Origin of the sequence: Corynebacterium sp. HMSC068H04 (assembly GCF_001811255.1) — a bacterium.
Classification (GTDB): domain Bacteria; phylum Actinomycetota; class Actinomycetes; order Mycobacteriales; family Mycobacteriaceae; genus Corynebacterium; species Corynebacterium hesseae.
In genome coordinates this window covers 1-57671 of the sequence record NZ_KV803990.1, presented here as the reverse complement: position 1 = coordinate 57671, position 57671 = coordinate 1, and the positions used below count along the sequence as shown (strand labels likewise).

48 protein-coding genes, 1 tRNA gene and 5 pseudogenes are annotated in these 57671 nt (G+C 60.4%); 30 read left to right on the top strand and 24 right to left on the bottom strand.

Annotated features, from left to right (window positions below; all coding sequences use genetic code 11):
• Positions 1-274: 274 nt before the first annotated feature.
• Positions 275-1030 carry a M23 family metallopeptidase gene (locus HMPREF2792_RS05605; RefSeq protein WP_070531631.1) on the top strand — a complete coding sequence of 252 codons (756 nt, stop codon included), beginning with the start codon at positions 275-277 and terminating at the stop codon, positions 1028-1030.
• Between the two features lie 4 nt (positions 1031-1034).
• Here the strand turns inward: HMPREF2792_RS05605 and pcrA are convergent, their stop codons facing one another.
• The gene (gene pcrA, locus HMPREF2792_RS05600; RefSeq protein ID WP_070531628.1) at positions 1035-3560 is read right to left on the bottom strand and encodes a DNA helicase PcrA; all 2526 of its coding nucleotides are present in this window, start codon (positions 3558-3560) and stop codon (positions 1035-1037) included.
• Positions 3561-3681: 121 nt separating this feature from the next.
• Here pcrA and HMPREF2792_RS05595 point away from each other — a divergent pair, with 121 nt between their 5' ends.
• The 3 genes from HMPREF2792_RS05595 (at position 3682) to pgi (ending at position 6751) form a co-directional block, all read left to right on the top strand.
• Positions 3682-4044, top strand: a complete 363-nt coding sequence (locus HMPREF2792_RS05595) for a chorismate mutase (protein WP_070520647.1) — start codon at positions 3682-3684, stop codon at positions 4042-4044.
• A gap of 68 nt (positions 4045-4112) precedes the next feature.
• Positions 4113-5015 carry a chymotrypsin family serine protease gene (locus HMPREF2792_RS05590; protein WP_070531625.1) on the top strand — a complete coding sequence of 301 codons (903 nt, stop codon included), beginning with the start codon at positions 4113-4115 and terminating at the stop codon, positions 5013-5015.
• Between the two features lie 101 nt (positions 5016-5116).
• Positions 5117-6751: a glucose-6-phosphate isomerase gene (gene pgi / locus HMPREF2792_RS05585; RefSeq protein ID WP_070520639.1), complete on the top strand. Its 1635-nt coding sequence runs from the start codon at positions 5117-5119 to the stop codon at positions 6749-6751.
• A 158-nt stretch (positions 6752-6909) separates the two neighbouring features.
• Here pgi and HMPREF2792_RS05580 read toward each other — a convergent pair whose 3' ends face one another.
• From HMPREF2792_RS05580 to HMPREF2792_RS05560, 5 genes are all read right to left on the bottom strand, one after another.
• Positions 6910-7977, bottom strand: a complete 1068-nt coding sequence (locus HMPREF2792_RS05580; protein ID WP_070531622.1) for an HNH endonuclease signature motif containing protein — start codon at positions 7975-7977, stop codon at positions 6910-6912.
• 52 nt (positions 7978-8029) lie between these two features.
• On the bottom strand, positions 8030-8443 hold the full coding sequence (locus HMPREF2792_RS05575; RefSeq protein WP_049155174.1) for a YccF domain-containing protein: 414 nt from the start codon (positions 8441-8443) through the stop codon (positions 8030-8032).
• A gap of 10 nt (positions 8444-8453) precedes the next feature.
• Positions 8454-9275 (bottom strand): DNA-formamidopyrimidine glycosylase family protein, encoded by an 822-nt coding sequence (locus HMPREF2792_RS05570; RefSeq protein WP_070520633.1) that lies wholly within the window; start codon positions 9273-9275, stop codon positions 8454-8456.
• Positions 9276-9302: 27 nt separating this feature from the next.
• Positions 9303-10571: an alpha-hydroxy acid oxidase gene (locus HMPREF2792_RS05565; RefSeq protein WP_070531620.1), complete on the bottom strand. Its 1269-nt coding sequence runs from the start codon at positions 10569-10571 to the stop codon at positions 9303-9305.
• Positions 10572-10658: 87 nt separating this feature from the next.
• On the bottom strand, positions 10659-15599 hold the full coding sequence (locus HMPREF2792_RS05560) for an Lhr family ATP-dependent helicase (protein ID WP_070531616.1): 4941 nt from the start codon (positions 15597-15599) through the stop codon (positions 10659-10661).
• 34 nt (positions 15600-15633) lie between these two features.
• Here HMPREF2792_RS05560 and HMPREF2792_RS05555 point away from each other — a divergent pair, with 34 nt between their 5' ends.
• The 5 genes from HMPREF2792_RS05555 (at position 15634) to HMPREF2792_RS05535 (ending at position 18216) form a co-directional block, all read left to right on the top strand.
• Positions 15634-16392 (top strand): 3'(2'),5'-bisphosphate nucleotidase CysQ, encoded by a 759-nt coding sequence (locus tag HMPREF2792_RS05555; protein WP_198530301.1) that lies wholly within the window; start codon positions 15634-15636, stop codon positions 16390-16392.
• A gap of 35 nt (positions 16393-16427) precedes the next feature.
• Positions 16428-17234 (top strand): thymidylate synthase, encoded by an 807-nt coding sequence (locus HMPREF2792_RS05550; RefSeq protein WP_070520622.1) that lies wholly within the window; start codon positions 16428-16430, stop codon positions 17232-17234.
• Positions 17234-17779, top strand: coding sequence for a dihydrofolate reductase (locus tag HMPREF2792_RS05545; RefSeq protein WP_070531613.1), 546 nt, complete (start codon positions 17234-17236; stop codon positions 17777-17779). The genes HMPREF2792_RS05550 and HMPREF2792_RS05545 overlap by 1 nt, the downstream gene beginning before the upstream one ends.
• Positions 17779-18072 carry a mycoredoxin gene (locus HMPREF2792_RS05540; RefSeq protein WP_070531610.1) on the top strand — a complete coding sequence of 98 codons (294 nt, stop codon included), beginning with the start codon at positions 17779-17781 and terminating at the stop codon, positions 18070-18072. Before HMPREF2792_RS05545 ends, HMPREF2792_RS05540 begins: the two co-directional genes overlap by 1 nt.
• A 71-nt stretch (positions 18073-18143) precedes the next feature.
• A tRNA-Arg gene (locus tag HMPREF2792_RS05535) sits at positions 18144-18216 on the top strand.
• Between the two features lie 21 nt (positions 18217-18237).
• Here HMPREF2792_RS05535 and HMPREF2792_RS12590 read toward each other — a convergent pair.
• Positions 18238-18515 (bottom strand): annotated as a pseudogene (locus HMPREF2792_RS12590) (IS481 family transposase); the annotation flags it as partial.
• A gap of 140 nt (positions 18516-18655) precedes the next feature.
• On the opposite strand from HMPREF2792_RS12590, the gene HMPREF2792_RS05525 reads away from it, so the two are divergent.
• The 7 genes and pseudogenes from HMPREF2792_RS05525 to HMPREF2792_RS05495 form a co-directional block, all read left to right on the top strand.
• The gene (locus tag HMPREF2792_RS05525; protein ID WP_012714931.1) at positions 18656-19291 is read left to right on the top strand and encodes an MptD family putative ECF transporter S component; all 636 of its coding nucleotides are present in this window, start codon (positions 18656-18658) and stop codon (positions 19289-19291) included.
• Positions 19288-20013, top strand: a complete 726-nt coding sequence (locus HMPREF2792_RS05520; RefSeq protein WP_070529419.1) for an energy-coupling factor transporter transmembrane component T family protein — start codon at positions 19288-19290, stop codon at positions 20011-20013. The genes HMPREF2792_RS05525 and HMPREF2792_RS05520 overlap by 4 nt, the downstream gene beginning before the upstream one ends.
• Positions 20010-21479, top strand: a complete 1470-nt coding sequence (locus HMPREF2792_RS05515; protein ID WP_012714930.1) for an ABC transporter ATP-binding protein — start codon at positions 20010-20012, stop codon at positions 21477-21479. The genes HMPREF2792_RS05520 and HMPREF2792_RS05515 overlap by 4 nt, the downstream gene beginning before the upstream one ends.
• 7 nt (positions 21480-21486) lie before the next feature.
• The gene (locus tag HMPREF2792_RS05510; RefSeq protein WP_070529421.1) at positions 21487-23235 is read left to right on the top strand and encodes an ABC transporter ATP-binding protein; all 1749 of its coding nucleotides are present in this window, start codon (positions 21487-21489) and stop codon (positions 23233-23235) included.
• Positions 23228-25000, top strand: a complete 1773-nt coding sequence (locus HMPREF2792_RS05505) for an ABC transporter ATP-binding protein (protein WP_029158873.1) — start codon at positions 23228-23230, stop codon at positions 24998-25000. The genes HMPREF2792_RS05510 and HMPREF2792_RS05505 overlap by 8 nt, the downstream gene beginning before the upstream one ends.
• A gap of 375 nt (positions 25001-25375) precedes the next feature.
• Positions 25376-25498, top strand: a pseudogene (locus tag HMPREF2792_RS05500) (transposase); the annotation flags it as partial.
• 2 nt (positions 25499-25500) lie between these two features.
• Positions 25501-26040: pseudogene (locus HMPREF2792_RS05495) on the top strand (IS256 family transposase); the annotation flags it as partial.
• A 122-nt stretch (positions 26041-26162) separates the two neighbouring features.
• On the opposite strand, the gene HMPREF2792_RS05490 reads toward HMPREF2792_RS05495, so the two are convergent.
• The gene (locus HMPREF2792_RS05490) at positions 26163-28385 is read right to left on the bottom strand and encodes a LamG-like jellyroll fold domain-containing protein (RefSeq protein ID WP_070531607.1); all 2223 of its coding nucleotides are present in this window, start codon (positions 28383-28385) and stop codon (positions 26163-26165) included.
• Positions 28386-28511: 126 nt separating this feature from the next.
• Between HMPREF2792_RS05490 and HMPREF2792_RS05485 the strand changes: the two genes are divergently transcribed.
• Positions 28512-28940 carry an OsmC family protein gene (locus HMPREF2792_RS05485; protein ID WP_070531604.1) on the top strand — a complete coding sequence of 143 codons (429 nt, stop codon included), beginning with the start codon at positions 28512-28514 and terminating at the stop codon, positions 28938-28940.
• A 32-nt stretch (positions 28941-28972) separates the two neighbouring features.
• Here HMPREF2792_RS05485 and HMPREF2792_RS05480 read toward each other — a convergent pair whose 3' ends face one another.
• The gene (locus HMPREF2792_RS05480) at positions 28973-29956 is read right to left on the bottom strand and encodes a hypothetical protein (protein ID WP_232748466.1); all 984 of its coding nucleotides are present in this window, start codon (positions 29954-29956) and stop codon (positions 28973-28975) included.
• A gap of 196 nt (positions 29957-30152) precedes the next feature.
• On the opposite strand from HMPREF2792_RS05480, the pseudogene HMPREF2792_RS05475 reads away from it, so the two are divergent.
• Positions 30153-31078: pseudogene (locus HMPREF2792_RS05475) on the top strand (glycoside hydrolase domain-containing protein).
• A 23-nt stretch (positions 31079-31101) separates the two neighbouring features.
• Here HMPREF2792_RS05475 and HMPREF2792_RS05470 read toward each other — a convergent pair.
• The 6 genes from HMPREF2792_RS05470 to HMPREF2792_RS05445 all read right to left on the bottom strand — a co-directional run bounded on the left by HMPREF2792_RS05470 (position 31102) and on the right by HMPREF2792_RS05445 (position 37446).
• Positions 31102-32124: a hypothetical protein gene (locus HMPREF2792_RS05470; RefSeq protein WP_070531597.1), complete on the bottom strand. Its 1023-nt coding sequence runs from the start codon at positions 32122-32124 to the stop codon at positions 31102-31104.
• A gap of 49 nt (positions 32125-32173) precedes the next feature.
• Entirely contained in the window at positions 32174-33820 is a 1647-nt protein-coding gene (locus HMPREF2792_RS05465) for a solute symporter family protein (RefSeq protein WP_070531594.1), read from the bottom strand.
• 3 nt (positions 33821-33823) lie between these two features.
• A complete protein-coding gene (locus HMPREF2792_RS05460) occupies positions 33824-34168 on the bottom strand; it encodes a DUF485 domain-containing protein (protein WP_070523091.1) in 345 nt (114 codons plus the stop codon).
• A 434-nt stretch (positions 34169-34602) separates the two neighbouring features.
• Complete coding sequence (locus tag HMPREF2792_RS05455; RefSeq protein ID WP_070523088.1) at positions 34603-35460, bottom strand: aldo/keto reductase; 858 nt, start codon at positions 35458-35460, stop codon at positions 34603-34605.
• 164 nt (positions 35461-35624) lie between these two features.
• Positions 35625-35981, bottom strand: a complete 357-nt coding sequence (locus HMPREF2792_RS05450) for an FKBP-type peptidyl-prolyl cis-trans isomerase (protein ID WP_010187736.1) — start codon at positions 35979-35981, stop codon at positions 35625-35627.
• A gap of 172 nt (positions 35982-36153) precedes the next feature.
• The gene (locus HMPREF2792_RS05445) at positions 36154-37446 is read right to left on the bottom strand and encodes a citrate synthase (RefSeq protein WP_083299257.1); all 1293 of its coding nucleotides are present in this window, start codon (positions 37444-37446) and stop codon (positions 36154-36156) included.
• A gap of 151 nt (positions 37447-37597) precedes the next feature.
• On the opposite strand from HMPREF2792_RS05445, the gene serC reads away from it, so the two are divergent.
• From serC to HMPREF2792_RS05430, 3 genes are all read left to right on the top strand, one after another.
• Entirely contained in the window at positions 37598-38728 is a 1131-nt protein-coding gene (gene serC / locus HMPREF2792_RS05440; RefSeq protein ID WP_070531591.1) for a phosphoserine transaminase, read from the top strand.
• Positions 38729-38882: 154 nt separating this feature from the next.
• Positions 38883-40058, top strand: a complete 1176-nt coding sequence (gene sepH / locus HMPREF2792_RS05435) for a septation protein SepH (RefSeq protein WP_070531588.1) — start codon at positions 38883-38885, stop codon at positions 40056-40058.
• Between the two features lie 13 nt (positions 40059-40071).
• Positions 40072-40902: a DUF6928 family protein gene (locus HMPREF2792_RS05430; protein WP_070531585.1), complete on the top strand. Its 831-nt coding sequence runs from the start codon at positions 40072-40074 to the stop codon at positions 40900-40902.
• Here the strand turns inward: HMPREF2792_RS05430 and HMPREF2792_RS05425 are convergent.
• The 3 genes from HMPREF2792_RS05425 to HMPREF2792_RS05415 form a co-directional block, all read right to left on the bottom strand.
• Positions 40854-41675, bottom strand: a complete 822-nt coding sequence (locus HMPREF2792_RS05425) for a TrmH family RNA methyltransferase (RefSeq protein WP_070523069.1) — start codon at positions 41673-41675, stop codon at positions 40854-40856. The two genes, HMPREF2792_RS05430 and HMPREF2792_RS05425, sit on opposite strands and share 49 nt — an antisense overlap.
• A gap of 44 nt (positions 41676-41719) precedes the next feature.
• Positions 41720-43123 carry an NCS2 family permease gene (locus HMPREF2792_RS05420; protein WP_070531582.1) on the bottom strand — a complete coding sequence of 468 codons (1404 nt, stop codon included), beginning with the start codon at positions 43121-43123 and terminating at the stop codon, positions 41720-41722.
• Positions 43124-43249: 126 nt separating this feature from the next.
• On the bottom strand, positions 43250-43879 hold the full coding sequence (locus tag HMPREF2792_RS05415; RefSeq protein WP_239248590.1) for a DUF3027 domain-containing protein: 630 nt from the start codon (positions 43877-43879) through the stop codon (positions 43250-43252).
• Between the two features lie 56 nt (positions 43880-43935).
• Here HMPREF2792_RS05415 and HMPREF2792_RS05410 point away from each other — a divergent pair, with 56 nt between their 5' ends.
• Together HMPREF2792_RS05410 and HMPREF2792_RS05405 are read left to right on the top strand one after the other, a co-directional pair.
• Positions 43936-44823, top strand: a complete 888-nt coding sequence (locus HMPREF2792_RS05410) for a glutaminyl-peptide cyclotransferase (protein WP_198530300.1) — start codon at positions 43936-43938, stop codon at positions 44821-44823.
• Positions 44824-44834: 11 nt separating this feature from the next.
• A complete protein-coding gene (locus tag HMPREF2792_RS05405; protein WP_070531576.1) occupies positions 44835-45416 on the top strand; it encodes a DUF2771 domain-containing protein in 582 nt (193 codons plus the stop codon).
• A 127-nt stretch (positions 45417-45543) separates the two neighbouring features.
• On the opposite strand, the gene HMPREF2792_RS05400 is transcribed toward HMPREF2792_RS05405, so the two are convergent.
• A complete protein-coding gene (locus tag HMPREF2792_RS05400; protein WP_070523056.1) occupies positions 45544-45924 on the bottom strand; it encodes a cold-shock protein in 381 nt (126 codons plus the stop codon).
• Between the two features lie 524 nt (positions 45925-46448).
• Between HMPREF2792_RS05400 and HMPREF2792_RS05395 the strand changes: the two genes are divergently transcribed.
• On the top strand, positions 46449-47099 hold the full coding sequence (locus tag HMPREF2792_RS05395) for a resuscitation-promoting factor Rpf1 domain-containing protein (protein WP_070523053.1): 651 nt from the start codon (positions 46449-46451) through the stop codon (positions 47097-47099).
• A 101-nt stretch (positions 47100-47200) separates the two neighbouring features.
• Here HMPREF2792_RS05395 and HMPREF2792_RS05390 read toward each other — a convergent pair whose 3' ends face one another.
• The gene (locus HMPREF2792_RS05390) at positions 47201-48157 is read right to left on the bottom strand and encodes an ABC transporter permease (protein WP_232748464.1); all 957 of its coding nucleotides are present in this window, start codon (positions 48155-48157) and stop codon (positions 47201-47203) included.
• Between the two features lie 112 nt (positions 48158-48269).
• On the opposite strand from HMPREF2792_RS05390, the gene HMPREF2792_RS05385 reads away from it, so the two are divergent.
• Positions 48270-48872, top strand: a complete 603-nt coding sequence (locus tag HMPREF2792_RS05385) for a TetR/AcrR family transcriptional regulator (protein WP_232748472.1) — start codon at positions 48270-48272, stop codon at positions 48870-48872.
• 141 nt (positions 48873-49013) lie between these two features.
• Here the strand turns inward: HMPREF2792_RS05385 and HMPREF2792_RS05380 are convergent, their stop codons facing one another.
• Entirely contained in the window at positions 49014-49199 is a 186-nt protein-coding gene (locus tag HMPREF2792_RS05380) for a hypothetical protein (RefSeq protein WP_070523044.1), read from the bottom strand.
• Positions 49200-49292: 93 nt separating this feature from the next.
• Between HMPREF2792_RS05380 and HMPREF2792_RS05375 the strand changes: the two genes are divergently transcribed.
• Genes HMPREF2792_RS05375 through HMPREF2792_RS05360 form a run of 4 tightly spaced genes read left to right on the top strand, consistent with a single transcriptional unit; the run spans position 49293 to position 54843 of the window.
• Entirely contained in the window at positions 49293-51395 is a 2103-nt protein-coding gene (locus HMPREF2792_RS05375; RefSeq protein WP_070531721.1) for a helicase-associated domain-containing protein, read from the top strand.
• A 36-nt stretch (positions 51396-51431) separates the two neighbouring features.
• Complete coding sequence (locus tag HMPREF2792_RS05370; RefSeq protein ID WP_070531570.1) at positions 51432-53069, top strand: DNA repair helicase XPB; 1638 nt, start codon at positions 51432-51434, stop codon at positions 53067-53069.
• A gap of 4 nt (positions 53070-53073) precedes the next feature.
• The gene (locus HMPREF2792_RS05365) at positions 53074-53712 is read left to right on the top strand and encodes a DUF3239 domain-containing protein (RefSeq protein ID WP_070531568.1); all 639 of its coding nucleotides are present in this window, start codon (positions 53074-53076) and stop codon (positions 53710-53712) included.
• Positions 53713-54843: a pyridoxal phosphate-dependent aminotransferase gene (locus tag HMPREF2792_RS05360; RefSeq protein WP_070531566.1), complete on the top strand. Its 1131-nt coding sequence runs from the start codon at positions 53713-53715 to the stop codon at positions 54841-54843.
• 65 nt (positions 54844-54908) lie between these two features.
• Here the strand turns inward: HMPREF2792_RS05360 and HMPREF2792_RS05355 are convergent, their stop codons facing one another.
• Positions 54909-55532 carry a TetR/AcrR family transcriptional regulator gene (locus tag HMPREF2792_RS05355; protein WP_070531563.1) on the bottom strand — a complete coding sequence of 208 codons (624 nt, stop codon included), beginning with the start codon at positions 55530-55532 and terminating at the stop codon, positions 54909-54911.
• Between the two features lie 182 nt (positions 55533-55714).
• Here HMPREF2792_RS05355 and HMPREF2792_RS05345 point away from each other — a divergent pair, with 182 nt between their 5' ends.
• Positions 55715-56425, top strand: coding sequence for a GAP family protein (locus tag HMPREF2792_RS05345; protein WP_070531558.1), 711 nt, complete (start codon positions 55715-55717; stop codon positions 56423-56425).
• Positions 56426-56533: 108 nt separating this feature from the next.
• Here HMPREF2792_RS05345 and HMPREF2792_RS13265 read toward each other — a convergent pair.
• A pseudogene (locus HMPREF2792_RS13265) lies at positions 56534-57039 on the bottom strand (SLC13 family permease); the annotation flags it as partial.
• Between the two features lie 13 nt (positions 57040-57052).
• Entirely contained in the window at positions 57053-57283 is a 231-nt protein-coding gene (locus HMPREF2792_RS12975; protein WP_144015057.1) for a hypothetical protein, read from the bottom strand.
• Between the last annotated feature and the right edge of the window lie 388 nt (positions 57284-57671).

Sequence of the window (57671 nt, the reverse complement as noted above, 5' to 3'; positions counted from 1 at the left end):
CACTTCTTTCACACGCGCAACACGCTGGGCTGTTCGATAGTTTTTCGAACAATTCCTGTATTTACCTGCATTTTTGCGCATTGCGCAGGGTGATAGCACGGGATAGTTTGTATCTCGTTGCCACGGAAGCTCAGCACACGGCCGAAACCGCACCGGCGTGTCGCAGACTTCAAGGCACAACGCGGCTGATATGGCCGTGATCCTATCGCTCACAGGCTTCCCGCCGGCTACGACGGCGGAAGCGAGCCACCGCAGGACTTAAGGACGTGAAGTAATGAAGCGCACGCTCAGCGCACTCGCCGCCATGGCGGTCACCACCGCCACCGTGACGGCCCCAGCGTTCGCTGCCGAACCGGCAGTAAGCGTGGATGTCTCCGACGGGTCCAGCCAGGGCCCGACTGCCGACGACGTCGAAGTCAAGGAAGACTCCAAAGCCGACCTCTTCAAAGCATTCTCCGGGCTGCTCGTTTCGACGGCCGGGGCCCTCAACGGGGCATCCACTCCGGAGATCAACTCCACGCAGGACGGCTTCGATATCGTCCTCGACCCCTCCAGCATTCCCGGACTCGCTGAAGCCTTCGCGCCGCAAGGCGATCACTCCGGCCTCACCCCTACCCGCAGCCAGGACGCGAACGGTAACACCGTGGTCTTTCCGACCTCCGGAACCTTCACCTCCGGCTTCGGACCGCGTTGGGGTTCCTTCCACAACGGCATCGACGTGGCGAACCCAATCGGTACGCCCATCTACGCCGTCATGGATGGGGAAGTCATCTCCTCCGGCGCAGCCCAGGGCTTCGGCAACTGGATCCGCATCCAGCACGAGGACGGCACCATCTCCGTCTACGGCCATATGCCCAGTGATCAGCTTTTGGTCAACGTCGGTGACCGCGTCACGGCCGGCGACCAAATCTCCGTCATCGGCAACGAGGGCCACTCCACGGGCCCACACCTGCACTTCGAGGTGCACCCGGGCGGCGGCGCGGCCGTTGACCCGGTGGAGTGGTTCAGCGAGCGCGGCATCCACATCTAAAGCCTTAGAGCTTTTCCATCGGCACACCACCGATGAGCATGAGGCGGACCTTGCCTGCTGAGCCGAAGTCCACGGTGACTGTCGCCCGCGCGCCGGTACCGGAGGCTTCGATGACCGTGCCTAGCCCGTATTTTGCGTGGTTGACACGGTCCCCCACAACTAAATTGAGATGGTTATTCTTCGGCATTGATGTCGCCGAAGCTGGCTTGCGCGAGCGCTGCGAAGGGGAAGACGCAGCGCTCCGCGAGCCATAGCCGCCGCCACGGGAACGGAAGAACCCGCTATCTGAGCCGAAGGTTCGCCCGTATTGGTAGGAATCATCTCCGCCCCACGCACTGGACAGCGAGCTGTCCAGTTCTTCACGGCGCCAGTCGATGAGGTCCTCAGGGACCTCGGCGAGGAAGCGGCTGGCCGGGTTCGTCACCGGGTTGCCCCAAGACGAGCGGAGAATCGCACGCGTGAGGTAGAGCTGTTCCCTAGCACGCGTAATGCCCACGTAGGCAAGGCGGCGCTCCTCACTGAGCTCCTTCGGGTCCCCCAGGGAGCGCATGTGCGGGAATTGGCCATCCTCCCAACCGGTGAGGAAAACGACGGGAAACTCAAGGCCCTTCGCGGTGTGCAGGGTCATCAACGTTACTACCCCGGACTCATGATCTGGAATCTGGTCCGCATCAGCCACGAGCGAAACCTTTTCGAGGAACGCTTGAAGCGAGCCCGGCGCGACTTCGCCTTCCGAAAGCTCCGGGGCTTCCTCTGCGTCCGCGCCCATAAAGGCCATTTCATTGGCGGCTTCAGAGCTGAACTCGCGGGCCACCGATACCAACTCGTTGAGGTTGTCTAGGCGTGCCCCATCCTGCGGGTCATTGGAGTTTTCCAGCTCCGCGCGGTAGCCGGTGGCGTCCAGAAGCGCGTTGAGCAGCTCCCCCAAATCCGGCTGGCCCGTCACCTCATTGACCATGCCCGGAATCTGTGCGCGCACGCCGTCCATCATCTCGTTGAATTTGGTGACGGCATTGACCGCCCGCGTGCCAAGGCCTGCGACCTTTCCTTCGGCCGCATCACGGAGAGCCGCCCCAAAACTAACGCCAAGGTTCTCCGCATGTAGAGCGATTTGCGCCTGCGCCTTGTCACCGATGGCGCGTTTTGGCACGTTGATGATGCGGCGCAAGCTCACCGTGTCATCCGGATTATCCATAATGCGCAGGTAAGCCACCATGTCCCGGATCTCGCGGCGCTCGTAGAAGCGCGTGCCGCCAACCACCCTGTACGGGATACCCGAGCGCACGAAGATATCTTCCAACGCGCGGGAGGCGTTATTGGTGCGGTACATCACCGCAATATCGGAATACGCCGTGCCTTTATCCGCCAGGGAATCAATTTCTGAGGCGATATACCGCGCCTCGTCGTGCTCGTTATCCGCCACATACCCGACGATCTTGTCGCCTTCGCCGTGGGCGGTCCACAGATTCTTCTCGCGGCGGCCCTCATTCTTCGCAATCACCGCATTCGCCGCGTTCAGGATGGTCTGGGTCGAACGGTAGTTTTGTTCAAGCAGAATCGTGTGCGCTTGCGGGTAGTCCCGCTCGAACTCCTGGATATTCCTGATGGTGGCTCCGCGGAAGGCATAGATCGACTGATCAGAATCACCCACCACACAAAGTTCCGGGGCATCCGGCGGCAGCTCGCCCCTGCCCACCAAGGCCGAAACGAGCGCGTACTGCGCGTGGTTGGTGTCCTGGTATTCGTCGATAAGCACATGCTTAAAGCGGCGGCGATAAAACTCCACCACCTGTGGGTGCTGGTTAAAGATGCGCACCACTTCCCCGATGAGGTCGTCGAAATCCACCGCGTTCGCGGCGCGCAGGCGGCGCTGATACTCCTCGTACACGCTCGCCACAGTGAGCTCAAAAGGATTCTTCGTCCGCTCTGCCTCCGCCCGGGCCCGCTCCGGGGAAATGAGCTCATTCTTGCGGTTCGAGATCTGGTTAGCCAAAACACGCGCAGAGTACTTCTTCAGGTCCAGCTGCATGTCTTTGGCAATCATGGTGAGCAGCCGGCGCGCATCATCGCCGTCATAAATGGTGAAGTTCGTGTTCAACCCCGGCACCAGCTGAGCATTGTTGCGCAGGATGCGCACGCAGATGGAGTGGAAGGTTGACACCCACATCCGCTCCGCCACGGGGCCGACAAGCTGGCCGACGCGCTCCTTCATCTCCGCGGCTGCCTTGTTGGTAAAGGTAATGGCGAGGATCTGCCACGGCGCTACCCCACGCTCGCGCATGAGATAGGCAATGCGACGGGTCAACACCGCGGTCTTTCCCGAGCCCGCGCCGGCCACAATGAGCAACGGCGAGCCCGAATGTGTCACGGCCTCCTCCTGTTGCGGGTTTAAACCTTCCAGCAGAAGATCATTTCCCTGGCTGGAAGGGGCATCCGCGTTGTGCCCGGACGCGGGAAACAGGCCACCGGCGGAGGTGTCGGCGGAAGGATCAGACGAAGAACGAGGCCTAAACGGAGAAGTGTTGTTCATAATGCTCTCCAACCTACTAGCACCACCGGACATTGCCGTCCACGCCGCTTCTTATCGACGAATACCGACGTCACGGCACGCGATTCCCGTTTGTCTTAACGTGGTGGCACAATCTTCACTCATGAGCGCTTCACATCCTGACACCGCAGATTCGGGCTTAACCCCCGAGCACCAAGACCCCAACGTCGTGGACAACGGCCTCGACATCCGCATGCCCTCGGGCACGGATGACCCGCTCAGCGATGCTGAAATCCAACGCTACCGCGAGGAGATCAACCGCCTCGACCGCGTGATCCTCGACGCTATTAAGCGCCGCACCGATATTTCCCGCACGATTGGTAAGACGCGCATGAGCTCGGGCGGTACCCGTTTGGTACACACCCGCGAAATTGCCATCCTCAATGAGTTCCGCGACGAGCTTGGCGAGGAGGGCCCCGCGATTGCCTCTGCCCTGCTGCGGTTGGGGCGCGGCAAGCTCGGCTAATCTAGCACCAACTCGGACTAATCCCCAACGCACGCGCACCTGAACTAGCGGTGTTTTAAGCTCTCAGCATGCATGTGTCCTCTCGCCCCGCTGTTGTTCTCACCGCAGCTGTCACTGCCTTAGTTTTGACCGCCTGCGGCAGCTTTTCTTCACCTGAGACCTCAAATTCCGCTACTCCACTCGACCATCCCTCCGTCAGCGACTCCGAACGCAGACAAGGTTCCGGAGCATCCGGAACAACGCAAGGCTTCGAGGAGGTCCTCGACGGCGATGCGATCTGGGATAACTCCACTGAAATCCCCCATGCAGAGTTGCTTGAGCCCCGCAATAACTTGTACAACGCACTAAAAGCCGACTACTACATGGACGTGGGAGTATTGACGCTGGGTGCGGCTATCTATAACCGCACGAATGATGGCCGGTGCTCTACCGGTCATTTCGCCGGCGATGGGCAGCGCCTCTTTATCCTTACCGCCGGACACTGCGGGGACAAGGGCGACAGCTTCTACTATGAAGATCGCTCCGGCAGCGAGGTAGAGATAGGCCAGATGGTAATGAAGGCCAGCAACACCAACACAGATAGCATCAGCTCGGCCGACATTGCGCTGATCGAAGTGTCCAACCCCGACGCCGAAGTATCTACCTCGCCGGCGCTCAATGCGCCTTTAGCCGGATGGATGAGCCTGGAAGAAATCACGCGAAAGAAGCCCACGTTGTGCTTTGCCGGTTCCACAGCAGGCATTGCCTGCGACCCTTTCATCGACCGATTCGGTGATCAAGGGCTTTTCACCTTCGGCAGCTACAGCGATACCGGTGATAGCGGTGGTCCTGTCTACGCCTCCATCGACGGCAAACTATATGCAGCAGGGGTCGTGTCCTTTGGCGACTATCACGATTACTCCGGCTCCGAGACGGGCGCCATGGAGATCGCAAACACAATGAAGCAATTCGGCCTCAAGCTTTACGCCTAGCTCAACCCAGCGCAGCCTTCTGTCTCGGCACCGAACAGATTTCTGGACTACGGTGGACACAGTAAGTTTCATGTCTGCTACCTGCCAGAAAGGCTTTTGCAATGGACATCACCGCTCAGCCGCAGTGGGCCGCGCTCACCTCGCTTTTTGAGAGCAAGAAGGACCTCAACCTGCGTGAGCTTTTTGCCAACTCCGCTTCCCGCGCCGCAGACTTTTCTTTCGATGCTGCGGGCCTGCACGTGGACCTGTCGAAGAACCTCATCGATGAGGAAGTCGTCACCGCTTTGGTGGATCTTGCCCGCGCCGCGGACGTCGAGGGCCGCCGCGACGCCATGTTCACCGGCGAGCACCTCAACAACACCGAGGACCGTGCTGTGCTGCACACCGCGCTGCGCCTGCCTGTGGAGAAGGACTTGAGCGTCGACGGCCAAGACGTCGCCGCCGACGTCCACGAGGTTCTGGGCCGCATGCGTGACTTCGCCACTGCGCTACGTTCCGGTGCGTGGCTGGGGCATACGGGCCACACCATCAAGAAGGTCGTCAACATCGGCATCGGCGGCTCCGACTTGGGCCCCGCCATGGCTGCCAAGGCGCTGCGTTCCTACGAGGTAGCGGGTATCAGCGCGGAGTTCGTTTCTAACGTCGACCCGGCGGATCTCGCCGCGACTCTCGACGGCCTCGACGCCGGCTCCACCCTCTTCATCGTGGCCTCCAAGACCTTCACCACCCAGGAAACCCTGGCCAACGCTCACGCTGCACGCCGCTGGCTGATTGAGCAGTTTGATGGTGATGAGTCGGCCGTCGCCAAGCACTTCGTTGCCGTTTCCACCAACGCGGAGAAGGTCGCGGAGTTCGGCATCGACCCCCAGAACATGTTTGGCTTCTGGAACTGGGTGGGCGGCCGCTACTCCGTCGATTCCGCTATTGGTCTGTCCCTGATGTGCACCATCGGCCCACTGGACTTCATGCGCTTCCTCGAGGGCTTCCACGCCATGGACGAGCACTTCCGCACCGCGCCTCTAGAGCAGAACGTGCCGGTGCTCATGGGCCTGCTCGGCGTCTGGTACTCCAACTTCTTTGGTGCGCAGACCCACGCGGTGCTGCCTTACTCCGAGGACCTCGGTCGCTTCCCTGCCTACCTACAGCAGCTGACTATGGAGTCCAACGGCAAGTCCGTGCGCCGCGACGGCACCGCTGTCACCACCGGCACCGGTGAGATTTACTGGGGCGAGCCGGGCACCAATGGCCAGCACGCCTTCTTCCAGCTCATGCACCAGGGCACCCGCCTCATCCCGGCGGATTTCATCGGCTTTGCCCGCCCGAAGGAGGACTTCCCCACCGCGGACGGCACCGGTTCGATGCATGACCTGCTCATGGGTAACTTCTTCGCGCAGACCAAGGTGCTGGCTTTTGGTAAGACGGCGGAAGAGATTGCCGCCGAGGGCGTGGACCCGGCCGTGGTCCCGCACAAGGTGATGCCGGGCAACCGCCCGTCCACCACGATCCTGGCGGAGGAGCTCACCCCGCAGGCCCTCGGCGCGCTCATCGCACTCTACGAACACATCGTCTTCACCCAGGGCATCATTTGGGACATCAACTCCTTCGACCAGTGGGGCGTGGAGCTGGGCAAGCAGCAGGCCAATGACCTGGCACCGGCAGTCTCCGGCAAGGAGGAGGCCGCATCCGGCGACGGCTCGACCGATGCTCTGATCGGTTGGTATCGCAACCACCGCTAAGCACTGCTTGGCGACGTCCCCCGGCCGAACGGTCGGGGGTTCACCCGTTTTTAGCGGGCAATCGACGTGCGAGATCGCCAAGGCCGCGGATGCCCTGTGGGCATCCGCGTGACGATTTACTTGTCGGGCGGACCCTGTGGGCTCGCCCGCGTGGCGGTTTACCCGCCGGGCGGTCCGAGTCCGCGTTGCGCGGCTTGATATGCCACTTGAGCGGTGATTGGTTCTCCCCAGGGCGGGATGTAGTCCACACCGCCGCGAATCCTAAACACGTAGCCAGCACCTGTTGGTTTCTCTGGGTCGTCATCATTAACGCCGTTGTGATAGGCACACAACATTGTCAGATTCGGTGGATCGGTGGTACCTCCTGCTTTCCACGGCACTAGGTGATGCACCTGGGCATAATCAGCAGGTTTATTACATCCCTTCCTGGCACAGGTGGGATGCTCGGCGCTGGCCATCATGCGCTGCTCAAACCCGGCTAAACGCTTCATCCGGTGCAGCCACACCGGCCCGATCGTGGGGTGGATGAGGGTTACGTAGCCGATCTCGGCGAACTTGTAGTTCAGAAACTCCGCGCCGGTCATCCGGCCGCCATTAGTTAGCTCAAGCACGATGTCATCACCATCGCCGCTAACAATTTTGTCGAGCTTGTCCAAGGTGACGACCACGCTGGTGAGAACAGCAGGTTTGGTTCCGCCGTGGGATTTATTGAAGAAGACGTGGTTGGCTGCTTCCAGCAGATTGCTCTGGTTGATGGATTCCAGCACGCCGCGCATCTCGGTGACAGTCAGAGGGTCATCAGTAATGGTCAGCGAGTGCGGCCCATCAGCACGGTAGGTCATGCGCACCCCAGGCGTGGGAATACGTTTGGGCTTGAGCTCCTTTAAGCGCTTTGCCGCCACGGCGGGAATGCTGTGGGCAGGCGTGCCGGCGAGCTTTACACGCAGGTTCCACACATGAAGCTGATTCTGCAGCTTCTTCGTGTAGGCCTCGATGAGGCTCAGCGTGGCCAGGTCATGGCCTTGTTCTAAAGCTCGGCTGCGGGCCGTGCGTTGCTTACCCGTGAACTTGGTGGCGCCGAAGTAGATGTAGTTTAAGCGCGCCAGTTCGGCGGCGTCAGCTGATGAAGCGCCGAGTGCGCGTAATCGCTTCTCGCCTCCTACCGCTTGCTTCACCAGTGTGATCCCCGAGTTGCGGTAGGAGAAGTAGGTTTCTAAATCCCCCATGACTCAGAACCCTAAGGCACCCCAGGCAACCCCGCAACCGGAGAGATACTCGTTAGAGCTTGATCATCGATTCCCAGCCAAAGGGGATGTGGTCAGAGTCTACGATCTTGCGGCCGAACGGGAAGCAGGTCACCGGGATCATCTTCAGGTTGGCCAGAGCCACCGGGATGCCCACGATGGTCACGGCCTGCGCCGCTGCAGTGGTGACGTGGCCGATGGCCAGCCACAGGCCAGCGACAAGGAACCAGACAACGTTAGAGAACCGAGACATGCCACCGGTACCTTTGACCGGTTGAATGACGGAGCGCCCAAAGGGCCACAGCGCGAAATTCGCCATACGCATCGAGGCCACACCGGCAGGAATCGTCACGACGGGGATGCAGGCCAGGATGCCTAGGAGAAAGTAGCCCAGTGCGAGGACAAGGCCACCAGTTGCCAACCAGATGATGTTCAAAATGATCTTCATGCATCCCAGCCTAGCGACGTGGCTGGCAGTGTGGGCACCACCAGATGACGCGCTCTAACTCCCCTTCATCGCCGCCGGCGTCCACGCCACCCAGCGTGGACTTCTCAATGAGCATTCCGCAGCGCCGGCAGCGTTGACGGTTGCGCCCGAAGACGTAAGTTGTCTCCCCTGCCCTTTTCACGCCGGTGGTCACACGTACCGGCGAGTCTCGGTTGGCCCAGATGAGGCGGCGGGAGATGGTGAGGATCTGGGGGACGTCGACAAGCGCTACCGGTGTTGCTGGATGAACGCCGGCTAGGAAGCAGATCTCGGCGCGGTACTCGTTGCCCAAACCCGCCACGTTGCGCTGGTCCAAAAGTGCGGCGCCGATGCTGCGTTGGGGGCGCGACTCGATGCGGCGAACGGCCTCCTCGAATCCGCCTTCTTCCCATTCTGGCGCGAGGATGTCGGGGCCTAGGTGCGCCATGCGCTGCTCAAACTCGCGGGCTGGAAAGACCTCGACCAGCCCTAGCCAATGCCCTACCAACTCAATATCACGCGGGGTATTCTCCATCTGCAGCACCACGCGTGCGCTGTGGCCGGGCTTGCGCCAGCGGTCCCCGGCATAGTGGATGGCCCACGTGCCCTCCATCTTGAGGTGGGTATGCAGGATGAGCTCGCCGCCGAAATCCATGAAGAGGTGCTTGCCATAGGGCCAGACCTCCTCACACACCAGCCCGTCGAAACGCACGGTGGCATAGCGCGGCACGCGCAGGGAGGAATGGGTCACGCGCCGGCCCTCCATGAACTGCAGCCGGTTCGACAGCTGCAGTACCGAATCACCCTCAGGCACAGCAGAACCTCCTCACCAAACGGGTGCCTACTCTACCGGCGCATCCTTTCCCGCACCGAATGCCAGCGCACCCGGCTCCCACGGGGTGACCACATGCTGGCGGCCCAGGTCTTCGATCCGCTTCACGCCGAGCAACTGGAGGGTGTTCTTGAACTCTTCCGCCAACAGCTCAATGACGCGGTCCACGCCTTCCTTGCCGCCGGCCATCAGCCCGTAGAGGTAGGCGCGGCCGATAAGGACGAAGTCCGCCCCCAGAGCCAGCGCAATGGCGATGTCGACGCCGGACATGATGCCGGAGTCGTAGATTATCTCCACGTCTGGGCCCACCTCTGCGCGCACGGCCTCAAGAGCCTGGAGGGTGTTGACCACGCGGTCGAGCTGGCGCCCGCCGTGGGAGGACACCACGATGCCGTCGGCGCCGAGGTCGATGACCTTGCGTGCATCCTCGGGGTTGACGATTCCCTTGACGAAGAGCGTGCCCTTCCACTGCTTGCGAATCCACGCCAGGTCCTCGAAGTTGAGGCCTGGGTCAAACATGGTGTTGACCAGCTCGCCCAGGGTGCCCGTGGTCGAGGTCAACGACGCGAAGGTGACCGGGTCCGTGGTGAGGAAGTTGAACCACCACTCGGGACGCCACGCGGCATCGAAGACCGTGCCGGCGGTCAGGCGCGGCGGGATGCGCATGCCGTTGCGGGTATCGCGCAGGCGCTGGCCCGCCACGGGCGTATCGACGGTAACCACGAGGGTGTCATAGCCGTTGGCGGCAGCGCGCTCGATGAGTTCTTGGCAGGCAGAGTGGTCCTTCCACAGGTAAAGCTGAAACCAACGGCGACCGCTATTGCCTTGCGACGCCGCGACCTCCTCGACCGAGCGCGTGCCCATCGTGGAGAGCGCAAACGGGATGCCTGCGTCGCGGGCGGCTTGGGAACCGGCGTCCTCGCCCTCGGCATGCATGAAGCGGGTAAAGCCGGTTGGCGCGATGCCGAAAGGCAGGGCCGCGAGCTCGCCGGCGATCTCAGTGCTCAAGGAGATGTCGTTCGCGCCGTTGAGCACGTTGGGCATGAGGCGAACGTCGCGGAAGAAATCGCGGGATTCGCGGTAGCTGACCTCATCGCGGGCGGCGCCATCGACGTAGTCGAAGGCCGCCTTCGGGGTGCGGCGCTTGGCAATCTTGCGTAGATCCCACACATCAGCGGCCTCTGCCAGGCGTGCTGCCCGGCGGTCGAGGTTGGGTGCTTCGAACCGCATGAGGTTCTTAAGCTCGGACACGTTGGGCAGTTGGCGCTTCAGCCGCATGAAAACAAGACTCCTTTTCTATTGGGCTACCAGCTTTTGAGGTTAGACCCATGAAAAGCCCGTGGGCTAAATGAAGGTGAATATCATTCAGCGGCGTCGGCGGCGCGGGCGGAAACCACCTGGGCTGCCCGGTGCAGTCGATGGGCCACCAGACTCAGTGGAATCCTCCGGATCATCGAAGGTGAGCTCCTCCATCGCCTCGACAGCACGGCGCCCACCGCGACGTGCGGGACGGTAAGGCTCGGCGGAGCGCGCGGCTTCTCCAGATTGGCCGTGCTGTCCTGCACGGCCGGAAGAGGCAGTGTGCGCAGAGCCAGTAATCCGCACGCCCTTCGGGGTTAGTGCCGCACCCAGTGGACGCAGTTCGCCGCCGAGCTTCGACTCGAAGATAGGCCGCCCGTTCGCCTTCTCAATAACCACCTTGCTCAAGCGCCCAGCGGCCACCAGCTCGTTGAGTCCTGCAAGCACTGCGGCTAGTACCTCGGTGCGCTCGATGCCCTCGGGCAAAGCGTTGAAGAACGTGGTCAGTGTCTTCCCGCCGCGGGTCAGGTGCGCTACCGGCAAGCCATCCATGAGCACCACCAAGGCACCCGCGGCGCGGGTCGGGCGGGCCGCGGATTCGCCGGCGTCGGTAGTGGGCCACGACAGCGCCGCGCCATAGGGGTTGGCCGGGTCGGTCGCAGCAAGGACATAGGCCTGCGGCTCGCGGGTGCCGGAGGGCCAGCCCGTGACGTCGGGGGAATCATCCACCCCGCGTAGGCGGTCAATGACCGCAGGCGTGGAGAACTGCGCCGCACCTAGTCCTTCAATGACATAGCCGCGCATGGCCTTGCCGGATTCCTCAAAACCGGAGAGCACTTTATAAGCCAGGGCGAAGCCACCCAGGACGTCCTCGGCCACCACGGATCCGCGGGTAAGCACGCCATACCGGTCCAGCCAGGCCTCGCCGTGCGCGATGGAACGCGACGTTGCATCCGTCGCGGCGGGCACGGCCAGCGACCACCGCCCCACCACGTCGGGCGCGGTCGGCGCACTGGAGACATTGTGCGATTGTGCAAAGGAGGTGCGCCCCATGCGCAGACGCGAGCGCGAAGGTCTGCGCCGCGCGCGGTGTGCCGTACGCCCCGCGTTCCCCGTCACCAAGTGCGCGCGGATAGGAGCGAAGGAATCGGGGCTGACCAGACCTGCCTCCACCAGACCCCAGAGGGCCTCGCGGACCTCCTCGGGCGTACCGCTCAACTGCGGTTGAATATCGGAGATAAGGTAGCTGCCGCCGCCCTGCAAGGCCTCCAGCAGCTGGGTCTGCAGCATGGACAAGCCCACCTCCTCCGCAGAAACCTGCGGGGCGAGCTGTGCGGCATAGTCCGCCGGTAGCAGCATGATCCAGGGGTCGTTCGAGCCAGCCTTGCCCGCGCCCACGATAAGGACCTCGCCGCCGGTGGTCAGCTCATCGAGCATCGTCGGCGAATAGTCCCCTACGCGCGCAGGCAAAATGAGGCTCTCCCAGGCCGAGGCCGGCATGCGCACGCCGGCCAGCTGCTCGATGACCGCAAAGACGCCGTCCACCCCGCGCAGCACCGGGCGCCGGCCCACCGCCGCCACCTGCTGCCAGTCCGGGAGGAAGCGCCCGAAAGCCGCGGGCGAGACCGGCTGCGTGGCCGCCCGCGCGGCCGTCAGCGAGCGCGAGCGGATGACCTTGAGCACCTCCGCCGCGCAGTACTCCTGCTCCTCCACGCCCTGGCGGTAATGCCCCGCCAGGATGGAATCCAGCCCACTCAGCGTCGAGTGCGCCACCGCGGCCGACAGGCCAAAGGCCTCCTGCACATCGCGCGCCACAAACGGCCCGCGCGTGCGCGCCCAGCGGCTGACTAGTTGATCCAGGGCGTCGGTAATCGTGGCTTGCTGGGAGGGGATGCCGGGCGGGACGGGGATGCCCAGGCCGTCGCGAAGCAGCGGCGCATCAAGCGCTTGGGCCAGGTGCTCGCGGCCGTTGATGCGCACCCGCATAATGCGCGCGCCCAGCGCATCGAGTGCGCGCAGAGGCACCGTGGCGTGCGCACCAAACTCCTCGACCGGGATGGGGCCCAGCACGCGCAGCAGGTCCGCGACCTCCTCGGTGGTGCGCGCCTGGCGTTCTGGAGTGGTGCGCTGCAGCTGGGCATGGACCTCGGCGATGATGGAGCCGTCGAGAAGCTCGCGCAACTCCACCGTGCCCAGAAGCTTCGCCAACAACGCCGGGTCCAGTGCCAGGGCCGCCGCGCGCTTTTCCGCCAGCGGCGAGTCCCCCTCGTACATGAATGCGCCGGTGTAGTTGAACAGCAGCGAGGACGCAAAAGGCGAAGGCTGCTCCGTGGTGACCTCCGCGATGCGGATACGGCGGTGCGCCAGCTCCCGCATAACCTCCGTCAGCGCCGGCAGGTCATAGACATCCTGCACGCACTCGCGCACGGTCTCCAGGATGATGGGGAAAGAGGGGTAGTTGCGGGCGACGTCGAGAAGCTGCTCCGCGCGCTGGCGCTGCTGCCACAAGGGCGCGCGCTTGCCCGGGTTACGCCGCGGCAGAAGCAGCGCTCGCGCCGCGCACTCCCTAAACCTAGAGGCGAAGAGCGCGGAGTTTCCCACCTGTTCGGTGACGATGTCCGCAATCTCATCGGCGTCGAAAAGGAACAGCGCGGCATCCGGGTCCGCCTCCCCCTGCGGCAGGCGCAGCACGATGCCATCATCGCCCGCCACGGCCTGCGCATCCATCCCGGTGCGCTCCGCCACGCGCTGCCCCACCGCCAGCGCCCACGCCGCGTTCACCGGCCGACCAAACGGGGTGTGCAGCAGCACGCGCCAATCCCCCAGCTCATCCGTGAAGCGCTCCAGCAGAAGCGTCTTCTCATCCGGGATGAGCCCGGTGGCCTCGTTCTGCTCCTGCAGGTAGGCGGCGATATTGCGCCGCGCGTTCTCATCGGCGCCGCGCACCACGGATGGGTCCGAAAATGCTTCACGCCGGAACGCACCCAGCGCCTTGCCCAGCTCATAGGGCCGCCCCGCGGAGTCGCCGTTCCAAAAAGGCAAACGCCCGGTGTGCCCCGGCGCGGGTGTCACCAGCACCTGGTCGCGCGTAATCTCCTCCACGCGCCAGCTCGTTGCGCCGAGGGTGAAGATGTCCCCCACCCGGGTTTCATAGACCATTTCCTCATCGAGCTCACCCACGCGGCGCGGCGCGGAACCGGCCTCACCAGTTCCCACCAGGAACACCCCGAACATGCCGCGGTCCGGAATGGTGCCGCCGTTGGTCACCGCCACACGCTGTGCGCCGGGGCGCGGGGTCAGCACGCCCGTCACACGGTCATAGACCACACGGGGTTTCAGCTCCGCAAAATCCGTCGAGGGATACACACCACTGACCAGGTCCAGCACGGAGTCGAAAACCTCGCGCGCCAGGTCCTTATAAGGCCAGGCGCGGCGCACGGTGTCGTACCATGTGTCGGCCTCTAGTCCCTCACTCGTGCCCGCGCTTGCCGACGCCACTACCGCCGCCACCGTCTGCTGTGCCAAGACATCCAACGGGTTGCGCGGGGAGTGCATTTCCTCGATGAGGCCCTCCTCCATGCGAGCGACGGTAAGCGCGGATTGCACGAGATCCGCGCGGTGCTTGGGATAGAAGGAGCCATGAGAGACCGCGCCGACGGAGTGCCCGGCGCGGCCCACGCGCTGCAGGCCGGAGGCCACCGACGGCGGAGATTCCACCTGCACCACCAGCTCCACCGCACCCATGTCGATGCCCAGCTCGAGGGAGCTCGTGGCCACCACGGCCTTGAGCGTGCCTTCTTTGAGCATCCTCTCCGTCAACGCGCGCTCATCCTTGGACACCGAACCGTGGTGCGCACGAGCGATGACGGCAGGGGCCTTCCCGGCGACGTCCACTTGCTTCATCAGCTGGGCCGGGTCGCGCCGGGTAGCCGGGCTCAAGGACTCCGGATCGTGCTCCTGGGCATAGAGCTCGTTGAGCCGGCTGGTGAGCCGCTCGGCGGTGCGGCGCGAGTTGACGAAGACGAGCGTCGAGCGGTGCTCCATGACCTCGGCGTAGAGCTCTTCCTCGATGAAGGGCCAAATGGACTTCGCCGTGGGCAGGGCGGAGTCTCCAGCCCCGCCTTCTTCCTTGCGGTGCGCGTGTAAGTGCAACGCGTCTTGAGGGCCTTCGGTGATGCCCAGGGGGTCGTCGACAGTCGCCTCCCCGATGGGCGAGCCTTGCTCCGGGGTGGGCAGGTCCGACATGTCCTCGACCGGCACGTGGACGTCGAGCTGCCAGCGCTTCTTGGCGGGCGGGGCGATGATATCCACGGGACGGTCGCCGCCCAAGAAGTTCGCGACAGCACTCAGCGGGCGCACCGTGGCGGAAAGCCCGATGCGCTGAAATTCCCCGGCGATGAGCCCGAGGCGCTCCAGAGTCAGCGCTAGGTGCACGCCGCGTTTGGTGCCGGCCAGGGCGTGGATCTCATCGATGATGACGGTATCCACGGTCTTCAAAATTCCCGCCGCCTTGGAGGTGAGCATCAGGTAGGCCGATTCCGGCGTGGTGATGAGGATGTCCGGTGGCTTGCGCACCTGGCGGGCGCGCTCTGCCTGCGGGGTATCCCCCGAGCGCACGCCGACGGTGATATCCGGCACTTCCAGGCCCAGCCGTTCAGCGGTACGGGCGATGCCGTTGAGCGGGGCGCGCAAATTGTTCTCGACGTCCACGCCCAAAGCCTTGAGTGGTGAGATATACAGCACTCTCACGCCATCATGAGCGCCCTCGCGGGACGGCTCATTGCTCAGCGGCAGGGCGGTCTGCCCCTCGCGCTCCACCAGGGAATTCAAGGCCCACAGAAATGCCGCGAGCGTCTTACCGGAACCGGTTGGTGCTACAACCAGTGCGTTCGCGCCGCCGGAAATCGCCTCCCACGCCTGCTCTTGGACCGGGGTGGGGGCGGCGAAAACGTCCTGGAACCAACCGGCCACCTGCGGGCGGAACTTCGCCAGAACGTTTTTGGACATGCCCTACTGTATCGCGCGCGCTAATCTGGTCACTATGACCGTTGAGATTTCTGATTCCCGTCTAACCAACTCCCTCGCCGATGGCTGCGGCGAAATCCTCAAAGGCGTGCGCAACGGTGGCCTGCTGCGCGGCTTGGCGCTGGGTGATGCCGGCGATGAGGCCGCTCAGGAGTGGATCTCCCGCGTCCTTGAGCAGCACCGTCCCAAGGACGGCGTCCTGTCGGAAGAGGCTGCCGATGACTTGAGCCGTCTAAAGAAGGAACGCGTGTGGATCATCGACCCGCTCGACGGCACCAAGGAATTCGCTACCGGCCGCCAGGACTGGGCCGTCCACATCGCGCTGGTGGAAAACGGCACCCCCATCCACGCGGCCGTCGGCATGCCGGACATGGGCGTGACCTTTAAGTCCTCCGACGTGCGCGCGGTGACCGGCCCGCTGTCGAAGAAGTTTGTGGTTTCCCGCAACCGTCCGCCGAAGGTTGCGGATTACGTCGCGGAGAAGATGGGCTTTGAGACCGTCGGCGTGGGCTCCGCAGGTGCGAAGGCGATCCACGTGCTCTTGGGCGACTATGACGGCTACATCCATGCCGGCGGCCAGTACGAGTGGGACCAGGCCGCCCCGGTGGGCGTGGCTTTGGCCGCGGGCCTGCACTGCTCGCGCCTGGATGGCTCCCCGATCAAATTCAACAATGAGGACACCTTCATCCCGGATCTTTTGATCTGCCGCCCGGAGCTGGCAGAGGAGATTCTGGAACACGCCGCCGCCTACGCGGAGGCCAACGGCGGGTACTAACCCCACGCGCGTGGCACGGGCGCAAGAGCGCTATCATGGCGACCATGATTGAGACTCCGTACGAGGACCTCCTGCGCCGCGTCCTGGAAGAAGGCGCTCCCAAAGGCGACCGCACTGGCACCGGCACCCTCTCCCTGTTCGGTGCCCAGCTGCGCTATAACTTGGCGGAGTCTTTTCCCCTGCTGACCACCAAGAAGGTCTACTTCCACGGCGTGATTGGTGAGCTGCTGTGGTTCCTGCGCGGCGACTCCAATGTGAAGTGGCTGCAGGAAAACAAGGTCCGCATCTGGAACGAGTGGGCCGATGAGGACGGCGAGCTGGGCCCTGTCTACGGCGTGCAGTGGCGCTCCTGGCCCACTCCGGATGGCCAGCACATCGACCAGATCCAGGTCGCCTTGGACACGCTCAAGAACAACCCGGATTCGCGCCGCAACTTGGTCTCCGCGTGGAACGTTTCTGAGCTGGACAAGATGGCGCTCATGCCCTGCCACCTGCTCTTCCAGCTCTACGTCGCGGACGGCAAACTCTCCATGCAGGTTTACCAGCGCTCCGCCGACATGTTCCTCGGCGTTCCCTTCAACCTGGCTTCCTATGCCGCGCTGACCCACATGTTCGCCCAGCAAGCAGGTCTAGAGGTAGGCGATCTCATCTGGACGGGTGGGGATTGCCACATCTACAACGACCACATCGAACAGGTCAAGGAGCAACTGTCCCGCGAGCCCCGCGAGTACCCGCAGCTTATCCTCCACAAGGCCGAAAGCCTCTTTGACTATAGCTTCGATGATTTTGAGGTCATCGGCTACGACCCCCACCCCACCATCAAGGCACAGGTCTCCGTCTAATGTTGGGCGCAATCTGGGCGCAGTCCCTCGACGGGGTTATCGGTGACGGCGTGGTCATGCCCTGGCACGTGCCGGAGGACCTCAAGCACTTCAAGGAAGTCACCATGGGCGCGCCCGTCATCATGGGCCGCAAGACGTGGGAGTCCCTCAACCCCAAGTTCCGCCCGCTGCCAGGCCGGGAGAACATTGTGCTGTCCAGCCGTCAGCCGGGCGAATGGTCCGCGGGTGCCACCGTGGTGGACAACCTCAACGCCGCACTTGACGCCACGCTTGACGACGCCTGGATCATCGGCGGCGGCCAGCTCTATAGCTCCACTCTCGACCGCGTGGATACAATCGAGCTCACCCTCATGGGTGTACAAGTCGGCGATGCCTACGGCGCAGATGCCGTCCTGGCCCCGAGCGTTCCGGAGGAATTCAGCCTATCTGCCGATAGTGACTGGCTGACCTCCGAATCAGGCCACCTCACCATTCCCGGCCAGCCGCCCAGCGAGCTGCCGATGAAATACCGTTTCCTCACCTACGACAGAAAGGCTGCTGCTTAATGAGCACCAACGTTGCCACTCCCGAAACCACTGAGCACGTCACCATCTTCTTCGCCGATTGGTGCCCGTTCTGTGCCAAGCTGATCAAAAACCTGGACCGCACCGAAACCCCATACGAGCTCGTCGACGTCGAAGCCGACGCCCCCGAGACCGCCGACATCAACGCGTGGATTGAATCCGTCAACGACGGCAATCGCATCGTGCCCACCGTCCTTTACTCCGACGGCACGCACGCCACCAACCCTTCCGCCAGCGAGGTCCGCGCCAAGTACGCGGAGCTGGCCGGCGAATAAACGAAAGGCGACGCATTTAACGCCGCCCCACGCGGGGCTGCTAGTCTTACCTAGGTGCGCAACGCACCCCCGCCCCAGTAGCTCAGGGGATAGAGCACGGCTCTCCTAAAGCCGGTGTCGGAAGTTCGAATCTTCTCTGGGGCACGCTGTGAAGTCTCGAGACATCGTTCCGGTCGGTGTCTCGAGATTTTTTAGTTGCCCCGACTGGGGTTGAGTTCGTTGTCTTTCTAGTTGTAGTAGATCTTTTCTTCGGTGAGTGTGTAGGCGGCGATTTGTGCCCCAGTGATGGCTATTTTGACGTCGACGTGGTTGTCGATGCAGACCATGGTGATTGGTTCCCCGCCCCATCTGCGTCCGATGTAGAGGCGGCGTAGTTTGCCTCCCCATCGCAGGGTTGTCTTGCCGTTGGTGCCGATTTTGTCGGTACTTAGTCGGTAGTCGTGGTCTGGTTTGATGTCTACTTATCTGCATTCACCCCCATTAAGGGTGAATCTTCAGATCAAAACTTGAAATGTTTTATAAACAGTATTATCTAACTTAGGTAAGCCTTACCTTTCCTGCTGTTCATAAATCGAGGTTTACTATGACCCAACAGTCCTCTACGCCCGCACGGAGTGCAAGCTCATCCAGTGGGTCGACGGCACGTTTAAACACCAGAGATCTCATCAACGCTGGCATCTTTGCTGCACTTTACTTTGTAATCACCTTTGTAAGCGGAATGATTGGATTCGCAGGACCACAATTCATGTTTATTGGATGGTTCATCGCGGCAATCGCAAACGGAATCGTGCTAGCGCTTTATGCCGCCCGCACGCCCAAAATGGGTGCTTTCACCCTCGTCGGTGGTATTAACGGACTAGCATTCATGCTCACCGGACACTACTTCTGGACCCTGCTGGGAAGCATAATTCTAGGGTTTATCGCGGATTTGATTATTACAAAAAGCCACCTCAGTATTGCCAAATCCTTCCCTATTGCCTACAGCGTCTTCTGTGTCTGGATTTCTATGCCTTTTATCCCGCTAATTCTGGATACGGACTCCTACTACGTCGATATCGCAGACCAAATGGGTCAAGAATATGCCGATGCCATGTCGGATATCTTCCAGCCATGGACCATTGGAGTACTGGCCATTTGTGCGCTCATCGTCGGCTTTATCGGAGGAAAGGTCGGAGTTCGCGTCAGCCGCAAACACTTTGAAAGCGCTGGTCTCCTGTGAGCCTGCCAAAACAGGGCGTGCTTCATCGATCTTCGATCGATCCACGGACCGTGCTGCTTTCTGTTCTAGTAATCAATGCGGTAGCTCTCAGCCACGGCCACCTACCGACACTGCTGATTTCTATCGCTTTCAGCTCCATCGCACTAGCTACAGTAAAGCCACACTATGGTCTTATTTGCCTGTTCGCTTTTGCATTATCCTATCTAGGGTACTGGGGCCTATTACAGCTTCCTGGCTCCACATTTTTCGCTTTTTCAGCGGCAATTTTTTCGTGGCTAAGCCGTTTTGTCATCAGCATGTCCATCGGCACATTCGGCTTGCTCACTCTCACACCATCCACGTTGACCTCAGCACTGCGGGACCTGCGTTTACCAGGCTGGGCCACCATTCCACCGGCGGTATTCCTGCGCGTTTTGCCGATCATCGTGGCAGAAGCCAAAGCCATCCGCGATGCCATGGTCCTTCGGGGTCTCCAGCCTGGAGTAAAAAGCTGGATCACACAGCCCACACAATCGTCCGCGATGTTGATCATCCCCTTATTAGGTGCCGTCGTCCGCGCTGGTGATGAGCTCGCTGCCTCTGCTCTTGTCCGGGGATTGGGAGGACCCGCACGCCCAACCACCACCGCCGATCTTTCCTTCAAGCTTGTCGATGCAACTGCACTAGCTGGGTTGGGCCTCGTTGTTGCCTCTGTCTGGCTTCCCACGGAGGTCCACTTATGAACGAACGCAGTATCGCAACCAGTGTAGACGCCCACAACGTTTCTTTTACATATCCATTGGGAGCTCGGCCAGGTATTCAAGGTGTATCTGATGTGTCTTTTTCTGTCTCTCCAGGACAGTGTCTACTGATTACCGGTGATTCCGGATCGGGAAAGTCCACGGTACTCAAGTTGATCAACGGACTCATCCCCCATTTCAATCCAGGAGAGCTACTAGGCACCATCACTATTATAAAGGATGACCAGGCTTTTACCCCTGCGGAAGAACCGCTGTCCCGAGCCATCGAGTTCAGCGCCTCAGTATTCCAGAATCCAAGGACACAATTTTTCACTGAAAGCGTCAATGCAGAATTGGCCTTCGGGCTAGAAAACCTTGGTGTAGATCCCAAAGAAATTGAGTCGAGGATTCAATCAGCGGTCGAGCTACTAGGCATTAACGATCTTCGGGGCCGGCGATTCAAAGAATTATCCGGTGGGCAGTTACAAACCGTGGCATGCGCATGCGCGCTTGTGTCCCCGGGCAGTCTCGTGCTTCTCGATGAACCCACGTCCAATCTCTCTATGGAAAGCATCGATATTCTTGCACGCGTGCTACACCGCTTGAAGGAATTAGGCACAACGATCATTATCGCTGATCACCGTCTCTTTTTCTTAAAAGATATCGCTGACCAAGTTATTTACTTGACTCAGGGAAAAATAACGCGGAGTTTCCGCGCTCAGGAGTTTTATGCCTTAGACGAACCCGAACGCAAACAATTGGGGCTACGCAGCTTACACCATGTTCCCCTGCCCGCGAGCGTGCCGGTACCACCCACGCTCGAAAACGCCGATCCCCAGCGGAGCGGACTCGAGCTAAGCAACATCTGTTTTTCTTATGGCGCACATGAGGTATTAAACATTGACCACGCATTTTTCCCCAGCGGCGAAGTCACCGCCTTAATCGGGCCCAACGGCGCTGGAAAAACCACCCTCGCCAGGATCATTTGTGGTCTTGCTTCTCCCAAACGCGGCGGTAGTCTCCGTTTGAACAGCAAACGAGTAGGAGCGGCTGCCCGCAGACGTGCCGCGTACATGGTGATGCAAGATGTTGGCCGCCAATTATTCGCAGCCACCACCGAAGAAGAAGTCACGCTCGGACTGGCAAAGAAGAAGCGGGACCACATCGATGTCAATGAGATTCTCCATCGCCTCGATCTGGCAGGAATGGCCCAACGGCATCCGCAGTCTCTGTCCGGTGGGCAACGGCAACGCTTAGCCATAGCTTCAGCCCAAGCCGAGCAAGCAGCGATCTACATCTTCGATGAACCTACCTCTGGCGTGGGCTGGCGCCAACTGCAATCCATCTCTGCGCTACTTCGATCTCTTGCAGCAAGCGGAGCAGTGGTCATCGTCATCACCCATGACCACGAATTCATCCAAGAATCAGTCACCAGAATCATCGATATGACTGACATCAACAAGAATTGAGAAAGAAATGTCTGAACTAAAACAAAGTTCCACAGAATCAAGCAGAACCCACGCACCAGAATCACACGGTGCGTCACCGGAAGAAGAGGCTCGCGCAAAACTAAAAGCCGGCCAGGTCGCTCTAAAAAAACTACTGGCCCCAGTGCAAACAACCATCTACTTCGCACAGTTTCTCGCGCTTATATCCTCGGTACTCGCCGTAGCACCCTACGTCGCGTTGGTGGCACTGGGAAATGCTCTAATCGACGGCAATACTGATGACGTCGCGTCCATTGTGAAATGGCTACTTGCTGCATTTTTGGGCCAGCTATTCTTCTATTTCCTTGCCCTTGCAATCACCCACTTCGCTGATGCAAAGTTGGTGGGGATTAACCGGCGCCGAATTATTACCGCTATTGCGAAAGCACCACTCTCGTGGTTTAGCCAGACTAATTCCGGCAAAGTCCGCAAAGCCGTCGAGGACGATACGTTAACTCTGCACACCCTGACAGCCCATGCTCCTGTAGAGAAGGTCGCCGCGATCTTTACGCCCCTCGCGCTTCTGGTTTATGCCTTTATCTTGGATTGGCGCCTTGGTCTACTTTCTATTGCCACTGTGCCCATTTTCCTAGCAATCCAAGCATATTCAATGAAAGATATGGGCACAAAAACTGCGGAAATGGATAATTATCTGGGTGAGGTCTCTGCGACTGCGGTGGAGTTCTCCGAAGGTATTTCCGTCGTCAAGGCTTTCGGCACCGTTGGCAAAGCCCACGCTCGATATCGCGAAGCTGCCCAAAAATTCGCGGAATTCTATTACGAGTGGGTACGTCCGCTTCTGCGTGTTTCCGCAATCTCAGAGTCTGTGGTGGCGGTTCCTGTCCTCATCCTTATCAATCTAGGAGTCGGTTCCCTGCTGATAGCTGGTGGCTATGTCACGGTCGCTGAAGTCATCGCAACAACGTTAATTGCGCTGGTGCTCCCGGGCACGATTCAAACCGTCGGCCAAATGATGTGGTCTTACCAGCTCGCTGGCAATGCGGCGTTGCGCCTTGATGAAGTCATGACAATTTCCCATGTGAAAGAAGGCCAAAAGAGCCTCGACGCCAATAGTCAAGACATGGAGGTGGAGTTCCATAAGGTCAGCTTTAGCTACGCCCCAGACACACCAGTCCTCCAAGACTTTTCTGCGCAACTAAATGCAGGCACTGTCACGGCATTGATTGGCCCCTCCGGGTCTGGCAAATCCACAGCAGCAACGATGTTGGCGCGTTTCCAGGATCCAGATTCGGGCACAATCACTATCAACAACGTGGATATCCGTGATCTCACTTTCGACAGTTTGTACCGCACTGTGGCTTTCGTCTTACAAGATCCTCACTTACTGCGTATGAGTATTCGGGAAAACATTCGCCTTGCACGCCCAGAAGCCCGCGATGAAGAGATCTGGCAAGCCGCAGAGGCTGCGCACATAGCTGCTGATATTCGCGCTTTACCGGCTGGGCTCGACACCGTTGTTGGTGAGGACACCTCTTTATCCGGTGGACAACAGCAACGCATTTCTATTGCCCGGGCAATCATTACCAATGCCCCAATCTTGATCCTGGATGAAGCTACTGCGGCAACTGATCCTGACTGCGAAGCAGAAATTCAAGCAGCTCTAGCCACACTCGTCAGAGGCAAGACCGTCTTAGTCATCGCCCACAAGCCGGAGTCCATCCAAGGAGCAGACCAAATAATCTGCCTCAAGCCTATGAAGGATAATTCTCATGTCTAATGCCACTACGCCTGTTAGTTCGCGTCTTCGTGATCCGCTACTCACTCGCAGTGTCAAAAAGCTGCAAAGTCCTGTAGGCCATAAGCTCAATAAAAGGTATGCTTGTCTATCGCTTATCGTTGGCGTGCTTGATGGCCTCGCCGTTCTCACGCTCGTGCCACTTACAAAGGCACTCGATGGGGATACGACGATCGCACCATGGATGTGGACGCTTTTGGCAATTGCGCTCGTAGCTTTTGCGCTACGATTTTTCGCAACCATGGCCTCTTACCACACGGCCTTGGATTTCATCCGAGCCGCGCACACGACTGTGGGCGATAAATTAGCAACGCTACCGCTCGGCTGGTTCGTACCGGCTAATACCGGCGGCCTATCTCGCCTCGTTTCAGATCGCTTTATGGTGGCGGCCGAGACCATTGCGCATATTCAAGGAACGATATACCGCGATAGCGCGGCACTTGTCACCTTGTTAGTAGGAGCGTGTTTCTGGAACCCGAAGCTGGGCTTGGTCCTTCTTATCATCGCACCATTGGCGCTCGTGGTGATGCAGTTGGCTGCATGGATTCGTGAGAAAGCATCGAACCGCGCACTGGGGCCGAGTAAAGAGCTCTCCCAGCGCATCGTAGAATTTGCTAACCGTCAACCAGCCCTGCGCGCGGCAGGACAATCACAAGTTTTTGCGCCACTAGAGCAAGCGCTAGAAATCGACCATAAAGCACGAATACGCGAGCTATGGGTATCCACATTAGCTTTGCTACTCAACGGCATAGTAGTGCAGATCTTCATTGTGGCTCTCATTATGGTCTCCGCGGATCTTGCCGTTGAAGGCGCCCTATCGCCACTAGAAACAATTGCGATCATCGGAATCAGCTTGAGGTTTACCCGCACGCTTGAGCAGCTGGGTTCTTCTTTCGTCGGTTTAGATGCCGGCCGTATCGCGCTCACAGAAACTGAGCTCATCACCGATGCCCCTTCCCTACCGGAACCCACTACTCCGCGCCCAGGCGATGGTTCGGGAAGTGTAGAGCTGCGTAATGTCACGTTTGGATACGGCGATAAACCAGTATTGGTAGATATCGCTTTCCATGCTCGACCAGGCACCGTTACCGCCATTGTCGGTCCTTCTGGCTCCGGAAAGACCACAATTGCGCGCCTTATTTCGCGATTCTGGGATGTAGATTCCGGGGCGGTGATGGTTGACGGCGTAGATATCCGCGAGCTTGGAACCGAACAGTTAATGTCCAGACTGTCCATGGTTTTTCAGGATGTCTACCTCTTCGACGACTCGTTAATCGCTAATATCCGCGTTGGTCGTCCCGACGCCTCCGATGAGGAAGTCTTCCGCGCAGCTGATCTTTCAGGCGTGACTTCTATTGCCAACCGCCTAGGGTGGCATACTCCTGTTGGTGAAGGCGGTCGGCTTCTATCCGGTGGTGAACGCCAGCGCGTATCTGTAGCTCGCGCGCTTCTCAAGCAAGCGCCGATTGTACTCTTTGATGAGGCTACCTCCGCGCTCGATGCAGAAAATGAGGCAAACATTCTTGCTGCGATGGACGAGCTACGGGAGCAATCTACTTTTATTGTCATCGCCCATAAGCTGGATACAATCAAATCTGCTGATCAAATCGTAGTCTTGGATGAACACGGGCAAGTCAGCCAGCTGGGCACGCATTCTGAGCTTTCCGATGTCCCCGGTATCTACCGTCACTTCTGGCAGCAACGCAAAGCAGCACGCGGGTGGAAAATCAGTTCGGGACGCGATTAACGCGGGCACCGAGATCGGCGTTGTTTGCGGGGGCACCCTTCTCCCCCATTACGTTGTTGGCAGTTCCGCTTGAAGGAACTCAGGATTCGTACTCCTAGCCCCATGCTGGGGCAGGTTATGTTTGTCTGCGTTCCTTCTGCCTTGGGGCAGTGGAACTAGTCGCTGGCTTCGGTATGGCTTGTTTTCGTCCCTGTCTGAAAATGATCCGGGGGGTGATGCCGCCGAAGGCAGTGGCATACTCCAGACTGCTAATAGGAACCTGACCCGCACAGAATGTGCGAGGTCTCAAAGTAATGTGGATGCCAGCGTGAAGTATGTCCGACCACCAGCGATGAAATAAGTCCCATACTCATTCAATTCGCTAGGAGGTCTGGCATGACCTACGACTATGTCATCGGCATGGACGTCGGTAAATACTTTCACCACGCTTGCGTCTTAGATATCGACGGCACCCAGGTGCTATCTAAGCGCATCAACCAAAACGAAAAATCCCTGCGCGTGAGGTAGCTGACTGGGGTGTATTGCTCCATAACTTCAACACTGTCTACCGCAGGTGGATGGACGAGAGGACCAGGGTTAAAGACCCTGATACAGGAAATTGGACATGGGTATGGACACATTCCAACGTGCGAAAGGCCTACAACAGTCTGAACCATCTATGGCGCCAAGGCATGCTCTTTGTCTACATCAATCAACCTAAAGGCGTCTTAGAACCTGCCCGCATCAAATCTACGACCAACAGTCTTGAAGGCGGGATTAACGCTCGCCTGAAAGAGATTGCGCGTGCTCACCGGGGCAGAACAAATGAACACCAGCGCAAAATGCTGGACTGGTGGCTGTACCTAAAAACAGAACTGCCCGACGATCCACTACGCATCGCCAGACAGTCCCACTGGGGCCAGGACCAACTCGCCAAAGTATCCATCCTGACCCACACCGAGAACCAAGCCGACCACGAAACAGGACGACCAGCCCTCTACGACAACGGTATCGACACCGAGTACACCCACTCAATCGGCATCCAAAAAGGCCAAATCTAACCCCAGCGACACGCCGAGCCAGACACACATTTTGACCCTTAACCCGCTAAAATCCGCCCAGGGCCATCACAATAGAAAACCCCCGCCTCAATGTGAGTCGGGGGACGGAGGGTGAACGGTAACTAGTTCAGACCCGGGATCTGCGGCAGCTTCGGCTGCGGGATGTTAAGACCGAAGATGCGGTTGATGGTCGGGATGAGGCCGTAGGCGGCACCGCCGACGACTGCAATGACGGCGATGATGGGGAGGATAACCTTCGCGCCACGGCTGGAGCCTGCGAAGAAGGCCGCAGCCATATCGTCGGCAGAAGGCTCCTTCGTGTTGGTCGGCTTAGAAGGCTTGGTCGGCTCGGTAGGCGTCGTAGTGGAGCTCGACGGCTCTTCCTCCTTCACGGCCGGGCGCGCGGTGAGCCACTCGTCGGAGTCCAGAACGCCCTGGGTCAGGCGGGTCTCACCAATCCAGCCGTACCACGGGTCCTGCGGCTTGCGGCTATCAAAGCCAGCGCCCATAACCCACTGCAGGTCGCGCGGGAGGAGGCCTTCAGCACCCTTGGCGTTGCGCAGGATGGGTGCACCGTTGATGAACATCTCTACGGTGTCGGAATCCGGCTTGTTGACTACGGCGATGTGCATCCACTCCTCGGTGGGAACCTCGTGGGACCAGACAGTCGAACCTTCGCCTTCCTTCGGTTCCGCCCACCAGCGCAGCTCACGGAGGTTAGAAATGCCGAACATGACGGTGGGGTCGGTGTCCTCGGATCCGTCGACAAGCTCGGCGATGCTGGAGTCGCGGGAGAGCGCACTCCCCCAGCCGTGCTCAGAGCCGTTGAAGTCCTTCGGAATCTTCACGAAGGACTCAAAGGTGTAGCCCTCGGAGGTATCGACCTTGTTGATCTCCGCGCCTTCCTTGGACCGAAACTCTGCCATCGCGAGCTTGCCAGCTGGGTCGGACCAGTAGAGGGAGCCAGAATCAGAGGACAACGGGTGGTGGTCCTTGGTGTAGGTGATGCGCTCACCCGTGTTGGAAGGACCACCCTCGCGAACGAGGTCACCGGCACCATCAGCACCGAAGACATCCGGAATGACTGCGCCTTCGGTGGCCACGTCGCCGTCGGCAAGCTGCTTGCCGTCCGTGTTCTTGGTCTGCCCCGGGCGCCAGTGGAAGACGGTCTTGTCGGACTTCACGAAGTCATTCGGGCCCTCCGGCAGCTGGTCCTTCGGGATGGTGTACGGGGTGTAGCCTTCCTCAGCGATGTCGCGGGCCTTCTGACCGAGGTCCGGGTCGTTTTCATCGCCAATGGTCCAGTCCGGGGCGAAGTCAGCGAAACGCTCCTTGAAGTTGAGCGGCACGTGATAGCTATCGCCTGTGCCGTCGAGGATGAGCTTGTCGAACTGCGTGAGCTCCTTCGCTGGTTTCTGCGCGACCCACGGGGACAGGGCGGTCATCTCCAGCTCATTGCCGCTCAGGTCGAACTCGAGCACGCCGAGCAGACCGTTACCGCCCTGGTAAGCCATCTGGTAGTCCTGCAGGATGCCGATGACGTCGTGGCCTGCATCGTTCTTGTCCACGCGGTAGCCCGCGCCGTGGTGGTGGCCGCCCATGGTCAAGAAGATCTGGTCGTTCTTCTTAATGAACTTGTCCCACAGGCCCTGGCCATAGTCATCGGAGTAGAAAACCTCGCCAGCACCATCGAGGTTGAGCACCTCGTGGCTGGTGAGGATGACCGGCAGGTCCGGGTGCGCATCGAGAACGCCTTGCGCCCACTCCAGAGCCGCATCATCCGCGCGCCAGCCCAGCGCCAGGACCAGGTACTTCTGGCCCTCGGCCTCAAAAATGTGGTACTCGGAGTCATTGTTGACCGCGGTGTGGCGCTCTTGGAAGGTTTCCGGGTTGGCGGTCTTGGCGCGCTCGGCACTGAAGTAGACGTCGTACGGGTGCGCTGACTTATCCTCAATCATGTCGTGGTTGCCCGGCAAGATGGAGTAGTTCAGGTCGGAATCATCGAGGACCTTCATCGCCTCATCAGCAACCTTCCACTCCCCCTCGACGTCCGCCTGGTCCACCACGTCACCGAGGTGGGTAGCGAAGTCCATGTTGAGCGCCTGCTGGTTCTTCACCAGCCACTCGGTCTGCGCCTTAAAAGGCTCGCTACCGTAGCGCGCTTGCGCCAGGTTGCCGGTTTCCGGGGTGGAGTAACGGGAATAGAACTGAGTATCCGGCAGCACACCGATGCTGAAGCGCGAACCTAGGCCTTCCACCGACTCATCGGCAGAAGCAGGGACAATAAGGAACGTACCGGCCACCGAGGCGGTGACCACGGTGCCGAGCAGGCGGCGAGAAGCCATAGTTCTTCCAATCACAGTGAATAAAGCCAAAAGAGACATAAGAAATGTATTCTCCATAGCTTTCCCTCACGTAACGACCGCATGAACGCACGTTTAAATGATTACCCGCCGCTAGGATGAACGCTCATGAGCAATATCACTAAGAAATACAACGTCGACGTCACCCGCGTTGATACCGGTCGCTACCGCGCCACGAACACTGCGGGCGCGACCCTCGAATTCGGCACGGGCGACGGACTGCTAAGTCCGGTCGAGCTGTTGCTCGCTGCCGTGGCGGGCTGCTCGGCCGTGGACGTCGACGTGGTCACCTCCCGGCGCACGGAGCCGGAGCTTTTCGACGTCCACGTAGAAGGCACCCGCGTCAACGAGGACGGCGCCTCAAGGCTTAGCGACGTCAACGTGGAATTCTCCCTCCGCTTCCCCGATACCGATGCCGGCCGTCAGGCCCAGTCCATGGTGGAGCGCCTCGTGCGCATCTCCCACGAGAAGGACTGCACCGTCTCCCGCACGGTAGAAAACCCCACCAACGTCACGTTCCGCACGACCCAGCCCTAAGCCCACTCCGCTTTAAGCGCCTTTAGAGCGCTTTAAGCGAAAGGGTTATCGTCGCGCGAAGGGTTCTCCTCCCACGATTCAACGAAGGGGTTGTCCATGGCTTGCTGCATAGTGTGGGAGCCATCCCCGAATGGGTTGTGCCCGGCATCGGAGCGCTGGCGGCGGTAGCGCTCCAGATCCGCCTGTGCCATATAGCCCAGCTCTTCGCCGTCCACCACGATCCAGGGAAGCGGGTTCGGATCCACCATACGGCGCGGCTGCCCTTGGTGTGGCGAGGACAACATGGTGCGGATATCCGTCCGAGCCTGGTCCAGTTCCCCAAGATCCTTTGGACTCATTGAGGTTTTAATAGTCTTGCCGCCGCCGGTTCCAACCACCTCAGCCTTGAGCATGCTAAAAGAAAAGACTCCTGAAGGAATCGAGGGATTGCGCATGTCCACCTTGTCGAAGGCAAGGACGTCGTCATCGTCGAAAACCAGGATGAGCCCTTGCGGGGTGATGTACACCCAGGCCTCGTGCTGCATATCGACGTCTACCCGGTAAAACCCAATGAGCGGCTCGTCCGGCTCCAGCAGCCCATAGGCGTTGAGTTGTATCGTTCCCACACCACCACACTGCGCAAAGCCGTGATCCCACAGGTAGTGCATCTGACCTTGCAGCAACACTTCCCACAAGCCACGAATGAAGTCAGACAGGAGAGCGCCGTACTTATTGGCTAGCGGCTTGTGGATGCGCAGGTAGCCCGAGCGGATCTCAAACACGATCGGGTACGTCAGGGGCAGTGATTCGACGAAAGCCTCATCGATATGCAGGCGGCCATTATTCGCCTCGATGAATTCTTCCGCGGGGAAAAGATGCTCCACCACGAGGGTGTTTCCTTCTTCACGGGTATCGAGGATCCACTGAGAGTTCCGACGGCAGTTCTCGATGTAACCCTGAAGCACCGCTTGCACCTCAGCATCGCTGAACTGCTGGTGGTTCAGCCGGAACACGCTGTCGCCCTGAATGAAACGCATTCTCAGCTCTTCAGCCATACTTATTCCTCCGTCTTATGGGGCTCCGTGCACGTTTATGGCTCTGCGAGGCGCACCTGTGCACCCACCCATACTAATTGTGGTGCAATTTTAGACCATCGTGGCTAAAGTGACTTCAGATACTTTCTTCGGCCCCATCTTTGTCAGCCCACTTGACCCTCGCTAGGAGAACTCCATCATGTCTTTGTCCCGCCGTTCCCTTATCAAAGCCAGTGCCCTCGCGCTGACCGCCGGTGCCATCGGCAGCCAAGCACCCGCTGCGCTCGCCGTGGGTCCAGCTGTGGGCACCATCATTGACTTCTCCGCCGGTGTCCCTTCTGCGCGCGCCATCAAGGCCGCCGGCCACCTCGGCGCCATTCGCTATGTTTCCCAGCGCCGCCCCGGCGCTAACTGGATGCAGGGCAAACCCGTCACGCTGGCGGAAACGAAGGCCAATGCCGCTGTCGGCCTGAAGACCGCCTCCATTTACCAGTTCGGCCGCGCCGAGACCGCCGACTGGCTCAACGGTGCGGCGGGTGCCGCCGTCCACGCCCCGCAGGCCATCGCTATTCACAAGGCCGCTGGCGGGCCGACGGGCCGCCCAATCTACATCGCGATCGATGACAACCCCACCCGCGCCCAGTATGAGAACCAAATCCGCCCCTACCTCAAGGCCTTCTCGACGGCGCTGAGCGCGGCCGGCTACCAAACCGGCGTGTACGGCAATTACAACGTCATCGACTGGTGCGTCAACGACCACATTGGCCAGTTCTACTGGATGCACGATTGGGGCTCGGGCGGCAAGATTCACCCGCGCACCACCATCCACCAAAAAGCCAAGAACCAGGCCACCATCGAAGCGTGACCTGCGATATTAACACCGTCTACGCCAATGACTGGGGTCAGTGGACCCCGGGCCAAGGCGCGGTGACACCGCCCAAGGTCAAGGACATCCCGAGCGTGCCGGACAACATCCCGCTGCCCAACATCACCCTGCCGGATCCCACTGGTCGCGGCTCCAGTGTGAGCAGCGATGGCATCACCATTGCTGGTTCTTCCATCAGCAATGACCAAGTCCGCGGCGCGGTGGATATCCTCAACACCGTGCGCAAGTCCATGGGCTAAATGCCCTGCTGCGGCGCAGTCCCCTACCGTGCCGCAGAGGTCTTCGAGGCCGACGTTCTAGACGTTGGTTGAGAGGACGGCGCAGAAGAAGACGGCTCCGAAGATGTCGCGGCAGCCGGCGTCGCTGTCGTGGAGGTCGCAGTGGGCGCAGCGCTGGACGTCGTCAAGCGCGTGGCAACAGCACCAGGATTAGCCAGCGCCTCCTTGTTCAGGTTGTTGCCCTTCACCAGGTTCTTACCGGTGATCTCCTTGCGTACATAAGACGTGAGTTCCTGAGCGCTTCCTTCGATGGATGCAGCCACGACAAAGTTCTCTCCAAAAGACACCGAGGAGTGCCGGTCCTTGCTGTCCGACCACCCCCACTTGGAGCCCACGACGTCACTCAACTTCGCGGTTCCATAGTCTTGCTGGTACCCGTCGGCCGAGACGGCATCGGCATGGGACATCGCCACCAGCACCGGATGGGTCGGATCATCTTCCATGAGCTGGACAATGAACCGCACCACGTCATAGGTAGACGTCATGGAATGGCCCCAGTCCTCCCCCGCGGACGTAGACTTCAGCCCGTATTCCTTGGCTATTGAATCGATGGACCGCGGGTATTTCTCAAAGAGCTTCCCGGCGCTCTCATCGGAGGAATCAGAAATCATGTCCAGCGCTACGTATTTATCCTCAAAGGCCCCGTGCTCCAGCACGTAGGTAGCGATGTAGAGCTTGATCAGGCTCAGCGCATAGCGCGGCTGGTGTTCGGTGGCCGAGCCCATGTGCATGCCCGTCTCAATGCGGTAATACGTGATGGCCTTGGACTCATCGCCCTTGAGGAACTGACCTACCGAGTCCGGGACAGCTGCCAGTTGCAGCTGTCCTTTCCTATGTGTGATGGGTCCAGGCTTGCTTGCGCTGGTCTGCGCTGAACCGCCAGCCGTGGAGTCTTCTTCATGTGCTGGCGAGCATGCAGTGAGACTCGCTGCTCCGAGCACGCACGCCAGAAGGGCGGCACCAGCTCGCGCTGACACCGCCCTGTGAGAAGGCTGAGAGTAAAACACAGAACCTGAGTCTACTCTCTACCGTCCGAAACGTAGCGTTTTAGGTGTTTTAGTGGTCCACCGGAGCCTCAACGCCCACACCAGTCAGGGAACGAACCTCCATCTCTGCGGACAGCTCTTCCAGGTTGTCCGGCGGGGTCATGATGGAGACGATCCAGCCCGCGAAGAAGGCCAGCGGGATGGTGACCAGGCCCGGGGAGGACAGCGGGAAGATGGACCAATCGGCGTTCGGGAACATCGAGGTCGGGGAACCGGATACCGCCGGGGACAGGAAGATGAGTACCAAGCAGGAGATAACACCGGTGTACATCGATGCCACAGCGCCCGCGGTGTTGAAACGGCGCCAGTACAGGGAGTACAGGATGGTCGGCAGGTTAGCGGATGCCGCAACCGCGAAGGCCAGGGACACCAGGAAGGCAACGTTTTGGGTCATGGCCAGGATGCCCAGAATGATGGCGACAATACCCAGGACAACCACGGTGATCTGGGAGACGCGAACCTGCTCAGCCTCGGTGGACTCACCGTTGCGGATAACGGAGTGGTAGATGTCGTGCGCGATGGAGGCCGATGCAGTGATGGCGAGGCCGGCGACGACAGCCAGAACGGTAGCGAAGGCCACCGCGGAAATGACCGCCATGAAGATGGAGCCACCGATTTCCAGGGCCAGCAGCGGTGCCGCGGAGTTTGCACCACCCGGTGCGGCGAGGATGCGATCCGGGCCAACCAGGGCGGCAGCGCCGTAGCCCAGAACCAGGGTCATGAGGTAGAAGGCACCGATGATAACGATGGCCCAGGTAACGGAGCGGCGAGCCTCGGTCGCGGTCGGCACCGTGTAGAAGCGCATGAGAACGTGCGGCAGGCCGCCAACACCGAGAACGAGGGCAATACCCAGGGAGATGAAGTCAAGCTTGGTGGTGAGGTTCTTGCCGTACTTCAGGCCCGGCTCCATGATCTGGGAGGCTTCATAGCCGCCCTCCTTGATAGCTTCGGAATTAGCGTGCATATCAATCGCCTGGGTAAAGAGTGCGCTGAAGCCACCCTTCAACAAGACAAAGGTGAGAATGCACATGATGACCACGCCGGTCACCAGGAGCACGGCCTTGATCATCTGCACGTAGGTCGTACCCTTCATGCCGCCAACAAGAACGTAAACGATCATGAGGATGCCCACGATGCCAACGACGACGGCCTGCCACTTGAAGTCGTGAATATTCAGGAGCACGGCCACGAGGGATCCTGCGCCAGCCATCTGCGCGATGAGGTAGAACAGCGACACGAACAGGGTCGAGATAGCCGCTGCCACGCGCACCGGGCGCTGCTTAAGGCGGAAGGACAACACGTCCGCCATGGTGAAGCGGCCGACGTTGCGCATCGGCTCCGCGACGAGCATCAGCGCAACAAGCCAGGCGACGAAGAAGCCGACCGAGTAGAGGAAGCCATCGTAGCCGTTGAGCGCAACGGCGCCGACGATGCCCAGGAAGGACGCGGCGGACAGGTAGTCGCCGGAGATAGCAAGGCCGTTCTGCCGGCCGGAGAAACTACCGCCGCCGGTGTAGAAGTCGGAGGCTTCCTTCGTGGACTTGCCGGCACGAAGCACCACGTACATGGTGACAACGAGGAAGGCGGCGAAGACTGAGATATTCAGAATCGGGTTGCCGGCGGAGGATTCCGCTGCGGCCAAGGTAATGGTCTGCATTGTTTAGCCCTCCAGTTCCTGGCGAATGGCCGCTGCCTGCGGCTCGATGTTTTTGTTGGCGTAGTTGACGTAGATGTACGTAATGATGAAGGTTGTCAAGAACTGGGCGAGGCCAAAGACAAGGCCAATGTTCCAACCGCCACCAAGCTCTATGGCCATGAAGCTGGGGGCAAAGACCGCAGCCAGCACATAGAGGACGTACCACACAAAGAACGCCACAGTCATGGGGAAGGTGAATTTGCGGTACGCGCTGCGCAGCTTGGCAAACTGCGGGCTGTCACGCATCTCGATGAACTCTTGCGGCGTAGGTTCGCGGCGCGAGTTAATCGAAGCAGGTGCGTCAGTCATGTCGCTCTCCTTACAAGGGGTCTTTTCTCCACAAACCGCGGTGAGAGACAAGAGGTAGTGTCTTCAATCACGTTTTGCCTTGCACAGTAAGTTACCTAACCGCTCTTGCAAGGTTGTAAATCCTGCCAAGAAAAGTTAATAACATACACTTTCGCTACCCCCTACCCTTGCAACTACAAGGGATTTCTATCTCGCTGCTAGCACCCCCACAGGAGATTCCAAAGGAAGAATCTAATTTAGCAAACCGAAACTTCACAGAGTCTTTCACAGATCTTCACTCCCCCACCCCTCACGATTCCCACTTCCCTGGGTACGCAACAAAGCCCGCCTTCAGCGTCCTCCCCTCTCCCCTAACGATGTAGAAAGAAAGAGCAAGGCGCTGAAGGCGGGCTCCACCGCTCGCGGGCGTTTGGTTACGCCCCACGTGTTTCGGCTTAGGCGCCAGGGAACTCTCGCGGGTCCTTGAACATACGGCCAAAGCCTTCCTGGCCATCAAGCGCATCAAGAGCCGCTACGTCTTCGGAAGTAAGCTCAACCTCTGCGGCAGCGAAGTTTTCTGCAAGGCGCTCCCGGCGGCTGGACTTCGGGATAACAGAAATCCCCTTGCTCAGCAGGTACGCCAACACCGCCTGTCCGGCAGTGATGCCATGCTTTTCGGCGACGGACTCAACCACCGGGTTGTTGAGCACAACGCCGCGCGCCAACGGCGACCAAGCCTCCGTCACGATGCCGTGCTTGGCATGGAATTCGCGCAGCTCCGGCTGAGTGAAGCCCGGGTGCAGCTCCACCTGGTTGAGAACCGGGACGATACCGGTCTCATCAATCAGGGTTTGCAAGGTTTCCTCATAGAAGTTGGCCACGCCAATCGACGCAATCTGACCCATGCCCTGCATGCGGGCAATCTCCTCGAACGTCTCCACATAGAGCCCACCCTGCGGCCACGGCCAGTGGATGAGGTAGAGGTCAAGGTAGTCCAGCTGCAGTTTGTCCAAGGATTCACGGAAGGCTTGGCCTACCTTGTCCTTACCGTGATGGTCGTGCCAGACCTTGCTGGTGATAAACAGCTCATCCCGGGTTACGTCACCGGCCTTCATGGCCTCATTCAGTGCCTGCCCAAGTTCTTCTTCATTCTCGTACAGAGTCGCAGTATCGAAGTGGCGGTAGCCCAGATCGATGGCTTCACGCACGGAGCGGATGAGATCCTCTCCGCGCAGCTTGTAGGTTCCGAGACCCATCAGCGGCATCTCGCGGTCATCATTGAACGTGGTTTGTGGGACACTCATGTCCCCCATTGTGCCGCACTTTAACTCCCTGTGGGGGCGAAGCATAGCTCCTCAGCGCTTTAATCCGAACCTACGCACGCGAAACGCCCTGCTCGGCCGTGCAGTAGCGCACGGCCGGGCAGGGCGTCATTGAGGGAAACAGAAAGGGCTAAGCCCTTTCCTTGCCCTTTCCTTTAGGCGCGAATGAGATCGATGACGAAGGTCAGCGTGCGACCCGACAGCGGGTGTGCGCCACCGGCCGGGCCGTAGGCCTTCTCCGGCGGGATGACCAGCTTGCGGCGGCCGCCCACCTTCATACCCGGGATTCCTTCCTGCCAGCCGGCGATGAGGCCAGTCAGCGGGAACTCGATGGACTGGCCACGACCCCATGAAGAGTCGAACTCCTGGTTCGTCTCGTAGTCAACACCAACGTAGTGGACCTCAACGAAGCCGCCCGGCTGGGCTTCGGCACCGTCACCCACCACGATGTCTTCGATGACAAGGTCCTGGGGAGCAGGCTCCGTTGCCGGCTCAATTACGGGCTTTTCCATTGGGGATTATCCTCCTTGGATTACTTTCTTCTTTGCTGGCCGCATACGCGTGGGCCGAGCCACAACGTTCCCCAGTATAAGCGGAGATGAGAGGCTCGGCCCTAGAAACCCAGCGTATGGGCTATACGTCAAGCCACGGCGGCCTGTTAAAGACCACCGTTCAGGCTACCGTTTAGCGCTCGCTACGCGGGGTGACCTTACGCAGGGTCTCGCCGGTGTAGATCTGGCGCGGACGGTTGATCTTGGTGTTGAGCTCAAGCTGCTCGCGGTACTGAGCAATCCAGCCCGGCAGGCGGCCGATGGCAAAGAGGACGGTGAAGAAGTCCGTCGGGAAGCCCATGGCGCGGTAGATCAGGCCGGTGTAGAAGTCGACGTTCGGGTAGAGCTTGCGGGAGACGAAGTAGTCGTCGTTCAGCGCAATCTCCTCAAGCTTCATAGCCAGGTCCAGCATCGGATCGCCACCGAGGTGATCGATGATCTCGTGAGCGGTGTCCTTGACGATGGCCGCGCGCGGGTCGTAGTTCTTGTACACGCGGTGGCCGAAGCCCATGAGGCGAACGCCCTTTTCCTTGTTCTTCACGCGGTTCATGAAGTCGGTTGCGTCACCACCGTGGTTGTTCTGGATATCCTCGAGCATCTCCAGAACAGCCTGGTTAGCACCACCGTGCAGCGGGCCGGACAGGGCGTTGATACCACCGGCGATAGCAACGAACAGGTTGGCCTGAGCGGAGCCGATCATGCGGACGGTGGAGGTGGAGCAGTTCTGCTCGTGGTCAGCGTGCAGGATAAGGAGCTTATCCAGAGCCTTGGCCACGATCGGGTCGACCTCATAATCTTCAGTCGGGTAACCAAACATCATGCGCAGGAAGTTCTCGCGCGCGTTGAGCTTGTTATCCGGGTACATGTAGGGCTTACCCTGCGATGCGCGGTAAGCATAAGCGGCCAACATCGGCACCTTAGCCAGCAGGCGGACGGTTGCCTTATCCAGCTGCTCCTCATCCAGCGGGTTGAGCTGGTCCTGGTAGTAGGCGGAAAGAATGTTGAGGGAGGAGGCTAGAACAGCCATCGGGTGCGCGTTGCGCGGGAAGATGTTGAAGGCTGCCTTGAAGTCCTCATCCAACAGGGTGTGGTGACGGATCTCGTTGTTGAACTTGGACAGCTCATCCTCGGTGGGCAGGTGGCCCTTGATCAACAGGTAAGACACCTCGTTGAAGGTGGCGTTCTCAGCCAAGTCCGCGATGTCGTAGCCGCGGTGGCGGAGGATGCCTTCCTCACCATTAATAAAGGTGATCTTGGATTCGGTAGAGCCGGTAGACGCATAGCCCGGGTCAAAGGTGACTAGGCCGGTCTCGTTACGGAGCTTGCCAATATCGAAGCCGGAGTCACCCTCCGTGGACTGCTTAATGTCCATCTCGTACTCGCCGCCGGGGTACTGCAGTACAACCTTGTTCTTTTCAGAAGCCACGTATATTCCTTTCCTCAATGTTCAACGCCGACCGCAGCCGGCGCGACAGATCTAAACCTCTTCACACTCTAGCAAAACCTGTGACTCTGCCAACATTGGCAATCCTGGCAAAGTATCTAATGCGCGAACGAAATTAGGCTACACTGCCCACATGAGCAACTCAGAACTCGTCCTGCCAGCAGATCTCCTCCCCACCGACGGCCGCTTTGGCTGCGGGCCCTCGAAGGTCCGCCCCTCCCAAATTGAGGCAATCACCGCGGGTGCCAGCACCATCATTGGCACCTCGCACCGCAAGCCAGCCGTCAAGAACCTCGTCGGTTCCATCCGCGAAGGGCTTTCCGAGTTGTTTTCCCTGCCAGAGGGCTATGAAATTGTTCTCTCCCTCGGCGGTGCCACCGCGTTTTGGGACGCGGCGACTTTCGGCCTGATTGAGAAGAAATCCGCCCACCTCAGCTTCGGCGAATTCTCCTCTAAATTTGCTAAAGCCGCAGCCGCCGCCCCTTGGCTCGACGCCCCACTCGTCACCGAAGCCGAGGTCGGCACCGCACCTGATCCGAAGGCAGCCGATGCCGAAGGCGCCGACATCATCGCGTGGGCCCACAACGAAACTTCGACGGGCGCCATGGTTCCGGTGACCCGTCCCAACCCCGATAACGCGGAGCAGCTCGTCGTCGTCGACGCCACGTCCGGCGCCGGCGGCCTGCCCGTGAATATGTCGGATGCCGACGTCTACTACTTCTCCCCGCAGAAGTGCTTCGCTTCCGACGGCGGCCTGTGGCTGGCGGCCATGTCCCCAGCAGCCCTCGAGCGCATCGAGAAGATTAACTCCTCCGATCGCTTCATCCCAGCCTTCCTCAACCTGCAGACCGCCGTGGACAACTCCCGCAAGAACCAGACCTACAACACCCCAGCTGTGGCCACGCTGCTCATGCTGGAGAATCAGGTGCAGTGGATGAACGCCAACGGCGGCCTCGATGGCATGGTCAAGCGCACCACGGAGAACTCCTCCATCCTGTACAACTGGACAGAGTCCCGCCCGGAGACCACCCCCTTCGTGGCCGAGCCTTCCGAGCGTTCCCTCGTGGTGGGCACCATCGACTTCGAGGACTCCGTCGACGCAGCTGCGGTTGCCGCGACGCTGCGCGCCAACGGCATTCTCGACGTCGAGCCTTACCGCAAGCTGGGCCGCAACCAGCTGCGAGTGGGCTTGTTCCCGGCGATCGACTCCGCGGACGTCACCAAGCTCACCAAGGCTATCGATTACGTTTTGGACAACCGATAGCCTTCGCCCGCCACTCCTTGCACCACGCAACAACTTTGTTTGCACCTATTTGTTGAATCATACAACATGCCCCGCGCTCTTGCCAGAGTTCGGGGCATGTTCTGGGTAAAGTGGATTTCATCACATGTCCGCTACCAGGCTAAGGAGCGCCATCATGCGCGAGATTTTCCTCGCACCCAGCGACTCAACTGACACCTCGCTCGTCCTCCGGGCCGAGGATGGTGAGGAGTTCTTCCTCGAGGTCACCGACGAGCTTCGCGAGCTTTTCGCTCCCGCCGACTCCGCCGACTCCGACTCCGCGAAAGAGGCATCCGACCACACCACGCACGAGGCCGGGAACGCCACCGACGATTCCTCCCCCACTTCTGCACAGGCTTCGCGCTCTGCTGGTTTGCACACCGTGATGCCATCTTCTGGTGGCTCCCCTTCCTCTCCGCAGACTCAGCACACGCAGCAGGCGCAAGAAATCCGCCTGCGCCCCAATGAGATTCAAGCCCGCATCCGCGCCGGTGCCAGCGCCGCTGAGATCGCCGAGGAGCTCGACGTTCCGGAATCCCGCATCGAGCCTTTCGCGCACCCGGTGCTTTTGGAGCGGGCGCGCATTGCGGACGTCGCCAAGCAGGCGCACCCCATCCGCGAGGATGGCCCAGCCAAGCTCACCCTGTGGGAAATCCTGGCCACCGCATTCGCCGCACGCGGGCACTCGCTGTCGGAGGCAACGTGGGATGCCTACCGCCATCAAGGTGAACCGTGGATCCTGCGCATCACGTGGAAGACGGGGCTTTCCGCCAACGAAGCGGAGTGGACCTTCAAGCAGACGATGTCCTCCCCGGCCACGGTGGAGGCACGCAATTCCGTGGCCGCAGACCTGACGGACCCGGACTTCGTGCAGCCGGTGCGTTCGCTGACCTCCGTGGGCCGTGGCGAGCGCTACGACGAAGCCATCGATGGGCGTGACTATGCCGAGGGCCGAGAGGTCAACGAGGACGCGCGCGCTGGAGCCCCCGGCGTGACGGAGTTGTCTTCGTACACCGGCAATGGCAATGAGAACACTGAGGCGGAGACTGACGTCAATGCCGAGCCTTCCGTGCTTCCCTCCCCGCGCGGTGGGGAGCACCCCGCCGAGACCGGCGCCGATGAAAAAGCAGATGCCCGCGACGAGGGCGCAGCGGCTCAACCGGAGGAGAAGGAAACGGGCGTAGACGAGAACTTCCTCCAGAACCCAGATCCGGAACCCAAGCCTGCCAAGCGCCGCCGCAAGGCCGTCACCCCGCACTGGGAAGATGTGCTGCTCGGCGTTCGTTCCTCTACCAAGCGCCCCCGCGATTAACGAGTAGCCTGCCGTGGATACCCAAAGCGCCGTTCTCACTCTCTGGTACGTCACCGCCGCCGATCCCTCCGAGGTTCTCCGCGGCGAGCCCAAGGCTGACCGCGGTTTCGGCCGCAAGTTTCTCGCTCAACTCAACCCCTCCCTACCGGTAACGCCTATCGGGCAGTTCCCCCTTAACCGTTCCGCCGAACCCGGCGCGAGCGAGTTCTACATCGGCGGCTACCCCGGTGTGGCCGTCGTGCAAACCATCATCCATGATGACCAGCTGATCCTCTCGCAGCTCTCCCGCACCTTGCGCGAGGCCGTGCCGGCAGAAGAGATTTACGCCTTCACCTCTAACCCAGAGTCTGGCTATGCCGGCTTTGCGCACTGGACGGGCAGCCGCCTGCGCCGCTCCCTGTGTGGAACGCGCTTTAACCTCTACGAGGATCATGGCCTGCCCGAAACCTTTGAGGCCCCCTACTGGGCCGGGGAGATGGACGAGCCCGCAGGTGGGATTGCCCTGCCCTTCGAGCCGCTCACCATCACCCAGGCAGCCCAGGAATTCTGGCTGGGCATCGAAGTGGGCGAGGACGGCCCAGACGTGGACGTCGTGGGCTATGCCACCGACGGCCGCCCCGAGCCCAAGGTCGATACTCCCCCACCGCGCCGCACCGTGGCTGAGGTGGCCACAACCTCAGTGGCGAAGCTGGGGCTCAACGATTATGACGACTACGAAGAGCACGACCTCGAGCCGGAATCCACCGGCGAAGAGATCGTCCGCACCGCCAAGCACCTCGGCGGGCTCGTGCGCCGCTATGCGGTGTCGACGTCTCGGAGCCTCTGGGAGCGCTGGCGCTCGTAGAAGGCAATGGCCGCCGACGTCGCCACGTTGAGGGAATCCGTGCCCTCCGCCATGGGGATACGCGCCCTCACATCGGTGGCGCGCATGGCATGCTCGGTCAGGCCTGGCCCCTCCGCGCCAACCAGCAGCGCCACCTTCTCCGCCCCCTCCAGGGCGTCGGCGATATGCACGGCCTCCGGATGCGGGGTCAGCGACACCAGCCTGAAGCCTTGGTCGCGCAGCTTCTCCAGCCCGCGCTGCCAGGTGGTAAAGCCGCCATCGAACCGAGCCCAGGGCAAACGCAGCACGTGCCCCATGGAAACGCGCACCGAGCGCCGGTAGAGCGGATCCGCAGCTCCCGAGCCTAAGAGGATGCCATCAACATCCATGCCCGCGGCGTTGCGGAAGAGCGAGCCGATGTTCTCATGATCACCCACACCTTCCATGATGGCCAGGGTGCGAGCGCCCTCAATGACTTCATCCACGGTCCAGGCCTCTGCGCGGTCGGCTGCGGCAACCAGCCCGCGGTGCATGTCGAAACCTGTGACCTCCCCCAACGTTGCTCGAGTGACCTGATAGACGGGAATATCGCCAACATCGTGGTTCGCTAGGAAAGTGTCGAGCTTTCCTTCAAAGCCGATGATGCAGCGCACCGGGAATCGTGAGGCGAGCAGGCGCTCCACGCACAGTGGGCCCTCACCAAAGACGAAACCCTCGCCGGACTTGTCCGCGTGCTTGAGATCGCGGATATCGTCCAGGCGAGGGTCTGTGGGGTCATCGATGACAAAACGCATGGCCCCTAGTTTAGGCACAGGGCCGCGCGCTCACCCCAGGCGGGCTATGCCAGCAGCGAGCTGATGGGCTCCATGGCGAAGTAGACCACGAAAAGGGCAGCCACGAGCCACATGATCCAGTGCACCTTCTTGGCCTTGCCGGCAAAGGTAGCCATCAGAGCATAAGCGATGAAGCCCACACCAATACCGTTAGCAATGGAGTAGGTAAAGGGCATGACCACGATGGTGAGGAAGGCCGGGATGGCTTCCTCCATGCGGTTCCACTCGATGTCCTTGAGCTGTGCCGCCATCATCACGCCCACGACGACGAGGACGGGGGCCGCTGCCTCAATGGGCACGATCTCGTAGAGCGGGGTGAGGAACATGGCCAGCAAGAAGATCACACCGGTCACCACGTTGGCCAGGCCGGTGCGGGCACCGTCACCAATGCCGGCCGCCGAATCCGCAAACACCGTGTTGGAGGAGACCGAACCGGCACCACCAGCAACGGCACCAAAGCCCTCAACCACCAGGGCGGTCTTCATCTCCGGAAGGTTGCCCTTCTCGTCCACGAGGTTAGCTTGCTTGCCCAGTCCGTTCATGGTGCCCATAGCATCGAAGAAGTTGGTGAGCAGCAGAGTAAAGATCAGCAGCACGGTGGAGACCACGCCCAGCTTCGTGAAGGCACCGATCGGATCAACCTGGCCCACAATCGACAAATCCGGCAGACCACCCAAAGAACTGGGCACCTCCGGAGTGGCCATGCCCCAGTCCTCGGAACCGGTCAGCGCCTGAATGATCATGGCGATGATGGTGGTAATGACGATGCCGATGAACAGTCCGCCGCGGACCTGACGGATGACGAAGAAGGCGGAGAGAATCAGGCCCACGACGAAGACGAAGGCCGGCCACGTAGCGATCGAACCGTTAACGCCCAGGCTCACCGGAACTGTGGTCATCGCGGCATCCGGGACGCGGGTGACAAAGTGACCATCCACGAAACCGATGAGCGCGATGAACATACCAATACCCACGCCCATCGCCGCCTTCATGGAGGCCGGGATGGCATCGAAAACGGCCTGGCGGAAGCCAGAGATGGCCAGCAGGACGATGATGATGCCTTCGATGACGACGAGGCCCATCGCCTCGCGCCATTCCAGGCCGTTGAGGGAAACCATCGTCACGGCGACGAAGGTGTTCATACCCAGGCCCGCAGCCATGGCGAATGGGTAACGGGCGATCATGCCGAAGGCGATGGTCATGACGCCGGCCACCAGTGCGGTGGCGGCGGCGACCTGCGGGATGCCCAGGGTGGTACCGGCAGCGTCAGCGGACGTGCCCAGGATGAGAGGGTTGAGGAGGATGATGTAGGCCATCGCGAAGAACGAGACCACGCCGGCGCGGACCTCGGTTCCCACGGTGGATCCGCGTTCGGAAATCTTGAAATAGCGATCGATAGCTGCGTTCATCGTGAGAGAGCGCCCCTTCTATCTAGAGAAATGAAGTTTTACCTGCTAAGGGTGCTCCATCCAGGCACTAAAACGCAAACCCCGCACGCTGCGTCGTTGCTGCGTGCGGGGAGAAAGGCGAGCCTCTTAAAAGATCGGCTTCTCATCATCAAAGGGACGCTCCTGCTCCGATCCCTCCTCACGGATGGTCGTGCCGGAATGCGCACCGCACCCGTAGGTGGCGTGCACCACTTTCCCATCCGCCGAGTATTCATTGGCACAGACACCATAATTAGGCATCAGCTCAAGATAGAAAGCACAGGTTTTGCACTGCAGCTGCGCCTGCGCCGCCATCTCCGAATTCGGCCCATACTTCTTGCGCCAGCGATCCTTAGCTTCCTTGAGGCCTGCCTCGGAAAGCTTCCCATCATCAAGCCTTTCGTCATCGGGCGCGGGCGGCATGAGGTCGCCCGGGCCAAGGTCCCCTGGGCGCAGGCGCTCGGAATAGGGCACCCACTCGGGTGCTTGGAGGGCCTGGCCGCCGGGAACGAGCGCGACCTCGTTAACGGTCGGTGTGCGCGAGCCCTCCGCGCAGGCGACGACAGCATGCCACTCCCACCCCGGATAGCCCGGCACGTGGGCGTCGAAACGGTGAGTGGCCACGTTGCGGCCTACTCCGGCAACGCCGCGGTGCTTGCCGACGTCCCCCTCACCTACCTCTTCCACGGCCCGGCGCGCCAAGTCGACGGCGGTCGAATCGAGAAGCGGGGAATGCATCTTTTTCTTGCGAGTCACCCTCCCATTATTAATCACGCACCAAGCCATAGTGCACAATGACAGTCATGGCCCTCCCACACCTCACTCTCGCGTCTCGCGCACTAGCTGCAGCTCTCTCCGCCGGTGTTCTCCTCGCACCGCTTGCGTCGTGCTCCTCCCAACCCGCAGGCGATCACGCGGTGTCATCTGCCTCTTCGGCGTCATCTTCCTCGTCGATGGGGAGCGGTGGGACGTCGCCAAGCGCACGCTCCCCAGAACGCTTGGGCGTTACCGTCCTAGACACCGCACCCCTGCCGCCCGATACTTTTACCCAGGGGCTGGAGGTCGACCCCGATGGCAACCTGCTGATCGGCACAGGGCTCAACGGCAAGTCCCGGCTGCTGCGCCTCAGCCCGGGTGCAGAGGCCCCACAGGAAGAAACCTCGCTGGAAAGCTCATTCTTCGGAGAGGGAATCACGCAGACCGACGCCGGCATCTGGCAGCTGACCTGGAAATCCGGGGCAGCTTTCCTGCGGGATTCCGCCACCTTTGAGGAACTGGACCGCGCTAGCTATGACGGCGAGGGATGGGGCCTGTGCAACGCGGGATCCGAACTCATCATGTCCGACGGCTCCGCCAAGCTGCGCCACCTCGATCCGAAGACCTTCGCAGAGCTCGCCCCGCGCACCGAAGTCACCCTCGACGGCTCCCCCGTGAATAACCTCAACGAGCTTGAGTGCGTCGATGGTGCGGTCTATGCCAACGTCTGGATGAGCGAGGATATCCTGCGCATCGACCCGGAATCCGGCGCAGTCACCGCCGTGATCGATACAGCAAACCTCAACCATTCCCCCTCTGCGGATCCCAACGCCGTCCTCAACGGCATTGCCCGAATCCGGGGCACCGACGAGTTTTGGATCACCGGCAAGCTCTGGGATGAGCTGTACCGGGTGCGCTTCGAGTAGGATTCTCAGCCATGGCTACCGTGAAGCAAGCAAGGAAGAAGTCGCTGCTGCAGTTTCTGGCGCTCATTATCGCCGTGGCGGTCATCGTCGTGGCGGTGGTGCTGTTCCAAAAGTGGAGGAATGACCGCCCGGGCCCCGAGCCACAGGACGTCACCATCACGGCCACGGTGGGCTCCGACACCCTTGACGTTGCACCCTATAGCGTCTGCGAGCCTGGCACCGACTGCAAGGAAGGCGAGGTTCCCAACCTCACGGTGGGCCCCGATGACACCTTGAAGTTGGAGATCCCCGAGGCCATCTCTAACCACGAGTGGTCCGTGCTGTCCATCTATGATGACCCGGCCGCCAATGACAGCACCTCTCACGGCGCCAACGAGACCACCTCGCTGGACATCCCCGGCTCTGTGCCGCCGATTGAGGCCTCCACCGGTGAGCGCCCCAAGCTGATGGTGGTGGAGATTTCTACGCTCATGATTGGCCACGATGCCAATGGCGAGGAGACCCCGATGCAGACGGTGTGGTCCCTGTCCACCATGACGGATGAAGAACTCAAGGAGTCCAAGGCCACGGGCGAAGCACCAGCTGAGAAGTAGCGCCCCTGTCCCACCGATCGACAAAGTGCCCTAGTTGCCAAACTTAGGGCTGATCATTGAAAAATCAGCCTAGCTTTTGGCAACTAGGGCACTTTTCAGTCATCGGCCTACGAATGTAGGCCGCCCCTTAGCTATCCAAGTCCTTGGCAATAGCGCGCAGAATCTCCGCCACCTGACGGCCGGTCTTGCGATCTGGGTAGCGGCCCTGGCTCAGCACAGGCTGTACTTGGGTTTCGAGCAACGTCATGACGTCGGAAAGCATGCTCGACAGCTCCTCCGGCTTGCGGGCCGGGGTACGGCGGCGCGGGGAATCAAGGACCTTCACGCGCAGCGCCTGCGGGCCGCGACGGCCAGCAGCGAAGTCGAACTCGATTCGCTGGCCTTGATACAGCTCATCAACACCCTTGGGCAGCACGTTGCGGCCAACGTAGACGTCTTCATCGCCGGGGTTGCTGACAAAGCCGAAGCCCTTGTCCGCGTCATACCACTTCACTTTGCCGATAGGCATGGTTCTTCACTCACTTTCTTTCCGTCTCTCCTCTTATGAAAGCTTAGGCGCTGCCATGCGCCAGGCCTATAGGCCGCAAGCATTCCGGGACGAGGAGGCGCGGCGTAATTAATACTGAAGCGGCCGCGCGGAGGAACTATCCGTGGAACTTATAAAGAGATACATCTTAACCTCCCCACGCTCCGCCAGAGAAACTTGCCCCAGGGTTCACCCCATCAACCACACCCATAACATGCGTGATGTAGCTAACATTGCCGCCGCGAACAGGGGAAACATAGATAAATTGCCATGATTGTTACCGTTTTGGAGCATTTAACGTGACTGTTTCGTTATAAACCGCTACTCTTTCCCACAGGCACTTCGGCCACCGGCCGTGGAAGTCTCGCCCCAGACACAGTCCGGGCTTCCACTAGGCGGCCGCACATGATGTGCATGACTATGAACATCAACTGCAAGACACTATGCCGGACTGGGCATCATCTGGGCGCGAGAAAGCAAGAACAACCTAGAGAAGGAATACTTTAATGGGACGCCACTCCGCTAAGAACAAGTCCATCGCCACCAAGTTTGCCGCCTCCACCGTTGCCGTGGGCGCCGCCGCAGCCATCATGGCACCGAACGCTGCCGCTGCACCGGATTCCGATTGGGACCGCCTCGCGCAGTGCGAGTCCGGCGGCAACTGGGCCATCAACACCGGCAACGGTTACCACGGCGGCCTGCAGTTCAACGCTCAGACCTGGCAGGCCTACGGCGGCGGCGAGTTCGCTCCGACCGCTAACCTGGCAACCCGCGAGCAGCAGATCGTTGTTGCTGAGCGCACCCTGGCACAGCAGGGTTGGGGCGCATGGCCGGCTTGCTCCGCAAGCCTGGGCCTGAATTCCGCCCCGACCCCGCGTGATGCAAGCGCAGCCGCAGCCCCGGCCGAGGAGAAGACCGCTCCGGAGGCTCCGGCTGACGCCCCGCAGGCCGTTCAGGAGGCCGCTGAGGAGCCCACCGATGAGCTGGCTTCCGACGCCCTCTACTCCCTCATCCAGGACACCGCCACCCAGTACGGCCTGACGATCCCGGCATCCTTCACCGAGCAGTACAAGGCAAACCGCCACGACTTCAACGCCTTCTACTCCGCCAACCGCCACGTCATCGACCCGCTGGCACAGGTTCTGGCTGCACGCTAAGCAGCGCGCAGCGCCGTGCAAGCACGGCACATCGAGGCAAAACTCTAACTACATAAAAAGAGACTGGATGGTGTCCTCCATCCAGTCTCTTTTGGTTTTGCTTAAACCTTTTCCTCAACGGCAACGTCTTCCTTAGCGCGCGACCTATCGAAGGCCAGCAACACTAGACCGACAACGATCCACAGCCCCAGTGCCCACCACGCATGGACGGCACCATTGCCATCAAAGAAGGACAGTGAACGGACCAAGTGGCCCGTCGCGCCGATGGGCATCCACTGCCCCAGCGTCGACCACCCGGCAGGAAGCAGCCATGGTCCCGTCGCCAGACCCGACAGCGGGTTCGCCAGGAAGATGGTCGCCACAGCACCGATTCCGATGCCCGCGGCCCCCATCACTCCCGCGAGGCCGGCGGTTACCGCAGAAGTCGCAAGGATACCCGCTGCGATGGCCATCCACTCGGCAGCGAAGCTGCCACCGAGGGTTCCATAAACCGAGTGCAGCATCCACGTAGCAATAAGCGCACCCACCAGCGCGATACCAACGAGCACTCCCATCTTGATCCACTTCTTACCACGGAATGCAAAGGTGGCAATGACAGCGGAAATAATGCCACCAAAAGCTAGCGGAAGGCCAAGCAATGCAATGCCGCTTGCCTGCGGGTCCTCCTTCGTCGTCGGTGCCAGCTCCCGCTTCTCCACGGTCATCCCCTGAGCCTCGAGCTGGCTCGCAAGACCGTCAACCATCGCAACGTAGGGAGCACCATTTCCCGCGGCCGTGAAAGCATTCGCGCCCTGAGGAGAGATAGCGAGGCCGCCAACAGCCTCACGCTGTAGCACCGCGTCTCGCACCTCCGCCTCGCCGTGCTTCACGACGATCTCCGGGGCCTCATCCCCAGCCGCGCTCTCAATCTTCTGCGAGATGCCATCGAGCATGGGCTCCGGTACAGAGACCGCAATCGGCACTCCGGCTGGCCCGGATGCAAAGGTGGGCGCCAAGAATGCCCACAGCATGAGACCGATAACGATGGGGATCCCCACGATGGCAGCTATCGATTTCACAGCAACCGATGGCTGCTTTCTTTCCCGACTTTTCACCGCTGACATTACATAGCCTCCAAACGGAACAGGATGTTTCACTTACAAAGTGGAGCATAGTGTTCCGTTTGATATGATGCAAGCCGTGAGACAAGATGCAGCAGAAAACAAGCAAGCCATCGTCGCAGCAGCCAGGCAGCTGCTCATCACCGAGGGACCGGGCGTATCCATGCGCTCAATCGCCAAGAAAGCTGGCGTGGGCGTCGCCACGGTCTCACGCCACTTCCCCGAGCGGCTCTCCCTCATCGTTGCCATCACCAGCGCGGAGGTAGCGAACATCAAGGAAGAGGTGGACAGCCACCTGCAAGGCTTCGACGAGGACCCCGAAGGCACCTGGCGCGATATCATTCATCGCATCGCCGGCCTTAACTTCGCCGCCGTTGTTCAAGCTGCGGCAGCCGAAATGAACACTGCTGCGTTCTCAGACGATGACGCGCAGAAGATCGCTGCCCATCGCACAGCAGAACTGAAATCGATCTACCAACCGATGATCGAACTCGCGCGGCAAGCAGGCCTCTACCCCGAGTCCCTCACCCCACTCGAACTTCACATCGGCATCGGTCTCATCACCCGCCCGCTGCCCAGAACGCTAGTGAGCACCGACTACCTATCAGGTATACAAGCCCAGCTCATCGATACGCTGCTCGACGGCTTTAAAGCCCAAGCCCGTGCCGACTAGTTCCCGTGCCGACTAGTTGAGGCGCAAGTACATTACAAACACGTATAGCCCCACCGAGGAGAACATTCTCGGAGGGGCTGAAAGCAGGCCAGTCAGGCTCAGCACATTCGCTAAGTGAAGCGCAGATTTCTGCGCGCCAACTTAGCGGTTGATGCGGGTGTACGGGTGTACGTAGTTCAGCTTCTCTGCCGGCATCGGCAGAATCAGATCGTCACCATACGGGCTGGATGCGCCAGCAAACGGTGCAGTGATCTCAGTAATGACGTGCTCGCGGGGGCTGTTCTTCGGCCAAGCCGGGGATACGAAGCCTTTGTTCTCATTCGACATGCTCCTTATTATTCCAAACCCTGCGCCGAAAAGTAACTTAATCACCCAACGAGGGCCCCATCCCTCCCCCGCCTACTAAACTTGATGGCCATCATGACCTCCCCCTCAAACCGCGCCCACGTCACCGAGAGCTACCGCGAATGGCTCAGCCAACTACCCGCTGAAGACTTACGCGCCCTGCTGAGTAACCGCAGCGATGTTCTCTCCCCCGCACCGAAGGACTTCGACGCGCTGGCCTCGCGCCTGACACTTCCGATGCATGTCGCGGATGCCTTGGCGGCAAGCAACGCCGAGCAGCTCGCTGCCTTGGAGGACATCGCACAACGCGGCGGCGAGGTCGACATGGTGGAAGACACCAACCCCACAATCACGAAACAGCTCAAGGAGCGCGGCCTCGTCTTCGGTGACGCACCGCAGGTACGCATCGTCACCGCGGTGATGGGCTCGCTTCCCACCGGATGGTCGCTGCGCAATCAAGTCGAGTTCGACGCACAAGACATCGAAGCGCTCACTCCAGAAGAGCGCCACATCCTCGACGCTTTGGCCAAGGGCGATGGCGTGGGATACACCACTGACACCGAGCCGGATATCAACTCTGACGACCCCGCCAAGCGCCTGCTGGCCAAAGGTTTCCTGGAGCGCATCAATGCCCACTCGGTACGCCTGCCGCGCGCACTTGCCCGTGCACTGGTTGGGGACGCCACCCCGCCCATTCCCACCGCTCCCTCGGGCCGCGCCGGCACCCCGGAACCGGATTCAAAGGCAGACGACGCCGGTGCCGCGGCGGGCCTCGAGGCCGTGCGTGGCATGGAGAGGCTCATCGAGTTGCTCGGTAGCCACCCGGTCGCGCTGCTCAAGGATTCTTCGGTGGGCGTTCGCCCGCTCAACCAGTTGGCGAAGGACCTCGACTTGGATAAAGAAGAAGTCGGGCGGCTTATTGCTCTAGGACACCACGCCCGGCTTCTCCACCGCGGCGAGCCGGATGGCTTAGAGGGCCATTTCCTCGCCCCCACTACCGGATCCCAGGACTGGCTCGAGGCCGATCTCGGGGAGAAGTGGCGCATTCTTCTCGACGCCTGGCGTACCTCCCCCTGGGCCACGTGGAGCGATACTCGGGTGCTCGCAGACGACAGCGCAGTGCGCCGCCTGCCGCGCTTCCGTAGCTTCGTCCTGGGTGTCTACGCTCACTCAGCAGTCGCGCTGAACAGCGAAGAGTTCTGGGAGGATCTGCGCTTTCGCTCCCCTCTCTTTGCCAGCCACACGCGCACGCTGACCATTGAGAATCTGCGCGCCGAAGCCGAATGGATCGGTGCCATTGCACTGGGCAAAGCCACCCGCGTGCTGGCTGATTCCGCCGCGGCCGCCAGCCTCGTCCCCGATACCGTCAGCGAATTCATCATCCAACAAGATCTCACCGTCCTCGTGCCCGGCCCCCTTGAGCCAGACACACACCGCACCCTCGCCTCCCTGGCGGACCTCGAATCCCCAGGCCTGGCCAGCGTGTACCGCATCAGCGAGTCCACCATTCGCCGTGGCATGGACCAGGGTCTGACCGCCCAGGAAATGACCGACTTTTTGGAAACGCATTGCCCGACGGGCGTGCCGCAGGCGTTGGGGTTTGCCATCGGGGACGTCGCCAAGCGCCATGGCACCCTCCGCAGCGGGCCAGCGCTCTCGTACCTTCGCAGCGAGGACCCCGCGCTGCTGGAGCTTGCTGTCGCATCCGTTCCCGGTCTGCGCCTGCTCGCGCCCACCGTCGCGGTATCGCAGCTGCGCGTGGGCGAGTTGCTGGAGAAGCTGCGAGCGAAGGGCCTATCCCCCACCCCGGAGGATGAATCCGGCGCTTCCCTTACCGTCGCCCCCGAGCCCTACCTTTTGCCCACGCCCCGCACGAAGCCGCGCAAGCGCGAGCCCGCCTCGGTGGAGCAGGCGCTTCAGGCTTTGCAGAAGTCAGCGCAGGATCCGAGCCAACACCAGGAGGAGGAGCCAGATCCGCTCACTCTGGCCCGCGCCGCCGCGCGCTTCCACGCCGATATCGTGATTTCCTATGCCGATAAAAGCGGCGATCTCCGCACCGTAACCGTGAAGCCATTATCAGTAGAGGGCGGCTACATTGATGCTCTAGGCACCGCAGGAAAGCCCGTGCGTTTCCCGGTTCACCGCATTTCCTCCGTCCGCTTCGCCGACAGGGATTAAGTCCCTCCCTGACGCACAGAGTAGAAAGGCCCCATCATGCCCGGACCGCTCATCGTCCAATCGGACAAGACCGTCCTCCTCGAGGTGGATCACCCCCAAGCCAACGAAGCTCGCGCAGCACTCGCGCCTTTTGCTGAGCTGGAGCGCGCGCCCGAGCACATTCACACCTATCGCATCACCCCGCTAGCCCTGTGGAATGCGCGCGCCGCCGGGCACGATGCCGAGCAAGTCGTGGACGTACTGGAGAACTACTCCCGCTTCCCGGTGCCGCAGGCGCTGCTGATCGACGTCGCCGAGACCATGTCGCGCTACGGCCGCGTGCGATTGTTGGCGCATCCGGCCCACGGCCTCATCCTCGAATCGGACGAGCCCGTCATCCTAGAGGAGCTCACGCGCACCAAAAAAGTCAGCGAACTTCTGGGCCCGCGCATTGATGACAACACTATCGCCGTGCCGCCTTCCGCACGCGGGCGGCTCAAACAAGAGCTGCTCAAAGCCAGCTGGCCCGCCGATGACCGCGCTGGCTATGTCGACGGCGAATCCCATCCCATCGCGCTGAGTACGGAGGAGGTGGACTGGCAGCTTCGCGATTATCAGCAGTACGCCGCCGATTCCTTCTGGTCCGGTGGCTCCGGCATCGTGGTCCTGCCCTGTGGCGCGGGCAAGACCATCGTGGGTGCTGCCGCCATGTCCAAAGCACAGGCCACCACGCTCATCCTCGTGACCAACACCGTAGCTGGGCGCCAGTGGCGCGATGAGCTGCTGCGGCGCACCAGCCTCACGCCGGAGGAGATCGGTGAGTATTCGGGTGAGAAGAAGGAAATCAAGCCGATCACCATCGCCACCTACCAGGTGGTCACCCGCAAGACCAAGGGCGAATACCGCGCGCTCGAGCTCTTCGATTCCCATGACTGGGGCCTCATCATCTACGACGAAGTGCACCTCCTGCCGGCCCCAGTTTTCCGAATGACCTCCGACCTGCAATCGCGCCGCCGCTTAGGACTGACCGCCACACTCATCCGCGAGGACGGCCGCGAAGGCGATGTCTTTTCGCTCATCGGTCCCAAGCGCTATGACGCGCCGTGGAAGGAACTGGAATCCGCCGGCTACATCGCCACCGCGGACTGCATCGAGGTGCGCGTGGATATGACGCAGGAGGAGCGCCTGCTCTATGCCACGGCACAGGCGCGGGAGAGGTATAGGATTGCGGCGTCGGCAAGCGCTAAGCTGCGGGCCGTCGACAAGCTGCTAAAGAAGCATGCAGGTCAGCAGGCGCTCATCATCGGCGCCTACGTGGACCAGCTGGAGGAGCTCGGTGAGCACCTAGGCGCGCCCGTCATCGACGGCAAGACCTCCACCGCCAAACGCGAAAAGCTCTTCCAGCAATTCCGCGAAGGCGAGCTTCCTACCCTGGTGGTCTCCAAAGTCGCGAACTTCTCCATCGATCTCCCCGAAGCCGCCCTGGCCATCCAGGTTTCCGGCACCTTCGGCTCCCGTCAGGAGGAGGCCCAGCGTTTGGGCCGCCTGCTGCGTCCTAAGAAGGATGGTCAGGAAGCAACCTTCTACACGTTGGTGGCGCGCGAATCGATCGACGCGGAATATGCTATGCACCGACAGCGGTTTTTGGCCGAGCAAGGTTATGCCTACCGGCTGGTGGACGAAGTAGACTTGTGAGCTGATGAAGATTTTCAAGTTTGACGTCAACGAAGACTTTGCCAAGAAGAACAACGAGCTCCTGCGGGATTCCTCGCGCCTGCGCAATTCCGGCCTCATCATGGGCTTGGTTCTTATCCTCGGTGCCCTCGCCGTTTACTTGGGCATGGATGCCGTCTGGCGCATCACGCTGGCCGTCGGCATGGTGCTCTTCGGAATCTTTTGCGCCGTTGTTGGCATCATGGCCTCAAGCAAGGTCGGCACGGCACAAAAGCTCTATGACTCTTATCCGCTTGCCCCGGCCGTCGTCGCGGAGGTCAACGAGCGCGACATGGTCCTCATGGCCTTGGTAAACACCAATGTTGACCCGAAGGCGCCGCCGCGGTGGGGCGCATGCCTGCGCACGGTCACGAGCATTCCAGGCATCAAGCGCACCGTGGGAACTAAGGTCCCGGTGGCCGCTGTTTCCGGCCAGCGCAGCAGCAGCGATAAAGACCATTGGCAGCAGATCACCCCGATGCCAATTGCTTGGGGCACCCCGGATGCGGAGACCGTGACGATTGCACGCAAGTCCATTCCGGAGGATCAGTGGCAGCGCCTGGAGCGCGCACGCAAGCGTCTGACTGACGTCAAGGCTACGAAGTACGATCTGTTGGTCCTGTAAATGACTGTTCACAGGCTTCAAGAATTTGGCGAAACCATCTTTGCCACGATGACCGCGCTTGCCGTGGAGCATGACGCGGTGAACTTGGGCCAGGGCTTCCCCGATAGCGATGGCCCACAGCGCATGCTGGAGATTGCCCAGGAGAATATCGCCGGTGGCAACAACCAATACGCTCCCCTACGCGGGGTCCCAGAACTGGTCGACGCCATCGCGGAGACCTACTCCGTGCCGCAGGATCACGTCGTGGTCACTGCCGGTGCTACCGAGGCCATCACCGCCACCGTCCTAGGCCTCGTGGAGCCCGGCCAGGAGGTCATCGTCCTCGAGCCTTATTACGACGCCTATATCGCCGCCATCGCGCTTGCCGACGCCACCCGCATCGCCGTCCCCTTGAAGGAATCCGGCAACAGCTGGGACATCGACGTTGCTGCGGTACGTGCTGCCGTGACGGACAAGACCGCCATGGTCATCATCAACACCCCGCACAACCCGACCGGCTCGGTCTTCTCCCGCGAGGCACTCACCGAGCTTGCCGAGCTCTGCGTGGAGAAAGACCTCCTTGTGTTGGCCGATGAAGTCTACGAAAACCTCACCTTAGGCAGCGCCGAGCACGTCAGCATCGCCTCCCTGCCGGGGATGGCCGAGCGCACCGTCACGGTGTCTTCTGCCGCCAAATCCTTCAACTGCACCGGGTGGAAGACCGGCTGGGCCATTGCGGAGCCTAAGCTTCTCGACGGCGTCATCAAAGCCAAGCAATTCACCACCTTCGTCTCCACCACGCCCTTCCAGCCGGCCGTGGCGCATGCCCTGCGCTATGAACAAGAATGGCTGGACGGCATGGTGTCTGAGCTTGCAGAGTGCCGCGGTATCCTAGTGGAAGGCCTAGAAAAATTGGGCTTCCACGTCCACGACACCGGCGGCACCTACTACGTGGTTGCCGATGTCTCCCCCACCGGAATGACCGGCGTGGACTTCTGCATGCAGCTGCCCGCAACAAAGGGCGTGGCAGCCATCCCGCTGGCCGCCTTCACGGACAACCCGGAACCGTGGCAGCATAAGGTTCGCTTTGCCTTCTGCAAGCGTCCCGAGGTCATTCGCGAAGCCGTGCGGCGTCTAACTGCAGAGTCCTAAGAATTCAGGCTCCTAAGCTTCCCCTTCTGTCCTGCACATTCTTGTCTTTAACGGCTTTCAGCCCCCTACATTCCGTTCTGGCCTTTAGGAGAACCGGGTTCTACAATCAGCGCGAGTCCCGAAGCAAGGTCTGCCAGCAACTGCTTCGACGAGTCCACAGGAGCATTGAGGTAGTCGATCGTCAGCCCGTTGACCAGTGCAGTGACAAGACGAGCACCTTGCTCAGGCGACAGCCCTCGGGCCAATTTTCCGAAACGTTGCGCTGCTTCGAGACCTTCAGAAACGCGCGCCCGAAACTTCGTCACCTCGGCGTCGTATAAGTCAGCCAGCCATTCACGCGTCGAGGCAGCAGCTCCCACTATGACCCACACAGCGGAATCCTCGCGCTGGACAGGTCCAATTGGCAAAAGTTCAGCAAGACGACTGTGGAAGGCCGCGTGAAAATCCGTCGCATCGGTTTGTGTAAGGGCCCGCGACTCCTGACGCTGCAACGACCTGACAAAAGCTTTCGCGATGATGTCGTCCCGTTTACCCATCTGGTACTGGACAGTCCCAGGTGCGACGCCAGCTTCAGTGGCGACATTGCGCACGCTCAGGGCATCGAGGCCCTGGCTGACCATCACTCGAATAGCAGCATCAGCGATCATTGCGGCGGTGCCGGTGATGGGTGTGTTGCGATCAACGGACATGGAGCTCCAATCTTGCGTAGCTCAGATGCGATGAGCCATTCATAAGTGTAGTTGCACTCGCGCATTGCGCCTCGTACAATCGTACCAAGCCCGCGATTAATACGAACGTACGACGCTGGATTGAGGCCTCTTGCGAGTCTAAGGTCAAACTCCCCGCAAACACCCGACTACTGGAGAATTCCATGTCAGACTTCCTTCCCCTTGCTGGCCTTGCACTCGTAGATAGTTTGAGTGCAGGAACCCTTGTCATTCCTATTGCACTGATTGTTATCTGGCGACGAGTACGTTTAGGCCTATTGGGCACCTATCTCGCTACGATCGCCACGGCCTACTGCGGCCTTGGTATTGCGCTTCTATTAGGGTTCGATGCAGCAGTATCGAGACTTTCTGGCGTAAGCGAGACTGATTGGTTCCGGTGGGTGACTCTTGTACTGGGCGCGGGGCTTTTCATCTTCGGTGCGTTCTCACCAAACCCAAAAAAGCCCGCAGCCGCGCAGACCGCCGGCCCAGAAGTACCAAAGAGTCGGGCTTCTCGCCTTGCACGGGGCGCGTCACTGAGTGCGACCGGCATGGTGGGGCTTGCGCTAGGTGCTGCCGTCGTCGAGGCTGCGACGATGTTGCCTTACCTGGGCGCAATGGGAATTATCCAGTCTATGTCTTTCGGGTTTAGCGGCAAGGTCGCGCTTATTGCGGGGTACTGCATCATCATGGTCCTACCGGCAACTCTTATGGCTGCCATTGCAGGCGCAGCGGGGCCGGCTATCTTTCCTCGTCTGGAGCGCGCCATCCGTCGGCTGGAGTATGAAGCGAAAGTGACGTTGCTGTGGATCGCGGCAATTGTGGGAGTCTACATGGCGGCATCGAGTGCACAAGGGCTCGGATTGATCGGTTGAGTGCCGGGCTGAACGTTGAGCGATAGCGCCGATTGAAGAGCCCCTTCCTGCAGAGCTAGCCCCCCGACCCGTCATAACGGCGGCCGAGAGCTACGTCTTCTTCATCCCCTATCCGATGCCTACCAAGGCGGCAACAGTTGGGAGAAAGAAGAAAATCAGCGCGCCGCCGATTATGTCGAAGCTGACGCCTGTGCGGATCATACGCGCGATGGAAACGCAGCCGGAGCCGTAAACGATGGCATTTTGCCGCGTGGAAATTGGAAGCATAAAGCCAAAGGATGCGCCGAAGGAAGCGGCCATCGCCGGATAACAGGGTCCACTCCCGCAGCCATGGCGAGTGGACCAACAATCGGCACAGTGACAGCCGCCGCGGTATTACTTGTGGTCTCAGAGATGAGGATGGCCAGCAACACCGCCATGGCAGTGATGACCAAGGCACTAGATACGCCCAACATATTGTTGAGTCCGGAACCGATAGTTTCTGCTAGACCGGAGCTGCCCAGCATAGCGCCGAAGATCATGCCGCAACCAAACAATATGATGGTGCCCCAGTCAATCTTGGCCGCATCTGACCAGTCCAGGGTGTACTGCAGCTTCTTGGATTCAACGGGCAGCGAGCCCATATGACTACTTGTTCAAGCCGGTGAGAATCCAAGCACTACCCGGACTATCCAGAGAAAAACTGAGAGCCACTGTCGTTGACTCCATGATTAAAGAAGACGGACTTGATGGAGAACACAGATCAAGAGCCTGTCGAGAGAACTTCACCCATTTCTCGCTGTCGCCCTTTCCTCTAAGAAAGAGGAAGTTTTCATGATCGGAGAAGCCGTGTTCTGGAACAGGGGGATCATCAGCCATAAGTGTTTCTTTGACTGTTTGATACGGAGTGTATGGGCACACGAGCGAAAACTCAGTCCATTCTGGTCCGTAGAGTTCCTCCAGTGTGATGGACTCAGTAACGGGGGTTGCATGTCCCGATCGTCCTAGGGACGCGAGATGAGAAGCCAATGGGTCATCAAAACTACAAGAGGAGAGTAATAGGGAAACAATACTAGTGAGCCCTATCTGCGCCATCATGCGTCTCATTAACATAACCCCCTTCTCCTAGGAAAGCGTAGATAGCAGTCCAATTCTAGCCCAGAGGGCGCACTGGTTCAGAGCAGAAGCTTCGTCGCCACTACTTGCGAAAGCAGATCCAAGAAATCGACCTTGGGTGTTGCGACCGGCTATTTGGTAGCAGTGTCGT

Coding starts and splice junctions, on each gene's coding strand:
- HMPREF2792_RS05605 (WP_070531631.1), top strand. CDS start 275: ATGAAGCGCACGCTCAGCGCACTCGCCGCCATGGCGGTCACCACCGCC.
- pcrA (WP_070531628.1), bottom strand. CDS start 3,560: ATGAACAACACTTCTCCGTTTAGGCCTCGTTCTTCGTCTGATCCTTCC.
- HMPREF2792_RS05595 (WP_070520647.1), top strand. CDS start 3,682: ATGAGCGCTTCACATCCTGACACCGCAGATTCGGGCTTAACCCCCGAG.
- HMPREF2792_RS05590 (WP_070531625.1), top strand. CDS start 4,113: ATGCATGTGTCCTCTCGCCCCGCTGTTGTTCTCACCGCAGCTGTCACT.
- pgi (WP_070520639.1), top strand. CDS start 5,117: ATGGACATCACCGCTCAGCCGCAGTGGGCCGCGCTCACCTCGCTTTTT.
- HMPREF2792_RS05580 (WP_070531622.1), bottom strand. CDS start 7,977: ATGGGGGATTTAGAAACCTACTTCTCCTACCGCAACTCGGGGATCACA.
- HMPREF2792_RS05575 (WP_049155174.1), bottom strand. CDS start 8,443: ATGAAGATCATTTTGAACATCATCTGGTTGGCAACTGGTGGCCTTGTC.
- HMPREF2792_RS05565 (WP_070531620.1), bottom strand. CDS start 10,571: ATGCGGCTGAAGCGCCAACTGCCCAACGTGTCCGAGCTTAAGAACCTC.
- HMPREF2792_RS05560 (WP_070531616.1), bottom strand. CDS start 15,599: ATGTCCAAAAACGTTCTGGCGAAGTTCCGCCCGCAGGTGGCCGGTTGG.
- HMPREF2792_RS05555 (WP_198530301.1), top strand. CDS start 15,634: ATGACCGTTGAGATTTCTGATTCCCGTCTAACCAACTCCCTCGCCGAT.
- HMPREF2792_RS05550 (WP_070520622.1), top strand. CDS start 16,428: ATGGCGACCATGATTGAGACTCCGTACGAGGACCTCCTGCGCCGCGTC.
- HMPREF2792_RS05545 (WP_070531613.1), top strand. CDS start 17,234: ATGTTGGGCGCAATCTGGGCGCAGTCCCTCGACGGGGTTATCGGTGAC.
- HMPREF2792_RS05540 (WP_070531610.1), top strand. CDS start 17,779: ATGAGCACCAACGTTGCCACTCCCGAAACCACTGAGCACGTCACCATC.
- HMPREF2792_RS05525 (WP_012714931.1), top strand. CDS start 18,656: ATGACCCAACAGTCCTCTACGCCCGCACGGAGTGCAAGCTCATCCAGT.
- HMPREF2792_RS05515 (WP_012714930.1), top strand. CDS start 20,010: ATGAACGAACGCAGTATCGCAACCAGTGTAGACGCCCACAACGTTTCT.
- HMPREF2792_RS05510 (WP_070529421.1), top strand. CDS start 21,487: ATGTCTGAACTAAAACAAAGTTCCACAGAATCAAGCAGAACCCACGCA.
- HMPREF2792_RS05505 (WP_029158873.1), top strand. CDS start 23,228: ATGTCTAATGCCACTACGCCTGTTAGTTCGCGTCTTCGTGATCCGCTA.
- HMPREF2792_RS05490 (WP_070531607.1), bottom strand. CDS start 28,385: ATGGCTTCTCGCCGCCTGCTCGGCACCGTGGTCACCGCCTCGGTGGCC.
- HMPREF2792_RS05485 (WP_070531604.1), top strand. CDS start 28,512: ATGAGCAATATCACTAAGAAATACAACGTCGACGTCACCCGCGTTGAT.
- HMPREF2792_RS05480 (WP_232748466.1), bottom strand. CDS start 29,956: ATGCGTTTCATTCAGGGCGACAGCGTGTTCCGGCTGAACCACCAGCAG.
- HMPREF2792_RS05465 (WP_070531594.1), bottom strand. CDS start 33,820: ATGCAGACCATTACCTTGGCCGCAGCGGAATCCTCCGCCGGCAACCCG.
- HMPREF2792_RS05460 (WP_070523091.1), bottom strand. CDS start 34,168: ATGACTGACGCACCTGCTTCGATTAACTCGCGCCGCGAACCTACGCCG.
- HMPREF2792_RS05455 (WP_070523088.1), bottom strand. CDS start 35,460: ATGGGGGACATGAGTGTCCCACAAACCACGTTCAATGATGACCGCGAG.
- HMPREF2792_RS05450 (WP_010187736.1), bottom strand. CDS start 35,981: ATGGAAAAGCCCGTAATTGAGCCGGCAACGGAGCCTGCTCCCCAGGAC.
- serC (WP_070531591.1), top strand. CDS start 37,598: ATGAGCAACTCAGAACTCGTCCTGCCAGCAGATCTCCTCCCCACCGAC.
- sepH (WP_070531588.1), top strand. CDS start 38,883: ATGCGCGAGATTTTCCTCGCACCCAGCGACTCAACTGACACCTCGCTC.
- HMPREF2792_RS05425 (WP_070523069.1), bottom strand. CDS start 41,675: ATGCGTTTTGTCATCGATGACCCCACAGACCCTCGCCTGGACGATATC.
- HMPREF2792_RS05420 (WP_070531582.1), bottom strand. CDS start 43,123: ATGAACGCAGCTATCGATCGCTATTTCAAGATTTCCGAACGCGGATCC.
- HMPREF2792_RS05415 (WP_239248590.1), bottom strand. CDS start 43,879: ATGCATTCCCCGCTTCTCGATTCGACCGCCGTCGACTTGGCGCGCCGG.
- HMPREF2792_RS05410 (WP_198530300.1), top strand. CDS start 43,936: ATGACAGTCATGGCCCTCCCACACCTCACTCTCGCGTCTCGCGCACTA.
- HMPREF2792_RS05405 (WP_070531576.1), top strand. CDS start 44,835: ATGGCTACCGTGAAGCAAGCAAGGAAGAAGTCGCTGCTGCAGTTTCTG.
- HMPREF2792_RS05400 (WP_070523056.1), bottom strand. CDS start 45,924: ATGCCTATCGGCAAAGTGAAGTGGTATGACGCGGACAAGGGCTTCGGC.
- HMPREF2792_RS05395 (WP_070523053.1), top strand. CDS start 46,449: ATGGGACGCCACTCCGCTAAGAACAAGTCCATCGCCACCAAGTTTGCC.
- HMPREF2792_RS05385 (WP_232748472.1), top strand. CDS start 48,270: ATGCAAGCCGTGAGACAAGATGCAGCAGAAAACAAGCAAGCCATCGTC.
- HMPREF2792_RS05380 (WP_070523044.1), bottom strand. CDS start 49,199: ATGTCGAATGAGAACAAAGGCTTCGTATCCCCGGCTTGGCCGAAGAAC.
- HMPREF2792_RS05375 (WP_070531721.1), top strand. CDS start 49,293: ATGACCTCCCCCTCAAACCGCGCCCACGTCACCGAGAGCTACCGCGAA.
- HMPREF2792_RS05370 (WP_070531570.1), top strand. CDS start 51,432: ATGCCCGGACCGCTCATCGTCCAATCGGACAAGACCGTCCTCCTCGAG.
- HMPREF2792_RS05365 (WP_070531568.1), top strand. CDS start 53,074: ATGAAGATTTTCAAGTTTGACGTCAACGAAGACTTTGCCAAGAAGAAC.
- HMPREF2792_RS05360 (WP_070531566.1), top strand. CDS start 53,713: ATGACTGTTCACAGGCTTCAAGAATTTGGCGAAACCATCTTTGCCACG.
- HMPREF2792_RS05355 (WP_070531563.1), bottom strand. CDS start 55,532: ATGTCCGTTGATCGCAACACACCCATCACCGGCACCGCCGCAATGATC.
- HMPREF2792_RS05345 (WP_070531558.1), top strand. CDS start 55,715: ATGTCAGACTTCCTTCCCCTTGCTGGCCTTGCACTCGTAGATAGTTTG.
- HMPREF2792_RS12975 (WP_144015057.1), bottom strand. CDS start 57,283: ATGGCTGATGATCCCCCTGTTCCAGAACACGGCTTCTCCGATCATGAA.